Annotated in this window: 51 protein-coding genes and 1 rRNA gene (2 of these 52 running past the window's edge); 36 read left to right on the top strand and 16 right to left on the bottom strand. The window is 54.5% G+C overall.

All coding sequences use genetic code 11. The features are described from left to right. The 6 genes from hrpB to fhuB all read left to right on the top strand — a co-directional run. Positions 1-440, top strand: partial view of an ATP-dependent helicase HrpB gene (gene hrpB, locus L466_RS02820; protein ID WP_032681642.1) — the end only. Its footprint begins 1,990 nt before the window's first position; only the last 440 of its 2,430 coding nucleotides appear in the window; the start codon falls outside the window, past its left edge; it ends in the stop codon at positions 438-440. Between the two features lie 176 nt (positions 441-616). After that, positions 617-3,142, top strand: a complete 2,526-nt coding sequence (gene mrcB / locus L466_RS02825; protein ID WP_025205202.1) for a bifunctional glycosyl transferase/transpeptidase — start codon at positions 617-619, stop codon at positions 3,140-3,142. Positions 3,143-3,371: 229 nt separating this feature from the next. Next, complete coding sequence (gene fhuA, locus L466_RS02830; RefSeq protein WP_014168684.1) at positions 3,372-5,591, top strand: ferrichrome porin FhuA; 2,220 nt, start codon at positions 3,372-3,374, stop codon at positions 5,589-5,591. 50 nt (positions 5,592-5,641) lie between these two features. Then, positions 5,642-6,439, top strand: coding sequence for a Fe3+-hydroxamate ABC transporter ATP-binding protein FhuC (gene fhuC, locus L466_RS02835; RefSeq protein ID WP_020882606.1), 798 nt, complete (start codon positions 5,642-5,644; stop codon positions 6,437-6,439). After that, complete coding sequence (gene fhuD, locus L466_RS02840) at positions 6,439-7,329, top strand: Fe(3+)-hydroxamate ABC transporter substrate-binding protein FhuD (protein ID WP_032681640.1); 891 nt, start codon at positions 6,439-6,441, stop codon at positions 7,327-7,329. The genes fhuC and fhuD overlap by 1 nt, the downstream gene beginning before the upstream one ends. Continuing rightward, positions 7,326-9,308 carry a Fe(3+)-hydroxamate ABC transporter permease FhuB gene (gene fhuB, locus L466_RS02845; protein ID WP_032681637.1) on the top strand — a complete coding sequence of 661 codons (1,983 nt, stop codon included), beginning with the start codon at positions 7,326-7,328 and terminating at the stop codon, positions 9,306-9,308. Before fhuD ends, fhuB begins: the two co-directional genes overlap by 4 nt. A gap of 56 nt (positions 9,309-9,364) precedes the next feature. On the opposite strand, the gene hemL is transcribed toward fhuB, so the two are convergent. Continuing rightward, the gene (hemL, locus tag L466_RS02850; RefSeq protein ID WP_032681635.1) at positions 9,365-10,645 is read right to left on the bottom strand and encodes a glutamate-1-semialdehyde 2,1-aminomutase; all 1,281 of its coding nucleotides are present in this window, start codon (positions 10,643-10,645) and stop codon (positions 9,365-9,367) included. Between the two features lie 177 nt (positions 10,646-10,822). On the opposite strand from hemL, the gene clcA reads away from it, so the two are divergent. Together clcA and erpA are read left to right on the top strand one after the other, a co-directional pair. Then, complete coding sequence (gene clcA, locus L466_RS02855; RefSeq protein WP_032681634.1) at positions 10,823-12,223, top strand: H(+)/Cl(-) exchange transporter ClcA; 1,401 nt, start codon at positions 10,823-10,825, stop codon at positions 12,221-12,223. An 85-nt stretch (positions 12,224-12,308) separates the two neighbouring features. After that, positions 12,309-12,653: an iron-sulfur cluster insertion protein ErpA gene (gene erpA, locus L466_RS02860; protein WP_013095643.1), complete on the top strand. Its 345-nt coding sequence runs from the start codon at positions 12,309-12,311 to the stop codon at positions 12,651-12,653. A gap of 56 nt (positions 12,654-12,709) precedes the next feature. Here erpA and L466_RS02865 read toward each other — a convergent pair whose 3' ends face one another. From L466_RS02865 to mtnN, 3 genes are read right to left on the bottom strand one after another with little or no spacing between them, the layout of a single operon-like run. Continuing rightward, entirely contained in the window at positions 12,710-13,333 is a 624-nt protein-coding gene (locus L466_RS02865; RefSeq protein WP_014168690.1) for a TRIC cation channel family protein, read from the bottom strand. Between the two features lie 27 nt (positions 13,334-13,360). Beyond that, on the bottom strand, positions 13,361-14,161 hold the full coding sequence (gene btuF, locus L466_RS02870; protein ID WP_032681632.1) for a vitamin B12 ABC transporter substrate-binding protein BtuF: 801 nt from the start codon (positions 14,159-14,161) through the stop codon (positions 13,361-13,363). Next, on the bottom strand, positions 14,154-14,852 hold the full coding sequence (gene mtnN / locus L466_RS02875; protein WP_014168692.1) for a 5'-methylthioadenosine/S-adenosylhomocysteine nucleosidase: 699 nt from the start codon (positions 14,850-14,852) through the stop codon (positions 14,154-14,156). Before mtnN ends, btuF begins: the two co-directional genes overlap by 8 nt. 82 nt (positions 14,853-14,934) lie before the next feature. Between mtnN and dgt the strand changes: the two genes are divergently transcribed. The 3 genes from dgt (at position 14,935) to cdaR (ending at position 19,329) form a co-directional block, all read left to right on the top strand. Then, complete coding sequence (gene dgt, locus L466_RS02880; RefSeq protein ID WP_032679637.1) at positions 14,935-16,449, top strand: dGTPase; 1,515 nt, start codon at positions 14,935-14,937, stop codon at positions 16,447-16,449. 131 nt (positions 16,450-16,580) lie between these two features. Continuing rightward, positions 16,581-18,017 carry a serine endoprotease DegP gene (gene degP, locus L466_RS02885; RefSeq protein WP_032679638.1) on the top strand — a complete coding sequence of 479 codons (1,437 nt, stop codon included), beginning with the start codon at positions 16,581-16,583 and terminating at the stop codon, positions 18,015-18,017. A 154-nt stretch (positions 18,018-18,171) separates the two neighbouring features. Beyond that, complete coding sequence (cdaR, locus tag L466_RS02890; protein ID WP_020882613.1) at positions 18,172-19,329, top strand: DNA-binding transcriptional regulator CdaR; 1,158 nt, start codon at positions 18,172-18,174, stop codon at positions 19,327-19,329. Positions 19,330-19,419: 90 nt separating this feature from the next. On the opposite strand, the gene L466_RS02895 is transcribed toward cdaR, so the two are convergent. The 4 genes from L466_RS02895 to map form a co-directional block, all read right to left on the bottom strand. Beyond that, on the bottom strand, positions 19,420-19,806 hold the full coding sequence (locus L466_RS02895) for a DUF3461 family protein (RefSeq protein ID WP_014168696.1): 387 nt from the start codon (positions 19,804-19,806) through the stop codon (positions 19,420-19,422). Between the two features lie 111 nt (positions 19,807-19,917). Further along, entirely contained in the window at positions 19,918-20,742 is an 825-nt protein-coding gene (gene dapD / locus L466_RS02900) for a 2,3,4,5-tetrahydropyridine-2,6-dicarboxylate N-succinyltransferase (RefSeq protein WP_020882614.1), read from the bottom strand. Between the two features lie 32 nt (positions 20,743-20,774). Continuing rightward, positions 20,775-23,450, bottom strand: coding sequence for a bifunctional uridylyltransferase/uridylyl-removing protein GlnD (gene glnD / locus L466_RS02905; RefSeq protein WP_020882615.1), 2,676 nt, complete (start codon positions 23,448-23,450; stop codon positions 20,775-20,777). A gap of 63 nt (positions 23,451-23,513) precedes the next feature. Beyond that, positions 23,514-24,308, bottom strand: coding sequence for a type I methionyl aminopeptidase (map, locus tag L466_RS02910; RefSeq protein ID WP_014168699.1), 795 nt, complete (start codon positions 24,306-24,308; stop codon positions 23,514-23,516). 321 nt (positions 24,309-24,629) lie between these two features. Between map and rpsB the strand changes: the two genes are divergently transcribed. The 20 genes from rpsB to tilS all read left to right on the top strand — a co-directional run bounded on the left by rpsB (position 24,630) and on the right by tilS (position 48,110). Next, on the top strand, positions 24,630-25,355 hold the full coding sequence (rpsB, locus tag L466_RS02915; protein WP_003856207.1) for a 30S ribosomal protein S2: 726 nt from the start codon (positions 24,630-24,632) through the stop codon (positions 25,353-25,355). Positions 25,356-25,472: 117 nt separating this feature from the next. After that, positions 25,473-26,324, top strand: coding sequence for a translation elongation factor Ts (gene tsf / locus L466_RS02920; RefSeq protein ID WP_008501911.1), 852 nt, complete (start codon positions 25,473-25,475; stop codon positions 26,322-26,324). Positions 26,325-26,474: 150 nt separating this feature from the next. Next, a complete protein-coding gene (gene pyrH / locus L466_RS02925; protein WP_003856194.1) occupies positions 26,475-27,200 on the top strand; it encodes a UMP kinase in 726 nt (241 codons plus the stop codon). A 166-nt stretch (positions 27,201-27,366) separates the two neighbouring features. Further along, positions 27,367-27,924, top strand: coding sequence for a ribosome recycling factor (gene frr / locus L466_RS02930; RefSeq protein ID WP_014168702.1), 558 nt, complete (start codon positions 27,367-27,369; stop codon positions 27,922-27,924). A gap of 95 nt (positions 27,925-28,019) precedes the next feature. Then, the gene (gene ispC, locus L466_RS02935) at positions 28,020-29,219 is read left to right on the top strand and encodes a 1-deoxy-D-xylulose-5-phosphate reductoisomerase (RefSeq protein ID WP_020882617.1); all 1,200 of its coding nucleotides are present in this window, start codon (positions 28,020-28,022) and stop codon (positions 29,217-29,219) included. 186 nt (positions 29,220-29,405) lie between these two features. Continuing rightward, positions 29,406-30,164 carry a (2E,6E)-farnesyl-diphosphate-specific ditrans,polycis-undecaprenyl-diphosphate synthase gene (gene ispU / locus L466_RS02940; RefSeq protein WP_014168704.1) on the top strand — a complete coding sequence of 253 codons (759 nt, stop codon included), beginning with the start codon at positions 29,406-29,408 and terminating at the stop codon, positions 30,162-30,164. A gap of 12 nt (positions 30,165-30,176) precedes the next feature. After that, on the top strand, positions 30,177-31,034 hold the full coding sequence (cdsA, locus tag L466_RS02945) for a phosphatidate cytidylyltransferase (RefSeq protein WP_032679640.1): 858 nt from the start codon (positions 30,177-30,179) through the stop codon (positions 31,032-31,034). An 11-nt stretch (positions 31,035-31,045) separates the two neighbouring features. After that, complete coding sequence (gene rseP, locus L466_RS02950) at positions 31,046-32,398, top strand: sigma E protease regulator RseP (RefSeq protein ID WP_020882618.1); 1,353 nt, start codon at positions 31,046-31,048, stop codon at positions 32,396-32,398. Between the two features lie 31 nt (positions 32,399-32,429). Continuing rightward, on the top strand, positions 32,430-34,847 hold the full coding sequence (bamA, locus tag L466_RS02955; RefSeq protein ID WP_014168707.1) for an outer membrane protein assembly factor BamA: 2,418 nt from the start codon (positions 32,430-32,432) through the stop codon (positions 34,845-34,847). Between the two features lie 122 nt (positions 34,848-34,969). Further along, positions 34,970-35,464 (top strand): molecular chaperone Skp, encoded by a 495-nt coding sequence (gene skp / locus L466_RS02960; protein ID WP_020882619.1) that lies wholly within the window; start codon positions 34,970-34,972, stop codon positions 35,462-35,464. 3 nt (positions 35,465-35,467) lie between these two features. After that, positions 35,468-36,493: a UDP-3-O-(3-hydroxymyristoyl)glucosamine N-acyltransferase gene (gene lpxD / locus L466_RS02965; protein WP_014168709.1), complete on the top strand. Its 1,026-nt coding sequence runs from the start codon at positions 35,468-35,470 to the stop codon at positions 36,491-36,493. Positions 36,494-36,596: 103 nt separating this feature from the next. Further along, positions 36,597-37,052, top strand: coding sequence for a 3-hydroxyacyl-ACP dehydratase FabZ (gene fabZ / locus L466_RS02970; RefSeq protein WP_010426706.1), 456 nt, complete (start codon positions 36,597-36,599; stop codon positions 37,050-37,052). A 3-nt stretch (positions 37,053-37,055) separates the two neighbouring features. Next, positions 37,056-37,844 carry an acyl-ACP--UDP-N-acetylglucosamine O-acyltransferase gene (gene lpxA / locus L466_RS02975; RefSeq protein ID WP_020882620.1) on the top strand — a complete coding sequence of 263 codons (789 nt, stop codon included), beginning with the start codon at positions 37,056-37,058 and terminating at the stop codon, positions 37,842-37,844. Then, positions 37,844-38,992, top strand: a complete 1,149-nt coding sequence (gene lpxB / locus L466_RS02980; protein WP_032681631.1) for a lipid-A-disaccharide synthase — start codon at positions 37,844-37,846, stop codon at positions 38,990-38,992. Before lpxA ends, lpxB begins: the two co-directional genes overlap by 1 nt. Next, complete coding sequence (gene rnhB / locus L466_RS02985; RefSeq protein WP_014168714.1) at positions 38,989-39,585, top strand: ribonuclease HII; 597 nt, start codon at positions 38,989-38,991, stop codon at positions 39,583-39,585. The genes lpxB and rnhB overlap by 4 nt, the downstream gene beginning before the upstream one ends. 38 nt (positions 39,586-39,623) lie before the next feature. Further along, the gene (dnaE, locus tag L466_RS02990) at positions 39,624-43,106 is read left to right on the top strand and encodes a DNA polymerase III subunit alpha (RefSeq protein WP_032681629.1); all 3,483 of its coding nucleotides are present in this window, start codon (positions 39,624-39,626) and stop codon (positions 43,104-43,106) included. A 12-nt stretch (positions 43,107-43,118) separates the two neighbouring features. Continuing rightward, entirely contained in the window at positions 43,119-44,078 is a 960-nt protein-coding gene (accA, locus tag L466_RS02995) for an acetyl-CoA carboxylase carboxyl transferase subunit alpha (protein WP_014168716.1), read from the top strand. Positions 44,079-44,178: 100 nt separating this feature from the next. Next, positions 44,179-46,311: a lysine decarboxylase LdcC gene (locus L466_RS03000; protein WP_014168717.1), complete on the top strand. Its 2,133-nt coding sequence runs from the start codon at positions 44,179-44,181 to the stop codon at positions 46,309-46,311. A 65-nt stretch (positions 46,312-46,376) separates the two neighbouring features. Beyond that, positions 46,377-46,766: a VOC family protein gene (locus tag L466_RS03005; protein WP_014168718.1), complete on the top strand. Its 390-nt coding sequence runs from the start codon at positions 46,377-46,379 to the stop codon at positions 46,764-46,766. A gap of 57 nt (positions 46,767-46,823) precedes the next feature. Beyond that, positions 46,824-48,110 carry a tRNA lysidine(34) synthetase TilS gene (gene tilS, locus L466_RS03010; protein WP_032681627.1) on the top strand — a complete coding sequence of 429 codons (1,287 nt, stop codon included), beginning with the start codon at positions 46,824-46,826 and terminating at the stop codon, positions 48,108-48,110. Between the two features lie 28 nt (positions 48,111-48,138). On the opposite strand, the gene rof is transcribed toward tilS, so the two are convergent. After that, complete coding sequence (gene rof, locus L466_RS03015; RefSeq protein ID WP_014168720.1) at positions 48,139-48,399, bottom strand: Rho-binding antiterminator; 261 nt, start codon at positions 48,397-48,399, stop codon at positions 48,139-48,141. Further along, positions 48,386-48,586 (bottom strand): YaeP family protein, encoded by a 201-nt coding sequence (locus L466_RS03020; RefSeq protein WP_014168721.1) that lies wholly within the window; start codon positions 48,584-48,586, stop codon positions 48,386-48,388. The genes rof and L466_RS03020 overlap by 14 nt, the downstream gene beginning before the upstream one ends. A 196-nt stretch (positions 48,587-48,782) precedes the next feature. Between L466_RS03020 and L466_RS03025 the strand changes: the two genes are divergently transcribed. Genes L466_RS03025 through nlpE form a run of 3 tightly spaced genes read left to right on the top strand, consistent with a single transcriptional unit; the run spans position 48,783 to position 50,479 of the window. After that, positions 48,783-49,328, top strand: coding sequence for a YaeQ family protein (locus L466_RS03025; RefSeq protein ID WP_014168722.1), 546 nt, complete (start codon positions 48,783-48,785; stop codon positions 49,326-49,328). Beyond that, a complete protein-coding gene (arfB, locus tag L466_RS03030) occupies positions 49,325-49,747 on the top strand; it encodes an alternative ribosome rescue aminoacyl-tRNA hydrolase ArfB (RefSeq protein ID WP_020882624.1) in 423 nt (140 codons plus the stop codon). The genes L466_RS03025 and arfB overlap by 4 nt, the downstream gene beginning before the upstream one ends. Positions 49,748-49,780: 33 nt before the next feature. Next, positions 49,781-50,479, top strand: coding sequence for an envelope stress response activation lipoprotein NlpE (gene nlpE, locus L466_RS03035; protein WP_032681625.1), 699 nt, complete (start codon positions 49,781-49,783; stop codon positions 50,477-50,479). Positions 50,480-50,533: 54 nt separating this feature from the next. Here the strand turns inward: nlpE and proS are convergent, their stop codons facing one another. The 6 genes from proS to metN all read right to left on the bottom strand — a co-directional run bounded on the left by proS (position 50,534) and on the right by metN (position 56,110). Beyond that, positions 50,534-52,252 carry a proline--tRNA ligase gene (gene proS, locus L466_RS03040; RefSeq protein WP_032681624.1) on the bottom strand — a complete coding sequence of 573 codons (1,719 nt, stop codon included), beginning with the start codon at positions 52,250-52,252 and terminating at the stop codon, positions 50,534-50,536. 112 nt (positions 52,253-52,364) lie between these two features. Continuing rightward, entirely contained in the window at positions 52,365-53,069 is a 705-nt protein-coding gene (gene tsaA / locus L466_RS03045; protein WP_025205135.1) for a tRNA (N6-threonylcarbamoyladenosine(37)-N6)-methyltransferase TrmO, read from the bottom strand. Then, positions 53,066-53,470, bottom strand: a complete 405-nt coding sequence (gene rcsF, locus L466_RS03050; protein ID WP_032681623.1) for an Rcs stress response system protein RcsF — start codon at positions 53,468-53,470, stop codon at positions 53,066-53,068. Before rcsF ends, tsaA begins: the two co-directional genes overlap by 4 nt. 106 nt (positions 53,471-53,576) lie before the next feature. After that, positions 53,577-54,392: a methionine ABC transporter substrate-binding lipoprotein MetQ gene (gene metQ / locus L466_RS03055; RefSeq protein ID WP_032681622.1), complete on the bottom strand. Its 816-nt coding sequence runs from the start codon at positions 54,390-54,392 to the stop codon at positions 53,577-53,579. A 40-nt stretch (positions 54,393-54,432) separates the two neighbouring features. Further along, positions 54,433-55,086 carry a methionine ABC transporter permease MetI gene (locus L466_RS03060; protein WP_014168730.1) on the bottom strand — a complete coding sequence of 218 codons (654 nt, stop codon included), beginning with the start codon at positions 55,084-55,086 and terminating at the stop codon, positions 54,433-54,435. Then, positions 55,079-56,110 (bottom strand): methionine ABC transporter ATP-binding protein MetN, encoded by a 1,032-nt coding sequence (gene metN / locus L466_RS03065; protein ID WP_014168731.1) that lies wholly within the window; start codon positions 56,108-56,110, stop codon positions 55,079-55,081. The genes L466_RS03060 and metN overlap by 8 nt, the downstream gene beginning before the upstream one ends. A 188-nt stretch (positions 56,111-56,298) precedes the next feature. Here metN and gmhB point away from each other — a divergent pair, with 188 nt between their 5' ends. Next, positions 56,299-56,865, top strand: a complete 567-nt coding sequence (gmhB, locus tag L466_RS03070) for a D-glycero-beta-D-manno-heptose 1,7-bisphosphate 7-phosphatase (protein ID WP_014168732.1) — start codon at positions 56,299-56,301, stop codon at positions 56,863-56,865. Positions 56,866-57,235: 370 nt separating this feature from the next. Next, a 16S ribosomal RNA gene (locus L466_RS03075) occupies positions 57,236-57,671 on the top strand; it runs 1,104 nt beyond the window's last position.

Here is a 57,671-nt window from a genome sequence, read left to right as displayed (position 1 = left end):
GGCTGCTGCCGCAAATGCAGGGTGTACACTCGCTGCGTGCGCTAAAAGCGCTTGATGTTAAGGTCGCGTTACAGAATTTACTGGACTGGTCATTACGTCAACGTCTGGATAGTGAACTGCCAGGGCATTACACTGTGCCGACCGGAAGCCGGATTGCCATTCGTTATCACGAGGATAATCCTCCGGCGCTGGCGGTACGTATGCAGGAAATGTTTGGAGAGGCCACCACGCCTTCTGTGGCGCAAGGGCGCGTCTCTCTGGTGCTGGAGCTGTTGTCGCCAGCCCATCGCCCGTTACAGATTACCCGCGACCTGGGGGCATTCTGGGCGGGGAGCTACCGTGACGTGCAAAAAGAGATGAAGGGGCGGTATCCCAAACATGTCTGGCCGGACGATCCGGCAAATACGGCACCGACACGACGGACGAAGAAGTATTCGTGACGGGTGTGGCTGGGAACGTGCGGCTTGATGCCCTCACCCGCAGGGTGCGGGAGAAAATACTAAAGACGTTCCTGTCTGGAAGGTCTTGCTGTTTACTTTGAGAGATTTCTTCTTTCACAGGCCAGTGGAAGAAAAGAGAATCGGGCCCTTGCGCCTGAAAGTTGCGGAGAAAAAGCATGGCGGGGAATGACCGCGAGCCAATAGGACGTAAGGGAAAACCAACGCGTCCGGCGAAAGAAAAGGTAAGCCGTCGTCGCCTCAGAGATGAGGACTATGACGATGACTATGAAGACGATTATGAGGATGAAGAACCGATGCCGCGTAAAGGGAAAGGCAAAGGGCGTAAGCCTCGGGGCAAGCGCGGCTGGTTCTGGCTGCTGCTGAAGCTGTTCATTGTATTTGTTGTGCTGATGGCGATTTACGGCGTCTATCTGGATCAGAAGATCCGTAGCCGTATCGACGGAAAAGTCTGGCAACTGCCTGCGGCGGTGTATGGCCGCATGGTGAACCTTGAGCCAGATATGTCCATCAGCAAGAACGAGATGGTGAAACTGCTGGAAGCCACCCAGTATCGTCAGGTGTCGAAAATGACGCGTCCTGGCGAATTTACCGTGCAGGCGAAAAGCATTGAGATGATCCGCCGTCCGTTTGATTTCCCGGACAGCAAAGAGGGCCAGGTGCGTGCGCGTCTGACCTTTGACGGCGATCGTCTGGACACCATCGAGAACATGGATAACAACCGTCAGTTCGGTTTCTTCCGTCTCGATCCGCGTCTGATCACCATGCTCTCGTCGGCGAACGGCGAACAACGTCTGTTCGTTGCCCGTAACGGCTTCCCGGACCTGCTGGTTGATACCCTGCTGGCAACCGAAGACCGTCACTTCTATGAGCATGATGGCATCAGCCTTTACTCAATTGGCCGTGCGGTGCTGGCTAACCTGACCGCCGGACGGACAGTGCAGGGGGCGAGTACGCTGACCCAACAGCTGGTGAAGAACTTGTTCCTCTCCAGTGAACGCTCTTACTGGCGTAAAGCCAACGAAGCGTACATGGCCGTACTGATGGATGCGCGTTACAGCAAGGATCGTATCCTTGAGCTGTACATGAACGAGGTGTACCTCGGTCAGAGCGGGGATAACGAAATCCGCGGCTTCCCGCTGGCAAGTCTGTACTACTTTGGTCGTCCGGTGGAAGAGCTGAGCCTTGACCAGCAGGCGCTGCTGGTGGGCATGGTGAAAGGGGCGTCCATTTATAACCCGTGGCGTAACCCGAAACTGGCGCTGGAACGTCGTAACCTGGTGCTGCGTCTGCTGCAACAGCAGCAGGTGATTGACCAGGAGCTGTACGACATGCTGAGCGCACGACCACTCGGCGTTCAGCCGCGCGGTGGCGTGATCTCGCCTCAGCCTGCGTTTATGCAGCTGGTGCGTCAGGAGCTGCAAAGCAAGCTCGGTGATAAGGTGAAAGATCTCTCCGGCGTGAAGATCTTTACCACCTTCGATTCCGTGGCGCAGGAAGCCGCTGAAAAAGCTGCGGTGGAAGGTATCCCGGCGCTGAAGAAACAGCGTAAGCTGAGCGATCTTGAAACCGCGATGGTGGTGGTTGACCGTAACACCGGCGAAGTTCGCGCCATGGTGGGCGGCGCTGAGCCGCAGTTCGCAGGCTACAACCGTGCAATGCAGGCGCGACGTTCGATTGGTTCACTGGCAAAACCGGCAACCTATCTTACCGCCCTGAGTCAGCCTAACCAGTATCGCCTGAATACCTGGATTGCCGATGCGCCGATTTCCCTGCGCCAGCCTAACGGCCAGGTATGGTCTCCGCAGAACGACGATAAACAGTTCAGCGGCCAGGTCATGCTGGTGGATGCGTTGACCCGCTCGATGAACGTGCCAACGGTGAACCTGGGTATGGCGCTCGGTCTGCCGGCGATTGTCGACACCTGGCAGAAACTGGGTGTGCCGAAAGATCAGCTCCATCCTGTTCCGGCGATGATTCTGGGGGCGCTTAACCTGACGCCGATCGAAGTGGCTCAGGCCTTCCAGACCATTGCCAGCGGGGGTAACCGTGCACCGCTCTCTGCTCTGCGTTCGGTGATTGCCGAGGACGGCTCCGTGCTGTATCAGAGCTTCCCGCAAGCGGAACGTGCCGTGCCAGCGCAGGCAGCCTATATGACGTTGTGGACGATGCAGCAGGTTGTGCAGCGGGGGACCGGACGTCAACTGGGTGCTAAGTATCCGGGCCTGCATCTGGCAGGTAAAACCGGGACCACCAACAACAACGTGGATACCTGGTTCGCCGGTATCGATGGCCGTGAAGTGGTGATCACCTGGGTCGGCCGCGATAACAACCAGCCAACCAAACTGTACGGTGCGAGCGGGGCGATGTCGATTTACCAGCGCTATCTGGCGAATCAGTCTCCGGTACCGCTGAATCTGGTGGCGCCGGAAGATATTGTCGATATGGGCGTGGACGGTTCTGGTAACTTTGTCTGTGGCGGCGGTATGCGTACCTTGCCTGTCTGGACCACCAACCCGGATTCGCTGTGCCAGCAAAGCCAGCCAGAGCAACCGACGGGTAACCCGTTCGAGCAGTCTTCTCAGCCTCAGCAGCAGCCGCAACAACAGCCGCAGCAGCAGAATGAGAAAAAAGACAGCGACGGTGTCGCGGGCTGGATTAAAGATATGTTCGGCGGTAACTAACGCTTCACATCCCCCCGAAAGGGGGGATTTTTTTACCTGTACTTTCCATTTCCTTAACCCTCGTTTTCATTCTGATTAACCCTTCGTTTTCTCTTGTTTATTTCTTAAACCCTTAATTCTCGTAGGGCCGCTTACTGCTTGCTATGCAGCCAGCGTTTCGCATATTATTCTGCGGTCATAATAATAATTCTCGTTTACGTTATCATTCACTTTTCCATCAGAGATAAACATGGCGCTTTCCAATACTGCTCAGCCAATTCACACGTCGCTGCGAAAAATCGCGGTCGTCGTAGCCACAGCGGTTGCCGGCATGTCTACGTATGCACATGCGGCTGAAACCCAGAAAAAAGAAGAAACCATCACCGTCACCGCCGCGCCTGCCGCCCAGGAAAGTCCGTGGGGGCCTGCGCCAACGATCGCAGCAAAACGCACGGCAACGGCGACCAAAACCGATACCGCGATTGAAAAGACCCCGCAGTCTATTTCCGTGGTGACGCGTGATGAAATGGAACGCCGCCAGCCAGCGACCGTAAAAGAGGCGCTGGGCTATACGCCGAGCGTGTTTGCGACCCGCGGCAGCTCCACCACCTATGATGTGGTCTCAATTCGTGGTTTTACCGCGCCTTCGACGGTGAACACCAACCAGTATCTCGATGGCATGAAGCTGATGGGGAATAACTACTCCGAAGCTTCCATGGATCCGTACTTCCTTGAGCGCGTAGAAGTGATGCGCGGACCTACGTCTGTGCTCTACGGCAACAGCAATCCCGGCGGTATCGTCAGTATGGTGAGCAAACGCCCACTGACCGAGCCGCTGAAAGAAGTCCAGTTTAAAATGGGGACCAATAACCTGTGGCAAACGGGCTTCGATTTCAGTGATGCAATCGATGAAGATGGCGTGTGGTCGTACCGCCTGACCGGTCTTGGCAGTAGTCAGAACGCACAGCAGGAGATGTCAAAATCAACCCGCTATGCGATTGCGCCCTCCTTTAGCTGGCGTCCGGATGACAAAACCGATTTCACCTTCCTGAGCAATTTCCAGAACGATCCGGAAGCGGGCTACTACGGCTGGTTGCCACGGGAAGGGACCGTGGTGCCATACCGTGACGCAAACGGCAATGAGCATAAGATCCCAACCGATTTCAACGAAGGTGAAGCGGATAATAAGATGGCTCGTCGCCAGCAGTTGATTGGTTACAGCTTCTCGCATCAGTTTGATGACACGTTCACCGTGCGTCAGAATCTGCGTTACGCAAAAGTTCATACGCTCTACCGCTCTGTTTACGGCAATGGCTACGCTGAGCCTGGCAAAATTAACCGCGCTTATGTGCGTTCAGATGAAGATCTGAATATGTTCACCGTGGATACTCAGCTGCAGTCGACATTCGCGACGGGCGCCGTAGACCACACGTTGCTGACGGGCGTTGATTACTCGCGTATGCGTAATGATATCAATGCGCTGTACGGTTCCGCCGACCCTATTGATATCCAGAACCCGGATTACGGCAACGCGAACATCAACACCAACCTGCCATGGTCTAACTACTCCGTCGTTAACCGTAATGAACAGACCGGGCTCTATGCTCAGGATCAGGCGGAGTGGGATAAGTGGGTGTTGACGCTGGGCGGACGCTACGACTACGTGATGGCCTCAACGCTGACGCGCGGTACGGCCGATTCGCTGGCTGAAAACCACGACCAGGCTTTCACCTGGCGCGGGGGGATTAACTATCTCTTTGATAACGGTATCTCGCCTTACTTCAGCTACAGCGAGTCGTTTGAGCCGGTATCGGGCGCCGATCGTAACGGCACACCGTTCGACCCTTCCCGCGGTAAGCAGTATGAAACGGGTGTGAAATACGCGCCGAAAGACCTGCCGGTTGTGGTCACCGCGTCGCTGTTCCAGCTGACTAAGGATAAGAACCTGACGGCGGATCCGAACGATCCAACGAATACTCACAGTATCCAGACCGGTGAGATCCGTTCTCGTGGTTTCGAACTGGAAGCGAAGGCAGCGGTTAACGCCAATATTAACGTGACCGCGGCGTATAGCTTTATTGATGCTGAGTACACCCATGACAGCACCTTTGAAGGTAAACGTCCGGCGGAAGTGCCGCGTAATCAGGCGTCATTGTGGGCAGATTACACCTTCACCGACACGGCCTTAAGCGGCCTGACGATTGGTGCCGGTACCCGTTACATCGGTAACACGGTGAGCTACTACTCAAGCGGCGACAAAAAAGATCAGCCGTTTAACGTCGCGAGCTACACCCTTGCCGATGCGATGGTGAAATACGATCTGGCCCGTCTGGGTCTGCCGGGGTCATCTGTGGCGGTGAACGTGAATAACCTGTTCGATCGGGAATATGTCTCCAGCTGCTACAAGGATTATGCATGCTACTGGGGTGCTGAACGTCAGGTTGTCGCCACCGCGACCTTCCGCTTCTAATCTCTCTTCGGGCACGGTTCGCCGTGCCCTTTTTATTTAAGTTGGCCGATATGCAGGATAATCAAACGCAATCCGACACCACCTTCACGCTCAATAATCTCTCCTTTCGCGTGCCCGGACGCACCCTGCTGCATCCGCTCTCTTTGACCTTCCCGGCAGGTAAAGTGACAGGCCTGATTGGTCACAACGGCTCTGGTAAATCAACGCTGCTCAAAATGCTTGGCCGCCATCAGCCGCCGTCAGAAGGCGATATCCTGCTGGACGGTCAGCCGCTGGAGAGCTGGAGCAGTAAAGCCTTTGCCCGCAAAGTGGCGTATCTGCCGCAGCAGTTGCCGCAGGCGGAGGGGATGACCGTGCGTGAACTGGTGGCGATTGGGCGTTATCCGTGGCACGGCGCGCTTGGCCGTTTCGGCGTGGCCGACAGAGAGAAAGTGGAAGAGGCGATTGCGCTGGTGGGGCTAAAACCGCTGGCCCACCGTCTGGTAGACAGCCTGTCAGGAGGGGAGCGTCAGCGCGCGTGGATAGCAATGCTGGTGGCCCAGGACAGCCGCTGCCTGCTGCTCGACGAACCGACCTCTGCGCTGGACATTGCCCATCAGGTCGACGTGCTTGCGCTGGTGCATCGTTTAAGCCAGCAGCGCGGTCTGACGGTTATCGCGGTCCTGCATGATATCAACATGGCCGCGCGTTACTGCGATTACCTCGTTGCCCTGCGCGGCGGTGAGATGATCGCCCAGGGGACGCCGTCTGAACTGATGCGCAGTGAAACGCTGGAACACATTTACGGTATTCCAATGGGGATTTTGCCTCACCCTGCCGGGGCTGCACCGGTGAGCTTCGTGTACTGATGCTGGATTCTATGTTGATGAGTCGCCGTCGTCTGCTGACGGCACTGGCGCTTTCACCGCTGCTGTTAAAAATGAATACCGCGCGTGCGGCTGCGGTCGATCCACACCGCATTGTGGCGCTGGAATGGTTGCCGGTAGAGCTGATGATGGCGCTGGGCGTTACGCCCTATGGTGTGGCGGATATTCCCAACTACAGGCTATGGGTGAATGAGCCGAGGCTACCGGACTCGGTAATAGACATCGGCCTGCGCACCGAGCCAAACCTCGAACTGCTCACCCAGATGAAGCCGTCATTTCTGTTCTGGTCTGCAGGTTACGGCCCGTCAGAAGAGACAATGGCACGGATTGCGCCCGGCCGTGGTTTCTCCTTCAGCGACGGTAAAAATCCGCTGGCGATGGCGAAAAACTCCCTCCACGAGATGGCACAGTTCCTTAACCGTGAGGTTGAGGCCAAAAAACATCTCGACGATTTTGATGCCCTGATTAACGCCCTGAAGCCGCGTTTTGCTCAACGGGGCGATCGCCCGCTGCTGATGGTGACGCTGCTGGATGCCCGCCATATGCTGGTCTTTGGGAAAAACTGCCTGTTCCAGGACGTGCTCGACAGTTTTGGTATTCGTAATGCCTGGGAAGGGGAGATGACCTTCTGGGGCAGCACCGCCGTGGGGATTGACCGTCTTGCGGCATTTCGCGATGTGGATGTGTTGTGCTTTGACCACGGCAACGAGCGGGAGATGCAAACCCTGATGGCGACGCCGCTCTGGCAGGCAATGCCGTTTGTGCGTGAAAAACGGTTCCTGCGCGCACCTGCGGTATGGTTCTACGGTGCGACGCTTTCTGCCATGCACTTTGCCCGCGTGCTGGACAACGCGCTGGGAGGCCAGGCATGAGTACGCGTATTGCCCGTTTCCCGGCACTGTTACTTTGCCTCCTTTTCCTGTGCGCGCTGGCATTGACCTGGTTTAATCTGTCGACGGCCTTACCGCGCGACCAGTGGCGTGGGGCGCTGGTGGCGCTAGATATCGATAATATTCAGCAAATGCTGTTCCACTACAGTCTGTTGCCGCGCCTTTCGATTTCGCTGCTGGTCGGTGCGGGATTAGGGCTGGTGGGCGTTTTATTCCAGCAGGTACTGCGTAACCCTCTGGCCGAGCCGACGACGCTTGGCGTGGCGACCGGGGCACAGCTTGGGATCACGATTACCACACTCTGGGCGTTGCCTGGGGCATTGACCTCGCAGTTTGCTGCCCTCGCCGGTGCGTGTGTGGTGGGCGCGCTGGTATTCGGCGTCGCCTGGGGCAAACGTCTCTCCCCCGTTACGCTTATTCTTGCGGGGCTGGTGGTGAGCCTGTACTGCGGCGCGATTAATCAGCTGCTGGTGCTGTTCCATCACGATCAGCTGCAAAGCATGTTCCTCTGGAGCACCGGTACGCTCACCCAGACCGACTGGAGCGTCGTGCAGCGTCTGTGGCCGCAGCTCGTCGGTGGCGTCGTGTTGACGCTGCTGCTCTTGCGCCCGCTGACGTTGATGGGTCTTGACGATGGCGTGGCGCGTAATCTGGGGCTGGCCCTGTCGCTGGCCCGTCTGGGGGCGCTGACGCTGGCGATTGTGCTCAGTGCCCTGCTGGTTAATGCGGTAGGCATCATCGGGTTTATCGGACTGTTTGCGCCGCTGCTGGCAAAAATGCTCGGTGCGCGCCGCCTGCTGGCGCGCCTGATGTTAGCCCCGCTGATTGGCGCGTTGATCCTCTGGCTTTCCGATCAAATCATTCTCTGGCTGGCACGCGTCTGGATGGAAGTGTCTACCGGTTCGATGACGGCGCTTATCGGTGCACCGCTGCTGCTGTGGCTGCTGCCGCGTCTGCGCAGTATCAGCGCGCCAGCGATGGATGCTGGCGATAAGGTCTATGCTGAGCGCCAGTCAGTGCTGGGGTTCAGCCTTGCCGGGCTGGCAGTGCTGATTGTTATCTCATTTGCCGCGCTCGCTTTCGGACGCGATGCGGTGGGCTGGCACTGGGCGTCTGGGGATCTGCTTAACGAACTCATGCAGTGGCGCTGGCCGCGCATTCTCTCGGCGTTAATCGCCGGGGTCATGCTGGCGGTGGCGGGCTGTATTATCCAGCGTCTGACCGGTAATCCGATGGCCAGCCCGGAGGTTCTGGGTATCAGTTCTGGTGCCGCCTTTGGCGTGGTCCTGATGCTGTTCCTGGTGCCGGGAAATGCCTTCGGCTGGTTGATGCCTGCCGGGAGCGTTGGCGCGGCGGTGACGCTGCTGATCATCCTCATTGCCTCCGGGCGTGGCGGGTTTTCCCCTCACCGAATGCTGCTTGCCGGGATGGCGCTCAGCACGGCATTTACTATGCTGCTGATGATGCTGCAGGCGAGTGGCGATCCGCGTATGGCCAAGATCCTGACCTGGATCTCCGGTTCAACGTACAGCGCCACCGCCAGCCAGGTCGTGCATTCCGGGATTGCAATGATCGTATTGCTGGCGATGGTGCCGCTGTGTCGTCGCTGGATGACCATTCTGCCGCTGGGCGGCGAGACCGCGCGTGCGGTGGGGATGGCCCTGGCGCCGTCCCGTATCGGGTTACTGCTGCTGGCCGCATGCCTCACGGCAACGGCCACCATGACCATCGGCCCGCTGAGCTTTGTCGGCTTAATGGCGCCGCACATTGCCAGAATGATGGGCTTTCGTCGCACGATGCCGCACATTGTGATGTCGGCGCTGACGGGGGGCGTAATACTGGTGGTGGCTGACTGGCTGGGGCGGATGGTGCTGTTCCCGTACCAGATACCTGCCGGGTTGCTGTCGACGTTTATCGGGGCGCCGTACTTTATCTATTTGTTGAGAAAGCAAAGCAGGTAGAAGGGCGGTGGGGTATTGCCCTCTCCCGGTGGAGAGGGCAGCAGTTCGTTTCTGTCTTACAACTTCGCAAAGACCCGGCGCGCAGCATCGATAGTCTTATTGATATCGTCTTCGCTGTGCGCGACGGACATAAAGCCTGCTTCAAACGCGGATGGTGCCAGGTAGACGCCTTCTTCCAGCATCAGATGGAAGAAGCGCTTGAAGCGTTCAACGTCACACTTCACCACATCCTGATAGCAGGTCACGGTTTTCGCATCGGTGAAGAAAATCCCGAACATCCCACCAACGTGGTTTACCACCAGAGGAATACCGGTTTCTTGCGCGGCCTCCAGCAGGCCGTTGGCAAGTTGAGTTGTCAGGTCGGTCAGGGTTTCGTGAATACCCGGCTGCGCGACTTCAGTCAGACAGGCGAAACCTGCGGCCATCGCAATGGGGTTGCCGGAAAGGGTACCCGCCTGGTAGACCGGGCCAGTCGGCGCCAGCGCTTCCATCACCTCTTTACGTCCCCCGAATGCACCGACAGGCATGCCGCCGCCGATGATTTTGCCAAGGCACGTCAGGTCCGGCTCTACGTCGTAGTAAGACTGTGCCCCCGCCAGCGCGACTCGGAAGCCGGTCATCACTTCGTCGATGATCAGCAGAGCGCCAAACTCATCGCACAGGGCGCGCAGACCCGGCAGGAACTCCGGCTGCGGTGGAATGCAGTTCATGTTGCCTGCGACAGGTTCAACGATGATGCAGGCAATCTCCTGCGGATACTGCTCGAAGGCTGCCCGAACAGTGTTCAGATCGTTATAGGTGCAGGTCAGGGTATGCTTCGCAAAGTCAGCCGGTACGCCCGGTGAGTTCGGCTGACCGAGGGTCAGCGCGCCGGAGCCGGCTTTTACCAGCAGGCAGTCCGCATGACCGTGGTAGCAGCCTTCAAATTTGATGATCTTGTCACGGCCGGTAAAGCCACGTGCCAGGCGGATCGCGCTCATGGTGGCCTCGGTACCGGAGTTCACCATACGCACCATGTCCATAGTCGGGACCAGTTCGGTGACCAGTTCCGCCATTTTCACTTCCATCTCGGTTGGCGCGCCGAAGCTCAGGCCGCGCTGGGCGGCTTCGATCACCGCATTGCGGATAGCAGGATGGTTGTGACCCAGCACCATCGGACCCCAGGAGCCGACATAATCGATATAGGCTTTGCCATCGACATCATACAGATACGCGCCGTCAGCACGTTCGATAAACAGCGGCGTACCGCCTACGCCGGTAAAGGCGCGAACAGGCGAATTCACGCCACCTGGGATAAGCTCGCGGGCTGCACTGTAGAGGTTTTCAGACTTGCTCATGGCGTCGTTCCTGGTTCGTATAAAATGATTAAGCACACTATTCTAAGTGATCCTCGGAAGGTAATGAAATTTTTGCCCCCTTTCATGCCCAAACAATTGTTAAGTATTTTTCACGGGATGATATTACGCACTCTGGTAAAATCCCTGCGGTTATTTGTATGACGAAAAGAAACGGTAATGAAAGCAGACACTCATTCTTATACTGAACAGCAGTTCAGACGTGCACAGCACCGTATCAGCATCCGGCGCTTGCTTAATCGTGATAAAACGCCGCTGGCTATCCTGCTGGCTGCTGCCGTGGTCGGCGCCGTTGCCGGGCTGGTGGGTATCGCCTTCGAAAAAGCGGTTAACGCGATAATGAACTGGCGAATTGGAACCGTGGCGGGTTTTGCCTATAGCGGTGGATGGGTATGGGTGTGGGCCTTTGGCTTATCTGCGCTGTTTGCCATGGTGGGCTATTTCCTGGTCCGTAAATTTGCGCCGGAAGCGGGCGGTTCCGGGATCCCTGAAATAGAAGGCGCACTGGAAGAGCTGAGGCCGGTTCGCTGGTGGCGCGTCATCCCGGTAAAATTTATCGGTGGCATGGGAACGCTCGGGGCAGGCATGGTGCTCGGGCGCGAAGGGCCAACGGTGCAGCTGGGCGGAAACGTTGGGCGCATGGTCGGCGATCTGTTTCGCATGCGCAGCGCGGAGGCGCGACATACGCTACTGGCAACGGGGGCGGCGGCCGGCCTTTCGGCGGCGTTCAACGCACCGCTCGCGGGGATCCTGTTCATTATTGAAGAGATGCGGGCACAGTTTCGCTACAACCTGATCTCGATAAAAGCGGTATTCACCGGCGTCATTATGTCGAGCATTGTCTTTCGCATTTTTAATGGCGAAGGTGCGGTGATTGAGGTGGGGAAACTGACCAATGCGCCGGTGAATACGCTGTGGCTGTACCTGATTCTCGGCATGATTTTTGGCGTGGTCGGCCCGCTGTTTAACACGCTTATCTTACGCGCTCAGGATATGTTCCAGCGCCTTCACGGTGGGAATACTACCCGCTGGGTATTGATCGGCGGACTGCTGGGCGGCGGCTGCGGCGTGCTCGGCTTCATTGAGCCCAATGCCGCAGGCGGTGGCTTCGGGCTGATACCGATTGCCGCAGCGGGTAATTTCAGCATTGGTCTGTTGCTGTTCATGTTTATTTCGCGGGTGATTACCACCGTATTGTGCTTCTCCTCCGGTGCGCCTGGCGGTATTTTTGCCCCGATGCTGGCGCTGGGTACGCTTCTGGGAACCGCGTTTGGCATGGTCGCTGCTGCCGGATTCCCGGCCTATCATCTGGACGCCGGGACCTTTGCTATTGCCGGAATGGGCGCACTGCTGGCGGCGTCCCTGCGCGCGCCGTTAACCGGCATCGTGCTGGTTCTGGAGATGACGGATAATTACCAGCTCATTTTGCCAATGATCATTACCTGTCTCGGCGCGACACTATTAGCCCAATTCCTGGGTGGAAAACCGCTATACTCCACCATTCTTGCCCGTACCCTGGCAAAACAAGAGGCCGAGCGGGCCCCGACGCAGAATACTTGAATGAATTACCAGGGTATTAGATAATGACATAAAGAATTGGGTGAATTTTACCCAATAGCAGTAGCAGTATTCATGGGAGCATAAGATGAGTGATGACGTAGCGTTGCCGCTGGAATTTACCGAAGCAGCAGCCAACAAAGTGAAAACCCTGATTGCCGACGAGGACAATCCGGATCTGAAACTGCGTGTCTATATTACCGGTGGCGGCTGCAGCGGCTTCCAGTATGGTTTTACCTTTGACGATCAGGTCAACGACGGCGATATGACTATCGAGAAGCAGGGCGTTGCGCTGGTGGTTGACCCGATGAGCCTGCAGTACCTGGTGGGTGGTTCGGTGGATTACACTGAAGGCCTGGAAGGTTCGCGCTTCGTTGTGACTAACCCGAACGCGACAAGTACCTGTGGATGTGGCTCTTCGTTCAGCATCTGACAGGGATGCAGTCGTAAGCCCGGTAAGCGTAGCGCCACCGGGCTTATAAACAACGCTTATCGTGCATTATCATCCAGCGCAAACGTCGGCAGCTTCAGATGCCAGCGTATCGCCGCTAACCGTATCCCCAGCGTGACCACCATACCCAGCATGGCTGCATTTTCTAGCGGCATCGCAAAGGTGTAATACGCCGTCGCGTGAACAATCCCACCAATAATACACGCCGTGGCATAGATTTCGGTACGCAGGATCATGGGAACTTCACGCGCCAGAATGTCGCGAATAATCCCGCCGCCGACCCCGGTTAACACGCCCATGCAGATGGCCACCATCGGGCCCGTTCCCGCATTGAAGGCTTTATTGACCCCGATGCCCACAAAGACGGCCAGACCGACGGCATCCAGTACCGGGAGTATCCATTTCGGTAACCGGCGGGGTTGGCGAACCAACACGATGGTCAACAGACAGGTGACCATCGCCACCACCAGATCGGTTGGATCTTTCACCCAAAATACCGGGCCATTCGCCAGGGCCATATCACGTATCGTCCCGCCACCCACGGCGGTGACCACGCCCAGCACCAGCACGCCAAACGGATCCATGCGCAGTTTTCCGGCGAGTAAAACGCCGGAGATAGCAAAAACGGCTGTGCCAAGAATATCCAGCCAATAAACGAGCATCGTTAAATCCTCGAGCGGGGTATGTTGTTAGTGACTCTCTGCCAGCGCGGCACAGAGCTGTTTTGCGGCGAGGATAATACGCGGGCTGGCGCGTTCAAACCAGTCACTGGTGAGGGGGATCACCGGTATTTTTAGCTGACGTTGCCAGAATTGTTCAATTTTAGGAATCTCGCTCGCATTTCCGACCACCACGATGGCCTGTGGCTGGCGTGCGAGCACCTGTTCCCGGCTGACCTGAGGCCACGGCACCCGGCTGGCTGCAAAGATGTTTTCACCGCCGCAGATTTCCAGCACCTGATTCTGAATGGATCCTTTCCCGGTGGTGAACAGCGGCTGGCTGCCAAACTGCAGGAAGATGCGTTTTTTGACGGGGGTATCGTAGCGGGATTTCAGCGCGGCAGAGTCGCTGAGCATCTGTTTCGCGGCATTCTCGGCTTTTGCTGGAGTAGGGCTGTAGGGGGCCAGAGAACGCAGCGCCTGAGCGACCTGCTCAATGCTCACCGCATCAATCCACATCACCTTGATCCCAAGCGAGGAGAGCTGGTTGACCTGCCGCTCGGCGTTACCGCCGCGCCAGGCAAGCACGAGATCGGGTTTAAGCGCCACGATGCGCTCAATGTTCATCCCTTGCCAGGTTGCCACCTGTTCAATATGGGCCGCTTGCGGAGGGTAATCCGAAAAGCTGCTCACGCCGACAGGCGTGATCCCGGCGGCAAAGGCCAGTTCGGTGTTTGCCGGAGAGAGCGTAATCACACGCGGCGCGGCAAATAGCCATGCCGGTGCGAGAAAAAGCAGGGCGACCAGCGCCCTGATGTATGGATTACCCACGAGCCAGTTTCTGCACCAGGCGCTCCACCATCACGGTGGACTGTTTTGCCGCAACGGTCAGGAACTCGTCGAAGCTGATATGAGACTGCTGGTCAGCCACGTCGGAGATGGCGCGAACCACCACGAACGGAACGTTGAAGTTATGGCAAACGTGAGCAATGGCGGTCGCTTCCATCTCAACGGCAACGGCCTGAGGGAAGTTATGACGAATTTTCGCCAGGCCGACGGAGCCATTGATGAACGCATCACCGCTGACGATCAGGCCGCGTACCGCGTTGAGGTTCAGCTCAGCGATGCAGCTTTCAGCCGCCGCAATCAGTTTGTCATCGGCTTTAAACCCGGCCGGGCAACCCGGAAGCTGACCGTATTCGTAGCCGAATGCGGTAACGTCTGCATCGTGGTAACGCGCTTCATCGGAAACAACGATATCACCCACTTTCAGCGTCGACGCCAGGCCGCCTGCAGAACCGGTGTTAATGATAACGTCCGGCTTGCAGCGTTCGAGCAGCAGGGTCGCGCCCAGCGCAGCAGCAACCTTACCGATGCCTGATTTCAGCAGAGCGACGTCAACGCCATTCAACTGGCCGGTATAGATCTCACAGCCACCGAGGGAGAGAGTCTGACGGTTCTCAATTTTGTCACGCAGCAGCGTAACTTCTTCTTCCATTGCACCAATAATGCCGATTTTCATAGATTTACTCGCGATGTGCCTTGTTAAGATGCATAGTCTATCATGCGGTTAAGAGGAAACGCATTCTCACGCGGGGGAGCACATGTCACCAATCGATTTTCGCACCAAAATTAACTGGCACCGACGTTTCCGTTCGCCGCAGGGCGACAAGAGCGAGCATGAGATCCTGCGTATCTTCGAAAGCGATCGTGGGCGGATCATAAACTCGCCGGCAATCCGTCGTTTACAGCAAAAAACCCAGGTGTTTCCGCTTGAACGTAACGCTGCGGTGCGCACGCGCTTAACGCATTCTATGGAAGTTCAGCAGGTTGGCCGCTACATTGCCAAAGAGATCTTAAGCCGTCTCAAAGAGCAGCAGCTTCTCGAAACCTATGGGCTGAATGAGCTGACCGGGCCGTTTGAGAGCATTGTTGAGATGGCCTGCCTGATGCATGACATCGGTAACCCGCCCTTTGGTCATTTTGGTGAAGCCGCCATAAATGACTGGTTTAAACAGCGGCTTTATCCTGCTGATGCGGTAAGCCAGCCTCTGAGCGATGACCGCTGCCTGGTGCGGGATTTACGCCTGCGCGAAGGTGAAGATGCGCTGAACGACCTGCGGCGTAAAGTCCGTCACGACCTCTGTCACTTCGAAGGCAATGCGCAGGGGATCCGGCTGGTACACTCCCTGATGCGTATGAACCTGACCTGGGCACAGGTGGGGTGCATCCTGAAATATACGCGACCGGCCTGGTGGATGGGCGAGACGCCCGCGTCGCACAGTTATTTGATGAAAAAGCCGGGCTATTATCTTTCTGAAGAAGCCTATATTGAGCGCCTGCGTAAAGAACTTTCTCTGACACCAAACGGCCGTTTCCCCTTAACCTGGATTATGGAAGCTGCCGACGACATTTCATATTGTGTTGCCGACCTGGAAGACGCCGTTGAGAAAAGAATATTCAGCGTCGAAGAACTTTATCAGCATCTTTATGAGGCCTGGGGAACGCATGAAAAAGGCTCGCTGTTTGCTCAGGTTGTCGAAAATGCCTGGGAGAAATCGCGTTCAAATACATTAAGCCGCAGCACGGAAGATCAGTTCTTTATGTATTTACGGGTCAATACATTAAATAAACTGGTGCCTTATGCCGCCTCGCGCTTTATAGACAACCTGCCGTTAATTTATAGCGGCGAATTCAACCATGCGTTGCTGGAAGATGACAGCAGCTTTAGCCAGCTTCTTGAGCTCTATAAAAACGTGGCCGTGCGTCATGTTTTCAGCCATCCGGATGTTGAACAGCTTGAGCTGCAGGGATACAGGGTTATCAGTGGGTTACTCGAAATCTATCGGCCTCTGCTGCAGTTATCCGTCGACGAGTTCAGCGAGCTGGTGGAAAAAGAGCGCGTGCGGCGAATACCGATTGAATCCCGGCTTTATCAGAAACTTTCAACCCGCCACCGTCTGGCTTATGTCGAAGCCATTGGCAAGCTGGATCGTCAGTCGCCCCAGTGGCCGGTGCTGGAATATTATTATCGCTGCCGTCTTATCCAGGACTATATCAGCGGGATGACAGATTTGTATGCCTGGGATGAATACCGCAAGCTCATGGCGGTGGAATAAGCACGGAGTTTTGTAAAGACGGCCAATAAATTTTTACCTTTTCCATAAACTTATGGCCGGAACTAAGCGGTATAAAATGAATCTGAGTTACACAGCAATTTTGCGTTATCTGTAAATCGAGATTAAGACACATGAAAAAAACCACATTAGCAATGAGTGCACTGGCTCTGAGTTTAGGTTTAGCGCTGTCTCCTCTGACTGCTACTGCAGCTGAGACCGCATCGTCGGCAGCGACCGCGCAGCAGATGCCAAGCCTGGCACCGATGCTCGAAAAAGTGATGCCATCGGTGGTGAGTATTAACGTTGAGGGCAGCACAACCGTCAATACGCCGCGTATGCCGCGTAACTTCCAGCAGTTCTTTGGTGATAACTCACCTTTCTGCCAGGACGGTTCGCCATTCCAGAGCTCCCCGTTCTGTCAGGGCGGTGGTGCAGGGGATGACACCCAGGGGGGTGGCCAGCAGCAGAAATTCATGGCGCTTGGCTCGGGTGTGATTATAGATGCGGCGAAAGGCTACGTCGTGACCAACAACCACGTTGTTGATAACGCCAACAGCATTAAGGTCCAACTGAGCGACGGGCGTAAATTTGATGCCAAAGTGGTCGGGAAAGACCCGCGCTCCGATATCGCGTTGATCCAGATTCAGGATCCGAAAAACCTGACGGCGATTAAAATTGCCGACTCCGATGCGCTGCGTGTCGGTGATTATACCGTCGCTATCGGTAACCCGTTCGGTCTGGGTGAAACCGTAACCTCGGGGATTGTTTCCGCGCTGGGTCGTAGCGGTCTCAACGCCGAAAACTATGAAAACTTCATCCAGACGGATGCCGCCATCAACCGGGGTAACTCCGGCGGTGCGCTGGTGAACCTGAACGGTGAGCTGATTGGTATCAACACCGCGATCCTTGCACCAGACGGTGGCAATATCGGGATCGGCTTTGCTATCCCAAGTAACATGGTGAAAAACCTGACCGCGCAGATGGTGCAGTATGGCCAGGTGAAACGCGGTGAACTGGGGATTCTGGGTACCGAACTGAATTCCGAACTGGCTAAGGCGATGAAAGTTGACGCCCAGCGCGGTGCATTTGTCAGCCAGGTGATGCCGAACTCCTCCGCGGCGAAAGCGGGCATTAAAGCGGGTGATGTCATCACCTCCCTGAACGGGAAACCGATCAGCAGCTTTGCCGCGCTGCGTGCTGAAGTGGGCTCCATGCCGATTGGCAGCAAAGTCACCCTCGGCCTGCTGCGCGACGGTAAACCGGTTAACGTGAGCCTGGAACTGCAGCAGAGCAGCCAGAATCAGGTTGATTCCAGCACCATCTTCAGCGGCATTGAAGGCGCCGAGATGAGCAATAAAGGTCAGGACAAAGGCGTTGTGGTGAACAACGTTAAAGCGAACAGCCCGGCTGCGCGCATTGGCCTGAAAAAAGGCGATGTGATCATGGGTGCGAACCAGCAGCCAGTGAAAAACATTGCTGAACTGCGCAAAATTCTGGACAGCAAACCTTCCGTGCTGGCGTTGAATATTCAGCGTGGTGATACCTCAATTTACCTGCTGATGCAGTAATCCTCTCAGGCCCCTGTTTCAGATGAGCAGGGGCTTTTCACCTTTCTGTGACCTTTTCCACAACTCCATACTTCTCCCTTTCACTTTGTGCATTCGCACAATGCAGCGGTAGCTGAACTTCCCTATGCTTGAGCTCTGCTCACAGGAGGGTTACATGGCTGGCTGGCATCTCGATACCAAAATGGCGCAGGATATTGTGGCACGCACCATGCGCATCATTGATACCAATATCAACGTAATGGATGCCCGTGGGCGCATTATTGGCAGTGGCGATCGTGAGCGTATTGGGGAATTGCACGAAGGGGCGCTGCTGGTGCTCTCCCAGGGGCGGGTGGTGGACATCGACGATGCGGTGGCGAAACACCTGCACGGTGTCCGTCAGGGCATCAATTTACCGCTGCGTCTTGAGGGGGAAATTGTTGGCGTTATCGGCCTGACCGGCGAGCCGGAGTCGCTGCGAAAATATGGCGAACTGGTCTGTATGACGGCGGAGATGATGCTTGAGCAGTCGCGCCTGATGCATCTGCTCGCCCAGGACAGCCGTCTGCGTGAAGAGCTGGTGATGAACCTGATTCAGGCGGATGAGCATACCCCTGCACTCAATGAATGGGCGCAGCGCCTGGGAATCGATCTGAATCAGCCGCGCGTCGTGGCGGTAATTGAGGTGGACAGCGGCCAGCTTGGTGTCGACAGTGCGATGGCTGAGCTGCAGCAGCTGCAAAATGCGCTGGCAACGCCGGAACGCGATAACCTGGTGGCGATTGTCTCTCTGACGGAAATGGTGGTGCTCAAGCCCGCGCTGAACGCGTTCGGGCGCTGGGATGCAGAAGATCATCGTCGTCGCGTGGAGCAGTTGATTGCCCGCATGAAGGAGAATGGACAGCTTCGTTTTCGCGTCGCGCTGGGCAATTACTTCACCGGTCCGGGCAGTATTGCCCGCTCCTGGCGTACTGCCCGCACCACCATGATGGTGGGTAAGCAGCGGATGCCGGAAAGCCGCAGTTATTTCTACCAGGATCTGATGCTGCCGGTGCTGCTCGACAGCCTGCGCGGTGGCTGGCAGGCCAATGAGCTGGCACGTCCGTTAGCGCGCCTCAAGGCGATGGACAACAACGGTCTGCTGCGTCGGACGCTGCAGGCGTGGTTCCGTCATAACGTACAGCCGCTGGCAACGTCGAAAGCGTTGTTTATACATCGCAATACGCTGGAATATCGACTGAACCGGATTTCGGAGCTGACAGGGCTGGATCTGGGGAGCTTTGACGACAGGCTGCTGCTTTATGTAGCGTTACAGCTCGATGAGCAGAGATGAGTGGAATACGGCCTGATGCCCTTACGCCATCCCTTTCCACGGGAGAGGGCGCAAACACTAAAACGGCAATCAAAGATTGCCGTTTTGCGTTTATTTCCGGGTAAGCTTTTCAAGATCCGCTTCGATTTCGCTAATCTTGTTGGTGACAACGCTTTCAAGGTGACGCAGATCGTCGAGGATCTTACGTTTGAGATCGACTTCAGTGCGGTCGCGCTGACAGATCTGATCGAGTTCATCGATCACATAGCGCAGATTAGGGCTGATTTCCTGAACTTCTTTGTATCCCTGTCCTACACCGTCAGCGACGACGGTCTTACGCTGGCGTGGATATTTAAACTTCACGCTCTTGGCGAAAAACTCTCCTTTGTCCTTGTGAAAATAGATTTTCAGAATGTCGTTATTAGCTTCCTGGCGAAGGCTGTAACGATCAATTTCATCAGGATTGGTAATGCCCAGACTTTTCAGATTATCGTACATAGCGGTACCCTTGATCTCAACATAACCTTTGAATAATTAACGAAAAAATCTATTTTCGCCACCCTCAGATATGAAAAAAGCGGGGTGGCCCCCGCTTTTTGTTATATCCGATTAATCGATGGTGCGCAGCAACTCATTGATACCCACCTTACCGCGGGTTTTCGCATCAACTTTCTTCACGATAACCGCACAGTACAGGCTGTACTTGCCATCTTTTGACGGCAGGTTGCCGGAAACCACAACGGAACCGGCCGGCACGCGACCGTAGTGAATTTCACCGGTCTCACGATCGTAAATACGGGTGCTCTGACCGATGTAAACGCCCATCGAGATAACGGAGCCTTCCTCAACGATCACGCCTTCCACCACTTCAGAGCGCGCGCCGATGAAGCAGTTATCTTCGATGATGGTTGGGTTAGCCTGCAGTGGCTCCAGTACACCACCGATACCCACGCCGCCGGACAGGTGAACGTTTTTACCGATCTGCGCGCAGGAGCCGACGGTTGCCCAGGTATCCACCATGGAGCCTTCGTCTACGTAAGCACCGATGTTAACGTAGGAGGGCATCAGCACGGTGTTACGCGCGATGAACGCACCCTGACGTACGGCCGCTGGCGGTACTACGCGGAAGCCTTCTTTCTGGAAGCGAGCTTCGTCGTAGTCAGCGAATTTCATAGGGACTTTATCGAAGTAGCGGCTTTCTGCTCCGTCGATAACCTGGTTATCATTGATACGGAAAGAGAGCAGCACGGCTTTCTTCAGCCATTGATGAGTTACCCACTGACCGTCGATTTTTTCTGCTACACGTAGCGCGCCGGAATCCAGCAGAGAAATAACCTGATTAACCGCTTCACGGGTAACGGTATCCACATTTGCCGGAGTAATCTCGGCGCGACGCTCAAAAGCGGACTCAATAACGTTCTGTAACTGCTGCATTGTTTACTCTTTCCATTTCACTAAAAAACACGTCACCCTTTATCGTTTGGATTGAGGGCTGCTGTCAACCGTTGTTGCACTTCAAGTTGCAGGTCATTATTAAGGGCACGCCGGTCGGCGGTGGCGATTATAAATAAATCTTCTACTCGTTCGCCAATGGTTGTAATCCTGGCCCCGTGAAGCGAAATTCCCAGATCGGCAAAAACCTGGCCGACGCGGGCGAGCAGCCCTGGCTGGTCGAGCGCGATCAGCTCCAGGAACGATTTACGATCGGTGTGGGTCGGCAGGAAATTGACCTCGGTATCGACGGTAAAGTGGCGTAATTTCGACGGCTGACGACGAGGCTGCGGTGGCTGCCAGCTGCGCTGGGTGATCGCCTGTTCCAGGCCAAAACGTATCCCTTCATGGCGGTCCGACGACAGCGGGCTTCCGTCTGGCTCCAGCACAATAAAGGTGTCCATCGCCATGCCGTCCCGGGTGGTGAAAATCTGCGCGTCGTGAACGCTCAGGTTACGCCTGTCCAGTTCGGCACAAACCGCAGCAAACAGATAAGGCCGATCCGGACTCCAGATAAAGATCTCGGTACCGCCGCGCGTGGCCTGCGGACTGAGGAGGATCATCGGTTGCGACAAATCATGCTGAAGCAGATGTCGCGCATGCCAGGCAAGCTGGTTTGGGCTGTGGCGGACAAAATAGTTGGCACGACAGCGCGCCCAAATCTGATGCAGCGCCTCTTCATCAATGTTATCCATCCGCAACAGCGCCAGCGCCTGCAGCTGATGATGGCGTACACGCTCGCGCATGTCTGGGGTGTTTTGCATCCCGCGGCGCAGCTGTTTTTCGGTGGCAAAGTACAACTCGCGCAACAGGCTTTGCTTCCAGCTGTTCCACAGCGTTTCGTTGGTGGCACAAATATCGGCTACCGTCAGGCAGACCAGATAGCGCAGGCGGTTTTCCGTCTGAACCTCTTCTGCAAACTGCTTGATGACCTCCGGATCCTGAATGTCACGACGCTGCGCGGTGACGGACATCAGCAGGTGATGGCGTACCAGCCAGGCAACCAGCTGTGTCTCGCGAGAGTTCAGTCCATGCAGTTCGGCAAATTTCAGCACGTCCTGCGCGCCGAGCACCGAGTGGTCACCGCCGCGACCTTTGGCGATGTCGTGGAACAGGGCGGCAATCAGGATCAGTTCCGGGTGGGTAAGACGTGGCCACAGTTCGACGCACAGTGGGTGACGTGAGCGTGTCTCTTCTCTGGCAAAGCTCTCCAGCTTGAGCATGACGCGGATCGTGTGTTCATCCACCGTATAGGCGTGGAACAGATCGAACTGCATCTGCCCGACGATATGTGACCACTGTGGCATATAGGCCCACAGCACGCTGTGGCGATGCATCGGCAGAAGCCCACGGCTGACGGCCCCCGGATGGCGCAACATACTGAGAAAAAGGGATCGGGCTTCCGGGATATAGCACAGTGGCTGCGTCAGATGACGGCGCGCATGGCGCAGATGACGCAGCGTTGTGGAGTAGATCCCGGTGATCGTGCTGTTGCGAACCATGGTGTAGAACATCCGCAGGATCGCTTCCGGCTCACGGATAAACAGCGTTTCGTCGCGCAGATCGATAAGCGTGCCGCGCAGCTGGAATTCATCATCGATCGGCCGCGGTTTTTCGTCCGCTGTCAGGGCCAGGATCGCTTCGTCGAACAGCTGCAGCAGCATCTGGTTCAGTTCAGTGACACGACGGGTAACGCGGAAGAAATCCTTCATCATGTGCTCAACCGGCTCGTTACCTTCACCGCGGTAGTTGAGGCGCTGCGCCACGCTGAGCTGACGGTCAAACAGCAGACGGTTATCGTAGCGGCTAAGCTCGAGATGCAGGGCAAAACGGATCCGCCAGAGCAGGTGCAGACACTCATTCAGCTCGTTTCGCTCAGCCTCGGTTAAAAAGCCGAAGCCAACCATCTCGTCCATTGAGGTGGCGCCAAAGTGGCGGCGGGCCACCCACTGCAGCGTGTGAATGTCGCGCAGTCCGCCCGGACTGCTTTTAATATCCGGCTCCAGGTTATAGCTGGTGCCGTGGTAGCGCTGGTGACGCTGATTCTGCTCCTCGACCTTCGCGGCGAAGAATTTTTCTGAAGGCCAGAAGCCGTCGCTGAAAATGTGTTTTTGCAGTTCCAGGAACAGCGCGACGTCGCCAATCAACAGGCGGGTTTCAATCAGGTTGGTGGCGACGGTCAGGTCAGATAATCCTTCGAGCAGGCACTCTTCCAGCGTGCGCACGCTGTGGCCCACTTCAAGCTTCACATCCCACAGCAGCGTCAGCAGTTCGCCAATTTTCTGCGCCTGTTCATCCGGCAGCTTTTTGCGGCTTAAAATCAGTAAGTCGATATCGGAAAGCGGATGAAGCTCACCGCGGCCATAGCCCCCGACGGCGACCAGTGCCACGTCACTGATCTGCCCAAACCCGTAATCAATCCACAGACGCTGCAGGAGCTGGTCGATAAACTCGGTGCGAGCTTCAATGAGCTGCTCCGCGGAGATGCCGGCATCAAATGCGCTTCCGAGCCAGCGCTGGAAGACATCCATATGCGCCTTGATACCGGCGCAGGTCAGATCCTGCTGGGGCCAGACGCCCGGGTTATCGGGCTGGTCGGGTAGGGTGGGAAGTGCTGTGTTAGCATACTGTTCGGGTAAAAGATTACTCATCGTGCGCCACCCATAAGAAAAAGCTATAGCCATTAAAAAAGCCGGCATCTGCCGGCTTTTTTATCATTCATCGTGCGTGAGTATCGCCGGGATGGTGTCATCCTTGCGCAACGTCATAATTTCGCAGCCGTTGTCTGTTACCACAATAGTATGCTCGTACTGCGCAGACAAGCTTCTGTCTTTGGTTTTTACCGTCCAGCCATCTTTCATGGTGCGGATGCGGTAATCACCGGCGTTGACCATCGGCTCGATGGTGAAGGTCATGCCTTTTTGCAGTACTACGCCGCCGTCATCCGCATCATAGTGCAGAACCTGTGGCTCTTCGTGGAAGACACGGCCAATGCCGTGGCCGCAGTATTCACGCACAACGGAGAAACCTTCCGCTTCAACGAATTTCTGGATAGCGGCACCGATGGTGCGCAGGCGAATGCCGGGTTTAACCATTTTCAGCGCCAGGTAGAGGCTTTCTTGCGTCACTTTGCACAGACGCTCGCCCAGAATCGTCGGCTTGCCCACGATGAACATCTTAGAGGTGTCACCGTGGTAGTCATCTTTAATGACCGTCACGTCGATGTTGACGATGTCGCCATCTTTGAGCAGTTTTTCGTTGTCCGGAATACCGTGACAAACCACTTCGTTAATCGAAATGCAGACGGATTTCGGGAAACCATGGTAGCCAAGGCAGGCGGAGACCGCGTGCTGCTCATTGACGATATAGTCGTTACAAATGCGGTCCAGTTCACCCGTGCTCACGCCCGGCTTCACGTACGGCTCGATCATTTCCAGCACGTCTGCGGCCAGACGACCGGCGACGCGCATCTTTTCAATTTCTTCAGGTGTCTTAATAGAGATAGCCATGTAATCTGTCCATCAGTGTCGATTTTTTCGACAATACTAGTCTAAGTGTCGTTAATGGTATCAGTCAGGCGCACCCCGTGCCAAATTGAGAATCATTAACAGCACACTCGGCCAACAACTGTTGGTTTCTGGTCGTGTTTTGTGGTATAAAGCGCGCCGGACTTCCGATCCATTTCAGATACACAGGCTGGACGGAAGCGACAAATCTCACTTTGTGTAACAACACACACGTATCGGCACATATTCCGGGGTGCCCTTCGGGGTCGGTAATATGGGATACGTGGAGGCATAACCCCAACTTTTAATATAGAGGTTTTAAACATGGCAACTGTTTCCATGCGCGACATGCTCAAGGCTGGTGTTCACTTCGGTCACCAGACCCGTTACTGGAACCCGAAAATGAAGCCTTTCATCTTCGGCGCACGTAACAAAGTTCACATCATCAACCTTGAGAAAACTGTACCAATGTTCAACGAAGCCCTGGCTGAGCTGAACAAGATCTCTTCCCGTAAAGGTAAGATTCTGTTCGTTGGTACTAAGCGCGCTGCAAGCGAAGCTGTGAAAGATGCTGCTAACAGCTGCGATCAGTTCTTCGTGAACCATCGCTGGTTGGGCGGCATGCTGACTAACTGGAAAACCGTTCGTCAGTCCATCAAGCGCCTGAAAGATCTGGAAACCCAGTCTCAGGACGGTACTTTCGACAAGCTGACTAAGAAAGAAGCGCTGATGCGCACTCGTGAACTGGACAAGCTGGAAAACAGCCTGGGCGGTATCAAAGATATGGGCGGCCTGCCAGACGCGCTGTTCGTAATCGATGCAGACCACGAGCACATCGCAATCAAAGAAGCTAACAACCTGGGTATCCCGGTATTCGCTATCGTTGATACCAACTCCGATCCGGACGGTGTTGACTTCGTTATCCCGGGTAACGACGACGCAATCCGTGCTGTTAGCCTGTACCTGAGCGCTGTAGCTGCTACCGTTCGTGAAGGCCGTTCCCAGGATCTGGCTTCTCAGGCGGAAGAAAGCTTCGTAGAAGCTGAATAATAAGGTTTCACCCCTTATTAGTACCGTGTATGAATAGGGGCCAATTATCGGCCCCTTTTTTCAATTTACACTGTTTGGCCGCAGGCCGGGCAGTTCACATCTCCCGAGGATTTAAGAATGGCTGAAATTACCGCATCCCTGGTAAAAGAGCTGCGCGAGCGTACTGGCGCAGGCATGATGGATTGCAAAAAAGCGCTGACTGAAGCGAACGGCGACATCGAGCTGGCAATCGAAAACATGCGTAAATCCGGTGCGATCAAAGCAGCTAAAAAAGCAGGCAACGTTGCTGCTGACGGCGTGATCATCACTAAGATCGACGGCAACTACGGCATCATCCTGGAAGTTAACTGCCAGACTGACTTCGTTGCTAAAGATGGTGGTTTCCAGGCATTTGCTAACAAAGTTCTGGACGCAGCTGTTGCGGGCAAAATCACTGACGTTGAAGTTCTGAAAGCACAGTTCGAAGAAGAACGTGTTGCTCTGGTTGCTAAAATCGGTGAGAACATCAACATCCGTCGTGTTGCTTCTCTGGAAGGCGACGTTCTGGGTTCATACCAGCACGGTGCACGTATCGGTGTTCTGGTTGCGGCTAAAGGCGCTGATGAAGAGCTGGTTAAACAGCTGGCTATGCACATCGCTGCAAGCAAACCAGAATTCGTTAAGCCAGAAGACGTGTCTGCTGAAGTGGTAGAGAAAGAGTACCAGGTTCAGCTGGACATCGCGATGCAGTCTGGTAAGCCAAAAGAAATCGCAGAGAAAATGGTTGAAGGCCGCATGAAGAAATTCACCGGCGAAGTTTCTCTGACTGGCCAGCCATTCGTTATGGATCCAAGCAAGTCTGTTGCTCAGCTGCTGAAAGAGCACAACGCTGACGTGACTGGCTTCATCCGCTTCGAAGTGGGCGAAGGCATCGAGAAAGTTGAGACTGACTTCGCAGCAGAAGTTGCTGCAATGTCCAAGCAGTCTTAATGATTGAAAAGGAGCCGCCTGAGGGCGGCTTCTTTTTGTCACCCGTCACACGAAATCAGACAGGCTCCAGTATCCCTGTGCTGATATGCGACATATCATGTCGCCAGAATTAACCCCCATCTTAATCGTTGACAGTCTCAGGAAAGAAACATGGCTACCAATGCAAAACCCGTGTACAAACGCATTCTGCTTAAGCTGAGTGGCGAAGCGCTGCAGGGATCGGAAGGCTTCGGTATTGACGCAAGCATCCTTGACCGCATGGCACAGGAAATCAAAGAACTGGTCGAACTGGGTATTCAGGTTGGCGTGGTCATTGGCGGTGGCAACCTTTTCCGTGGTGCTGGTCTGGCGAAAGCGGGGATGAACCGCGTTGTGGGCGACCACATGGGTATGCTGGCAACCGTGATGAATGGCCTGGCAATGCGTGATGCGCTTCATCGCGCCTATGTGAACGCCCGCCTGATGTCCGCAATCCCATTGAATGGCGTCTGCGATAACTACAGCTGGGCAGAGGCGATTAGCCTGCTGCGCAACAACCGCGTGGTGATCCTCTCCGCCGGTACGGGTAACCCGTTCTTTACTACCGATTCCGCTGCCTGCCTGCGCGGTATCGAGATCGAAGCCGATGTGGTTCTGAAAGCGACCAAAGTGGATGGCGTGTTTACTGCCGACCCGGCAAAAGATCCGTCTGCCACCATGTACGATCAGCTGAGCTACAGCGAAGTGCTGGAAAAAGAGCTGAAAGTGATGGATCTTGCCGCCTTTACGCTGGCTCGTGACCACAAACTGCCGATCCGTGTCTTCAACATGAACAAACCTGGCGCACTGCGTCGCGTGGTCATGGGTGAAAAAGAAGGCACTTTGATCACGGAATAATTTCCGTCGGCGATAAATACAGGTAAGATTCCGCTTTATTTTGTAGTGGTATCTTACCTGGGCGCGCCTTTGGCGTTGTCAGAATTAAACGCGACTATACTTAGCACACCTGTAGCGCTGTGCTGGCGGATAGTCTGCCTGAGACAAGTTTTCAAGGATTCGTAACGTGATTAACGAAATCAGAAAAGATGCTGAAGTACGCATGGAAAAATGCGTAGAAGCGTTCAAAACCCAAATCAGCAAAATCCGTACTGGCCGTGCTTCCCCAAGCCTGCTGGATGGCATCATCGTAGAATACTACGGCACGCCAACGCCACTGCGTCAACTGGCGAGTGTTACCGTTGAAGATACCCGTACGCTGAAAATCAACGTCTTCGATCGTTCTATGAGCCCAGCGGTTGAGAAAGCGATCATGGCGTCTGACCTGGGTCTGAACCCAAGCTCTGCGGGCGCTGACATTCGCGTTCCACTGCCTCCACTGACGGAAGAACGTCGTAAAGACCTGATCAAAGTCGTTCGTGGTGAAGCTGAGCAGGGTCGCGTATCCGTGCGTAACGTACGTCGTGATGCGAACGATAAACTCAAAGCGCTGCTGAAAGAAAAAGAGATCAGTGAAGATGACGATCGTCGTTCTCAGGACGACATTCAGAAGATGACGGATGCTGCGATCAAGAAAATTGATGCGGCGCTGGCAGATAAAGAAGCGGAACTGATGCAGTTCTGATTTCTGTCGTACACTGATAAACGCCGTTCAGAAGGACTTCGGGTCTTGCTGGCGGCGTTTTGCTTTTATCTGGTCTAACTTTTTTCGGGCATCTCATGAAGCATTTAACACTCCTTGGCTCAACCGGCTCTATCGGTTGCAGCACTCTCGACGTTGTTCGCCATAATCCTGAACATTACACCGTGACCGCGCTGGTGGCCGGTAAGAATGTGCAGCGTATGATCGAACAGTGCCTGGAGTTTACGCCTCGCTATGCGGTTATGGATGACGAAGAGAGCGCCCGCCTGCTCACTGCGCAGTTGCGTGAGAAAGGCTGTCGTACCGAAGTCCTGAGTGGCCAGCAGGCGGCCTGCGACATGGCTGCGCTGGATGAGGTTGATCAGGTCATGGCGGCAATCGTAGGGGCTGCAGGGCTGCTACCGACGCTTGCCGCTATTGATGCCGGTAAAGAGGTTCTGCTGGCTAACAAAGAGTCGCTGGTGACCTGCGGACGTCTCTTTATGGAGGCGGTGAAGCAGCGCGGGGCGCGTCTTTTACCGGTCGACAGCGAGCACAACGCGATTTTTCAGAGTTTACCGCAACCTTTTCAACAGAACCTGGGGTACGCTGACCTGGAGCAGAATGGCGTTGTATCGATTTTGCTTACCGGGTCAGGTGGCCCGTTCCGTGAAACGCCACTGTCTGAACTGAGCGCAATGACGCCTGAGCAGGCGTGCCGTCATCCGAACTGGTCAATGGGCCGTAAAATCTCCGTTGACTCCGCCACCATGATGAACAAAGGTCTGGAATACATTGAAGCGCGCTGGCTGTTCAATGCGTCGGCGAAACAGATGGAAGTGCTGATCCACCCGCAATCGGTGATTCACTCGATGGTGCGCTATCAGGATGGCAGCGTCCTTGCGCAACTGGGCGAACCGGACATGCGCACGCCTATCGCGCATGCCATGGCGTGGCCGAATCGGGTGAAGTCCGGGGCGAAACCGCTCGATTTTTGCAAGCTGAGTTCACTGACCTTTAGCGAACCGGACTACGATCGTTATCCGTGTCTGAAGCTTGCGATGAAAGCCTTTGACCAGGGGCAGGCGGCGACGACGGCACTTAATGCAGCTAATGAAATTACCGTTGAGGCATTTCTGAATCAGCAAATCCGATTTACCGATATTGCGACGTTGAATTTATCGGTACTGGAAATGATGGATTTGCGCGAACCACAAAGCGTGGAAGAGGTGCTGGCGGTGGATGCACAGGCTCGCGTTATTGCACGTAAGCAGGTGACACGCCTCGCAAGCTGGTGATAAAGCAAGCACTAGTGGTTGTGCTATTTGTTAGCGTTGGGCTTCAGTGATATAGTCTGCGCCACCTGATCGCAGGTATTTGACTTTACGTGGTCAGGTAAGCCGTGGTTTGACACGGCTTTTTTACGTATAGGCTTCAGTATTCCTGAGTACCGTTAAATCCTTTTCAGGGACCAAAAACGCGTTATGTTGTCTGCGAATCAACCAATAAGCGAAAACTTGCCAGCTCATGGCTGCCGTCATGTAGCAATCATTATGGATGGCAACGGCCGCTGGGCGAAAAGACAAGGGAAGATACGAGCCTTTGGGCATAAAGCTGGGGCGAAATCTGTTCGCCGCGCCGTTTCTTTTGCCGCCAATAACGGCATTGATGCGTTAACGCTCTATGCTTTTAGCAGTGAAAACTGGAATCGACCGCCGCAGGAAGTGACCGCGTTGATGGAATTGTTTGTGTGGGCGCTCGATAGCGAAGTAAAAAGCCTGCACCGCCACAACGTCCGTCTGCGTATTATCGGCGAAACCAGTCGTTTTAACTCACGTTTGCAGGAACGGATTCGTAAAGCAGAAGCGCTGACTGAAAATAATACCGGTCTGACGCTCAATATCGCGGCGAATTACGGTGGACGCTGGGATATTATCCAGGGCGTTCGGCATCTGGCCGAACAGGTTCAGGAAGGGCTGTTGAGACCCGACCAAATTGATGAAGAGGCGCTGAGTAAGCAAATCTGCATGAATGAACTGGCACCTGTGGATTTGGTAATTAGGACAGGGGGAGAACATCGCATCAGTAACTTTTTGCTGTGGCAAATTGCCTACGCCGAACTTTACTTTACTGATGTTCTTTGGCCCGATTTTGATGAACAAGACTTTGAAGGTGCGCTGCATGCCTTTGCCAATCGAGAGCGTCGTTTCGGCGGCACCGAGCCAGGTGGCGACAAAGCCTGATGGGGGTAGCTTTTGCTGAAGTATCGCCTGATTTCCGCTTTTGTATTAATACCCATTGTCATTGCGGCGCTGTTTTTACTGCCCCCGGTGGGATTCGCTATTTTGACGCTGGTGGTCTGCATGCTCGCCGCGTGGGAATGGGGTCAGTTTAGCGGCTTTACCTCACGCACTCAGCGGGTATGGCTGGCGGTACTCTGTGGCTTTATCCTGGCCCTGATGCTGTTTACCTTGCCTGAATATCACCATGATATTCACCAACCGCTGGTTGCCGGTTCCCTTTGGGTATCGCTGGGCTGGTGGGTTGCCGCGCTGCTGCTGGTGCTTTTTTACCCAGGTTCCGCGGCATTCTGGCGTAATTCAAAAGTGTTGCGTCTTATTTTTGGCCTGCTCACAATTGTTCCTTTTTTCTGGGGTATGGTCGCACTGCGCGCCTGGCACTATGACGAAAACCACTACAGCGGCGCGATCTGGCTGCTTTATGTGATGATTCTCGTCTGGGGGGCTGACTCTGGGGCCTATATGTTTGGTAAACTGTTTGGCAAACATAAACTGGCGCCAAAAGTGTCTCCGGGCAAAACCTGGCAAGGATTCATCGGCGGCCTGTTTACGGCAGCAATCATTTCCTGGGGCTATGGCGTCTGGGCGAATCTGGAAGTGGCACCGTCAATACTGCTGGTGTGCTCTATTTTTGCTGCGCTGGCCTCGGTACTCGGTGATTTAACCGAAAGTATGTTTAAGCGTGAAGCAGGGATTAAGGACAGCGGACACCTGATTCCAGGACATGGCGGTATACTGGATCGCATTGATAGCCTGACAGCGGCTGTTCCAGTGTTTGCGTGCTTGCTTTTACTGGTATTCGGGACGATTTAACGGAAGGTTTTATGCTGAGCATTCTCTGGAATCTGGCGGCGTTCATTGTTGCACTGGGTGTACTGATTACCGTGCATGAATTTGGCCATTTCTGGGTTGCTCGCCGTTGCGGTGTGCGGGTAGAGCGGTTTTCCATCGGTTTTGGTAAATCACTCTGGACGCGCACTGACCGCCACGGCACAGAATTTGTCATCGCTCTTATCCCGCTTGGCGGCTACGTTAAGATGCTCGACGAACGCGTTGAGCCTGTCGCCCCTGAGCTACGACACAGCGCATTCAACAACAAAACCGTTGGACAACGCGCCGCCATCATCGCTGCCGGGCCGGTAGCCAACTTCATCTTTGCTGTTTTCGCCTACTGGCTGGTGTTTATCATCGGCGTGCCTGGCGTGCGTCCGGTTGTGGGTGAAATTGCGCCTGATTCCATCGCGGCGAGTGCGCAAATTACGCCGGGGATGGAACTTAAAGCGATTGATGGCATCGAAACCCCTGATTGGGATGCCGTGCGTCTGCAGCTGGTAGCCAAAATTGGCGATCGGCAGACAACATTCAGCGTGTCGCCGTTTGGTTCTGACCAGCGGCAGGACAAAGTGCTCGATTTACGTCACTGGCGTTTCGAGCCAGACAAAGAAGATCCCGTCTCTGCGCTGGGCATTCGTCCACGCGGTGCGCAGATTGAGCCGGTATTAGCCGAAGTACAGGCAAACTCGGCTGCCAGCAAAGCAGGTTTGCAAGCGGGCGACAGGATCGTTAAAGTCGATGGTCAACCATTAACAGAGTGGATGACCTTTGTTACTCTGGTGCGCGATAATCCGGGCACGTCGCTCGCGCTGGAAGTTGAAAGGCAGGGCAGTCCGCTTTCGCTGACGCTGACTCCGGATACGAAGTCGGTCGGCAAAAAGGCAGAAGGGTTTGCAGGCGTTGTGCCGAAAGTCATCCCGCTGCCAGATGAGTACAAGACAATACGCCAGTATGGGCCGTTCAGCGCCATCCTTGAAGCCACGGATAAAACATGGCAACTGATGAAGCTGACGGTAAACATGTTGGGGAAATTGATAACCGGTGATGTGAAACTGAACAACCTCAGTGGGCCAATTTCAATAGCTCAGGGGGCTGGGATGTCAGCGGAGTTCGGGGTGATTTACTATCTCATGTTTCTTGCGCTCATTAGCGTGAACCTTGGGATAATCAACCTGTTCCCGCTTCCCGTTTTAGACGGGGGTCATCTGCTGTTTTTGGCGATTGAAAAGCTAAAAGGCGGGCCGGTATCCGAGCGAGTTCAAGACTTTAGTTATCGCATTGGCTCGATTTTGCTGGTGCTGTTAATGGGGCTTGCACTTTTCAATGATTTCTCTCGGTTGTAAGAGAGTTAGTTAGGAAGAACGCATAATAACGATGGCGATGAAAAAGTTGCTCATAGCGTCGCTGCTGTTTAGCAGCGCCACCGTATACGGTGCTGACGGGTTCGTAGTGAAAGACATTCATTTCGAAGGCCTTCAGCGTGTCGCCGTTGGTGCGGCCCTCCTCAGTATGCCTGTGCGCCCCGGCGATACGGTTAATGATGATGACATCAGTAACACCATCCGTGCTCTGTTTGCCACTGGCAACTTCGAGGATGTCCGCGTCCTGCGCGATGGTGATACGCTTCTGGTTCAGGTAAAAGAACGTCCGACGATCGCCAGTATCACCTTCTCCGGTAACAAGTCGGTGAAAGATGACATGCTCAAGCAGAACCTTGAAGCATCTGGCGTACGTGTGGGGGAATCCCTGGATCGCACAACCCTTTCAGACATAGAAAAAGGTCTGGAAGACTTCTATTACAGCGTGGGTAAATACAGTGCCAGCGTGAAAGCGGTTGTGACGCCGTTGCCACGTAACCGTGTTGACCTGAAACTGGTCTTCCAGGAAGGTGTTTCTGCGAAGATTCAGCAGATCAACATCGTGGGTAACCACGCGTTCAGCACCGATGAACTGATCTCTACGTTCCAGCTGCGCGACGAAGTGCCATGGTGGAACGTGGTGGGCGATCGTAAATACCAGAAGCAGAAACTGGCGGGCGACCTTGAAACCCTGCGCAGCTACTATCTGGATCGCGGTTATGCCCGTTTCAACATCGACTCGACTCAGGTCAGTCTGACGCCAGACAAGAAAGGCATCTACATTACGATTAACATCACAGAAGGCGATCAGTACAAGCTTTCTGGTGTTGACGTGAGTGGTAACCTGGCAGGCCATTCTGCTGAGATCGAATCGCTGACCAAAATTCAGCCGGGCGAGCTGTATAGCGGGTCTAAAGTGACTAAAATGGAAGACAGCATTAAGAAGCTGCTCGGCCGCTATGGTTATGCTTATCCGCGTGTACAAACTCAGCCTGAAATCAACGACGCGGATAAAACTGTGAAGCTTCACGTTAACGTTGATGCGGGTAACCGTTTCTACGTGCGTAAGATCCGCTTCGAAGGTAACGACACCTCCAAAGATTCCGTCCTGCGTCGCGAGATGCGTCAGATGGAAGGCGCATGGTTAGGTAGCGACCTTGTTGACCAGGGTAAAGAGCGTCTGAACCGTCTGGGCTATTTCGAAACGGTTGATACCGATACCCAGCGTGTTCCGGGCAGCCCGGATCAGGTTGATGTCGTTTATAAAGTCAAAGAGCGTAACACCGGTAGCTTTAACTTCGGTGTGGGCTACGGTACTGAAAGTGGCGTCAGCTTCCAGGTCGGCGTACAGCAGGATAACTGGCTGGGTACGGGTTACTCCGTAGGTATCAACGGTACCAAAAACGACTACCAGACCTACTCTGAGTTCTCTGTTACCAACCCATACTTCACCGTAGATGGTGTGAGCCTGGGCGGTCGTATCTTCTATAACGACTTTAAAGCAGATGACGCGGATCTGTCCTCTTACACCAACAAGAGCTACGGTGTAGATGGCACGCTCGGCTTCCCGGTTAACGAATACAACTCGCTGCGCGCTGGTTTAGGTTACGTGCATAACGACCTGTCCAACATGCAACCGCAGGTGGCGATGTGGCGTTATCTGGACTCTATTGGTCAGTCAACCAGTAAAAATGGGGACAACAACGGCTTTGCTGCTGATGACTTCACCTTCAACTATGGCTGGACCTATAACCGTCTCGACCGTGGTTACTTCCCGACGGAAGGTTCTCGTGTCAACCTGAACGGTAAAGTGACCGTTCCGGGTTCTGATAACGAGTTCTACAAGGTAACGCTGGACACCGCGTCCTACTTCCCAATTGATGACGACCACAAGTGGGTCGTCCTGGGTCGTACCCGTTGGGGCTATGGCGATGGTTTAGGTGGCAAAGAACTGCCATTCTATGAGAACTTCTACGCCGGTGGTTCCAGCACCGTTCGTGGCTTCCAGTCCAACAACATTGGTCCGAAAGCGGTCTATTACGGCGGTAACGACACCGATAACTGTAATAAATCGTCGTCTTCTGAAGTCTGTAGCTCTGATGATGCGGTGGGCGGTAACGCCATGGCCGTTGCCAGCCTGGAGTTCATCACACCAACGCCGTTCATCAGTGATAAATACGCAAACTCAGTCCGTACATCCATCTTCTGGGATGCCGGTACTGTATGGGATACCAACTGGGAGAATACTGCCCAGATGCGTGCGGCAGGCGTACCAGACTACAGCGATCCGAGCAATATTCGCATGTCTGCAGGTATCGCATTACAATGGATGTCACCGCTGGGGCCGTTGGTCTTCTCTTACGCCCAGCCGTTTAAGAAATACGATGGAGACAAAGCGGAGCAATTCCAGTTTAACATTGGTAAAACCTGGTAATAATCCGCTGCAATGGAATGCGTTGGCAGTGTAGCGCTGACAACTGGCGATCGGTAACACGATCGCCTTGCCACGCAAAGAACGGTACCTTCTGGTGCCAATGGGATGGTAAGGAGTTAATTGTGAAAAAGTGGTTATTAGCTGCAGGTCTCGGTTTAGCGATGGCAACCTCTGCTCAGGCAGCAGACAAAATTGCAATCGTCAACATGGGTAATTTGTTCCAGCAGGTTGCACAGAAAACAGGTGTTTCTGCGACGCTGGAAAACGAATTCAAAGGCCGTGCAAGCGAACTGCAGGGTATGGAAAACGATCTTCAGTCCAAAATGCAGCGTCTGCAGCGTGATGGTTCTACCATGAAAGCGAGCGACCGTAGCAAACTGGAAAAAGACGTAATGGCTCAGCGTCAGACGTTCTCCCAGAAAGCGCAGGCTTTCGAGCAGGATCGTCAGCGTCGTTCTAACGAAGAGCGTGGCAAGCTGGTGACTCGCATTCAGACTGCTGTTAAAGCAGTAGCTGCCGATCAGAGCATCGATCTGGTTGTTGATGCGAATGCCGTTGCTTTCAACAGCAGCGATGTTAAAGACATCACCGCTGATGTTCTGAAACAGGTTAAATAAGTAATGCCTTCAATTCGACTGGCTGATTTAGCTCAGCAGTTGGATGCAGAATTACACGGTGATGGCGATCTCGTCATCACCGCTGTTGCGTCCATGCAATCTGCTAAAGCCGGCACTATTACCTTCATGGTAAGCCCTAAGTACCGTGAGCAACTGGCTCAATGCCAGGCGTCAGCTGTTGTTCTGACGCAGGACGATCTTCCGTTTGCCACTGGAAGCGCGTTGGTAGTGAAAAATCCCTACCTGACGTATGCACGCATGGCACAAATTCTTGATTCCACGCCGCAGCCGGCGCAGGACATTGCTGCCAGTGCAGCTATTGATCCGACGGCTCAGCTTGGTCACAACGTGGCAGTTGGCGCAAATGCCGTTATCGAATCTGGCGTGGTGCTGGGCGATAACGTTGTCATTGGCCCAGGTTGCTTCGTTGGGAAAAATACGAAAATCGGCGCCGGGACCCGTTTATGGGCCAACGTGTCTGTTTACCATGAAGTAGAAATTGGCGAAAATTGCCTCATTCAGTCCAGCACAGTGATTGGTTCTGATGGCTTTGGCTACGCTAACGATCGTGGTAATTGGGTTAAGATCCCACAGCTTGGTCGCGTGATTATCGGCGATCGTGTTGAGATCGGTGCTTGTACCACCATTGACCGTGGTGCACTTGACGATACGATTATTGGCAATGGTGTTATCATCGATAATCAGTGCCAGATTGCGCATAACGTTGTGATTGGCGACAATACCGCGGTTGCGGGTGGCGTTATCATGGCGGGCAGCCTGAAAATTGGCCGTTACTGCATGATCGGCGGTGCGAGCGTGATTAATGGCCATATGGAAATATGCGACAAGGTGACCGTGACAGGAATGGGCATGGTAATGCGTCCTATCACCGAACCTGGCGTCTATTCCTCTGGCATCCCGCTGCAACCCAACAAGGTATGGCGTAAAACAGCTGCTCTGGTGATGAATATTGATGATATGAGCAAGCGACTCAAGTCTCTTGAGCGCAAAATCGATCAACAAGACTAAGCGTTCATCCGTTTAATGCTATATTCCCCGGCCTGTCGGCTTTCTTATAAACCGGCAGGCCGTGTTATTATTTTTATCAGTACATTTTGACAGGAAGAGTATTTTGACTACTGACACTCATACTCTGCATATTGAAGAGATTTTAGAACTTCTGCCGCACCGCTACCCGTTTTTGCTGGTAGACCGTGTGCTGGATTTTGAAGAAGGTCGTTTTCTGCGCGCAGTGAAAAATGTTTCCGTGAACGAGCCGTTCTTCCAGGGACACTTCCCGGGTAAACCTATCTTCCCGGGTGTGTTGATTCTGGAAGCGATGGCACAGGCTACCGGTATTCTTGCGTTTAAAAGCGTGGGCAAACTGGAGCCGGGTGAGCTGTACTACTTCGCGGGTATCGATGAAGCGCGCTTCAAGCGTCCTGTCGTGCCTGGTGATCAGATGATCATGGAAGTCACTTTTGAAAAAACGCGTCGCGGCCTGACTCGCTTCAAAGGCGTAGCTCTGGTTGACGGCAAAGTTGTTTGCGAAGCGACTATGATGTGTGCTCGTAGCCGGGAGTCTTGATACGTGATTGATAAATCCGCCTTTATTCATCCTACCGCCATTGTGGAAGTCGGTGCCATTATTGGTGCTAACGTCCATATTGGCCCATTTTGTATTGTTGGACCCCATGTCGAAATTGGTGAGGGTACAGTACTGAAATCTCACGTTGTCGTGAATGGTCATACGACTATTGGCTGCAATAACGAGATCTATCAGTTCGCTTCCATCGGCGAAGTAAACCAGGATCTTAAATATGCTGGTGAGTCGACCCGTCTGGAAATCGGCGATCGTAACCGCATTCGCGAAAGCGTCACCATTCATCGTGGAACAGTACAGGGTGGTGGATTGACGAAGGTGGGCAGCGACAACCTGTTTATGGTTAATGCGCATATCGCGCACGACTGTACGGTAGGTAACCGCTGTATTCTTGCCAACAACGCAACGCTGGCAGGACACGTATCGGTAGATGATTTCGCAATTATTGGCGGCATGACCGCAGTCCATCAGTTCTGCATCATTGGTGCACACGTGATGGTCGGCGGATGCTCCGGTGTGGCGCAGGATGTCCCACCGTTCGTCATTGCGCAGGGTAACCATGCCACGCCGTTTGGCGTGAACATCGAAGGCCTCAAGCGTCGTGGCTTTAGCCGCGAAGCGATTACTGCAATCCGCAACGCGTACAAACTGTTGTACCGTAGCGGTAAAACGCTGGAAGAGGCGAAGCCGGAAATTGCCGAGCTGGCGGAGAAGCACCCTGAAGTGAACGAGTTCATGACGTTCTTTGACCGTTCCACAAGGGGTCTGATTCGTTAATGGTCGACAGTCGTCCGCTTACGATAGCCCTGGTCGCCGGAGAAACCTCCGGCGATATTCTTGGTGCAGGTCTTATCCGTGCGCTCAAGGCCCGGGTACCCAATGCGCGCTTTGTAGGCGTTGCTGGCCCGCTGATGCAGGCCGAAGGCTGTGAAGCCTGGTATGAAATGGAAGAGCTGGCCGTGATGGGCATCGTTGAGGTGCTGGGTCGCCTGCGTCGTCTGCTGCACATTCGTGCCGATCTCACCCGTCGCTTTACCGAACTCAAACCCGATGTGTTTGTCGGTATCGATGCACCGGATTTCAACATTACCCTCGAAGGGAATCTGAAGCAGAAGGGCATCAAAACCATTCATTATGTCAGTCCGTCCGTCTGGGCGTGGCGACAGAAACGCGTTTTCAAAATCGGACGGTCAACCAACCTGGTGCTGGCTTTTCTGCCTTTCGAAAAAGCGTTTTACGACAAATTTAATGTCCCGTGCCGTTTTATCGGTCATACCATGGCGGATGCAATGCCGCTGGATCCGGATAAAAACGCGGCGCGCGATGTGCTGGGTATTCCTCATGATGCGCACTGTCTGGCACTGCTGCCCGGTAGCCGTGGTGCAGAAGTCGAGATGCTCAGCGCGGACTTCCTGAAAACGGCGCAAATCCTTCGCAAGACCTATCCTGACCTCGAAGTGGTTGTGCCGCTGGTAAATGCAAAACGTCGCGAGCAGTTTGAGCGCATCAAGGCGGACGTTGCTCCGGATCTCCATGTTCATCTGCTGGACGGGAAGGGCCGTGAGGCGATGGTCGCAAGCGACGCCGCATTGCTGGCCTCGGGCACCGCTGCGCTGGAGTGTATGCTGGCGAAGTGCCCGATGGTGGTTGGCTATCGCATGAAGCCGTTCACCTTCTGGCTGGCGAAACGTCTGGTGAAAACGGACTATGTCTCTCTGCCAAACCTGCTTGCCGGGCGCGAGCTGGTGAAAGAGCTTCTGCAGGATGAGTGCGAGCCGCAGGCGCTGGCCGATGCGTTGTTACCGCTACTGGCCGATGGCAAAACCAGCCACCAGATGCATGATACGTTCCGCGAACTGCATCAGCAGATCCGCTGTAATGCCGATGAACAAGCGGCTGAAGCGGTGCTGGAGTTAGCAAAATGATGGAATTTATTTATCCTCACACCCACCTCGTGGCGGGTGTGGACGAAGTCGGTCGTGGCCCGTTAGTGGGTGCAGTGGTGACCGCTGCGGTGATCCTCGATCCTGCTCGCCCGATTATCGGGTTAAACGACTCTAAAAAATTGTCTGAAAAGCGCCGTCTGGCGCTGTTTAGTGAGATTCAGGAAAAGGCGCTGGCCTGGAGCCTGGGGCGTGCAGAGCCGCATGAGATCGACGAACTCAATATTTTGCATGCCACTATGCTGGCGATGCAGCGTGCAGTGGCGGGTCTGAAAATTACCCCGGAGTATGTCCTGATTGACGGAAACCGCTGCCCTGCGTTGCCGATGCCGTCAATGGCGGTGGTGAAAGGCGATAGCCGGGTCGCAGAAATCAGTGCGGCTTCTATCATTGCCAAAGTGACGCGTGATGCCGAAATGGCCGCGCTGGACCTCACTTACCCTCAGTATGGCTTCGCCCAGCATAAGGGTTATCCAACGGCCTTTCATCTGGAAAGGCTGGCTGAACATGGCGCAACTGAACATCACCGACGCAGCTTTGGCCCGGTGAAACGCGCGCTGGGACTGGTGTCCTGAATCAATACGCAAGCAATTAAGTAACGCGGAATCTGAAGATGGCTGAACCACGTTTCGTACACCTGCGGGTGCATAGCGACTACTCCATGATCGATGGGCTGGCGAAGACCGGGCCGCTGGTAAAAAAGGCGGCCTCGCTTGGCATGCCTGCGCTGGCGATCACCGATTTTACCAACCTGTGCGGCCTGGTGAAGTTCTACGGAGCGGCACATGGCGCGGGGATGAAACCCATCGTTGGTGCGGATTTTCACGTCCAAAGCGATCTTATTGGCGATGAATTGACGCAAATCTCCGTGTTAGCGATGAATAACGTAGGGTATCAAAACCTTACTCTGCTTATCTCCAAAGCCTATCAGCGCGGCTATGGCGCACTGGGGCCCTGGATCGACCGGGACTGGCTGGCTGAGCTGAACGACGGGCTGCTGCTGATCTCCGGCGGCCGTATGGGTGATGTCGGCAAATGTCTGCTGCGTGGCAACAGTGCGCTGGTGGATCAGTGCGTGTCGTTCTATGAAGAACATTTCCCGGATCGTTACTACCTTGAGCTGATCCGCACCGGTCGGCAGGACGAAGAGAGTTACCTGCACGCCGCGGTTGCGCTGGCTGAAGAACGCGGCCTGCCCGTGGTGGCAACCAATGACGTGCGTTTCCTTGAGCCTGGCGATTTTGACGCGCATGAGATTCGCGTCGCGATTCATGATGGCTTCACGCTTGACGATCCGAAACGTCCGCGCAACTACTCGACTCAGCAGTACATGCGCAATGAAGAGGAGATGTGCGAACTCTTCTCCGATATCCCGGAAGCGCTGGAGAACAGCGTAGAGATAGCCAAACGCTGTAACGTCACCGTGCGCCTTGGCGAATACTTCCTGCCGCAGTTCCCGACCGGGGACATGACCACGGAAGATTTCCTGGTCATGAAGTCAAAAGAAGGCCTCGAAGAGCGTCTGGAATTCCTCTTCCCGGATGAAGAAGAGCGTAAAAAGCGTCGTCCAGAATATGACGAGCGCCTGGATATTGAACTCCAGGTGATCAACCAGATGGGTTTCCCGGGCTACTTCCTGATCGTTATGGAGTTTATCCAGTGGTCGAAGGATAACGGCGTACCGGTTGGACCGGGGCGTGGCTCCGGTGCGGGCTCGCTGGTGGCCTATGCACTCAAAATTACCGACCTCGACCCGCTGGAATTTGACCTGCTGTTCGAACGTTTCCTTAACCCGGAACGTGTCTCGATGCCCGACTTTGACGTCGACTTCTGCATGGAGAAACGCGACCAGGTTATTGAACACGTGGCGGACATGTACGGCCGCGACGCGGTATCGCAGATTATTACCTTCGGTACGATGGCAGCGAAAGCGGTTATTCGCGACGTTGGCCGTGTACTGGGGCATCCGTACGGTTTTGTCGATCGTATCTCTAAACTGGTGCCACCTGACCCAGGTATGACGCTGGCAAAAGCGTTTGAAGCTGAACCACAGCTGCCAGAAATCTACGAAGCCGATGAAGAAGTTAAAGCGCTGATCGACATGGCCCGTAAGCTGGAGGGCGTCACGCGTAACGCCGGTAAGCATGCGGGTGGAGTAGTTATCGCGCCAACCAAAATCACCGATTTTGCGCCGCTATACTGCGATGAAGCGGGCCAGCATCCGGTCACCCAGTTTGACAAGAACGACGTCGAATACGCCGGGCTGGTGAAGTTTGACTTCCTCGGTCTGCGTACGCTCACCATCATCAACTGGGCGCTGGAGATGATCAACGCCCGTCGCGAGAAGAACGGCGAGCCGCCGCTGGATATCGCGGCCATCCCGCTTGATGATAAGAAAAGTTTCGACATGCTGCAGCGCTCGGAGACCACCGCCGTCTTCCAGCTTGAATCCCGCGGCATGAAAGATTTGATTAAGCGCCTGCAGCCTGACTGCTTCGAAGATATGATCGCACTGGTGGCCCTGTTCCGTCCGGGCCCGCTACAGTCAGGGATGGTAGATAACTTTATCGACCGTAAGCACGGGCGTGAAGAGATTTCCTATCCGGATGTACAGTGGCAGCACGAGTGCCTGAAGCCCGTTCTGGAGCCAACCTACGGCATTATCCTGTACCAGGAACAGGTTATGCAGATTGCCCAGGTGCTCTCTGGCTACACTCTTGGCGGCGCGGACATGCTGCGTCGTGCGATGGGTAAGAAAAAGCCGGAAGAGATGGCCAAGCAGCGCGGCACTTTCGAAGAAGGCGCAAGAAAAAACGGTATTGATGGCGAGCTGGCGATCAAAATCTTTGACCTGGTAGAGAAATTCGCCGGGTACGGATTTAACAAATCCCACTCTGCTGCCTATGCTTTGGTCTCTTACCAGACGCTGTGGTTGAAAGCGCACTATCCTGCCGAATTTATGGCGGCGGTTATGACTGCCGATATGGACAACACCGAGAAGGTGGTTGGCCTGGTCGATGAGTGCTGGCGCATGGGGCTTAAGATCCTGCCGCCGGATATCAACTCCGGTCTCTATCATTTCCACGTCAACGAGCACGGGGAAATTGTTTACGGGATTGGCGCGATCAAAGGCGTGGGTGAAGGCCCGATTGAGGCGATCCTCGAAGCGCGTAACAGCGGCGGTTATTTCCGCGAGTTGTTTGATCTTTGCGCCCGTACGGACACCAAAAAACTGAACCGCCGCGTGCTCGAAAAACTGATCATGTCCGGCGCGTTCGACAGGCTGGGGCCGCATCGTGCCGCGCTGATGAACTCTCTCGGCGATGCGCTGAAAGCGGCGGATCAGCATGCCAAAGCGGAAGCGATCGGTCAGGCGGATATGTTTGGCGTACTGGCAGAAGAGCCAGAGCAGATAGAGCAGTCTTATGCCAGCTGCCAGCCGTGGCCAGAACAGGTGGTGCTGGATGGAGAGCGTGAAACGTTAGGTTTATACCTGACGGGGCACCCCATCACCCAGTACATCAAAGAAATTGAGCGCTATGTCGGAGGCTACAGGCTGAAAGACATGCATCCGACAGAACGTGGTAAAATCACCACGGCTGCGGGGCTCGTGATTGCTGCAAGGGTTATGGTCACCAAGCGCGGCAATCGTATCGGCATCTGTACGTTGGATGACCGTTCCGGGCGTCTGGAGGTGATGTTGTTCACCGACGCGCTGGATAAATACCAGCATTTGCTGGAAAAAGACCGCATACTTATCGTCAGCGGACAGGTCAGCTTTGATGACTTCAGTGGGGGGCTTAAAATGACCGCCCGCGAAGTGATGGACATTGACGAAGCCCGGGAAAAATATGCTCGCGGGCTTGCTATCTCGCTGACGGACAGGCAAATTGATGACCAGCTTTTAAACCGACTCCGTCAGTCTCTGGAACCCCACCGCTCGGGGACAATTCCAGTACATCTCTACTATCAGAGGGCGGATGCACGTGCGCGGTTGCGCTTTGGTGCAACGTGGCGTGTCTCTCCGAGCGATCGTTTACTTAACGATCTCCGTGGCCTCATTGGTTCGGAGCAGGTGGAACTGGAGTTTGACTAATACAGGAATACTATGAGTCTGAATTTCCTTGATTTCGAACAGCCGATTGCTGAGCTGGAAGCGAAAATCGATTCTCTGACAGCGGTAAGCCGTCAGGATGAAAAACTGGATATTAACATCGATGAAGAAGTGCATCGTCTGCGTGAGAAAAGCGTAGAACTGACGCGCAAAATCTTTGCCGATCTCGGCGCATGGCAGATCGCCCAGCTGGCGCGTCATCCACAGCGTCCGTACACCCTGGATTATGTCCGCCTGGCGTTTGACGAATTTGACGAACTGGCAGGCGATCGCGCTTACGCTGACGACAAAGCTATCGTCGGCGGCATCGCACGTCTGGACGGGCGCCCGGTGATGATCATTGGTCATCAGAAAGGCCGTGAAACCAAAGAGAAAATTCGTCGTAACTTTGGTATGCCGGCACCAGAAGGCTACCGTAAAGCCCTGCGTCTGATGGAGATGGCTGAGCGTTTCAAGATGCCCATCATCACCTTCATCGACACCCCGGGTGCGTATCCTGGCGTGGGCGCGGAAGAGCGTGGCCAGTCAGAAGCCATCGCGCGTAACCTTCGCGAGATGTCTCGCCTGAAGGTGCCGGTCATCTGTACCGTTATCGGTGAAGGGGGTTCCGGTGGTGCGCTGGCGATTGGCGTGGGCGATAAAGTGAATATGCTGCAGTACAGCACTTATTCCGTTATCTCCCCGGAAGGTTGTGCCTCTATTCTGTGGAAGAGCGCCGATAAAGCGCCTCTGGCTGCAGAAGCGATGGGCATCATTGCCCCACGTCTGAAAGAGCTGAAGCTGATCGACTCCGTGATCCCTGAACCTCTGGGTGGCGCGCATCGTAAGCCGGAAGTGATGGCGGCTTCCCTGAAAGCGCAGCTGCTGGCAGACCTGGCGGACCTGGATGTCCTGAGCACAGAAGATCTGCTCAACCGTCGTTACCAGCGTCTGATGACCTACGGTTACGCGTAAGCTTCACAATTATCCTAAAAGCCGCACATTGTTGCGGCTTTTTTTATGCCTGCCGTTTACCTTAACTATGCTTAGCTAATGTTTTTCAAGGAGGTAAACCGTGAACATCATCGCCATTATGGGGCCGCACGGCGTCTTTTATAAAGACGAGCCCATTAAGGAGCTGGAGCACGCCCTTCAGTCCCGCGGGTACCAGCTGATTTGGCCGCACAATAGCGCCGACCTGCTGAAATTTATCGAGCACAACCCTCGCATCTGTGGCGTGATCTTCGACTGGGACGAGTACGACATGGAGTTGTGCAGCGATATCAATAAGCTGAACGAATATCTCCCGCTGTACGCTTTTATTAATACCCACTCGACAATGGACGTGAGTGCTCATGATATGCGAATGGCGCTGTGGTTCTTTGAATACTCACTCGGTGTCGCGGAAGATATTGCGACCCGTATTCAGCAGTACACCGGTGAATATCTCGATAACATCACGCCACCGTTTACCCGCGCGCTGTTTACTTACGTCAAAGAAGGCAAATACACCTTCTGCACGCCAGGCCATATGGCAGGGACGGCCTATCAAAAAAGCCCGGTGGGTTGTTTGTTCTATGATTTCTTCGGGGGCAACACGCTTAAAGCGGACGTGTCGATTTCCGTCACTGAACTCGGATCGCTGCTCGATCACACCGGACCGCACCTGGAAGCTGAAGAATACATTGCCCGGACTTTTGGTGCCGAGCAGAGTTATATGGTGACCAACGGCACCTCGACATCAAACAAAATCGTCGGAATGTACGCCGCACCCGCCGGCAGCACCTTGCTGATTGATCGTAACTGCCACAAGTCGCTGGCTCATCTGCTGATGATGAGCGATGTCGTGCCGTTATGGCTCTCCCCGACGCGAAACGCGCTTGGGATCCTCGGCGGGATCCCGCGTCGTGAATTTAGCCACGCCGCGATTGAACATAAGGTCGCGGCGATCCCGGGGGCAAGCTGGCCGATCCATGCGGTCATCACTAACTCCACCTATGACGGTCTGCTCTATAACACCAACTGGATTAAGCAGACGCTGGATGTCCCGTCGATCCACTTTGACTCCGCGTGGGTGCCATACACCAACTTTCACCCGATTTACGCGGGAAAAAGCGGCATGAGCGGTGAGCGCGTGCCGGGCAAAGTATTTTTCGAAACGCAGTCGACGCACAAAATGCTGGCCGCGTTTTCTCAGGCCTCGCTTATTCACATCAAAGGCGAGTACGACGAAGAGACGTTTAACGAAGCCTTTATGATGCACACCACCACCTCGCCAAGCTATCCGCTGGTGGCCTCTATTGAAACGGCGGCGGCAATGCTGCGCGGGAATCCGGGCAAGCGTCTGATCAATCGGTCTGTGGAGCGGGCGCTGCATTTCCGTAAAGAAGTCCAGCGGCTTAAAGATGAAGCGGACGGCTGGTTCTTCGATATCTGGCAACCCGAAGAGATTGATGAGGCCGAGTGCTGGCCTGTCTCACCCGGCGAGAGCTGGCACGGTTTTCGCGATGCCGACGCCGACCATATGTTCCTCGACCCGGTGAAGGTAACGATCCTGACGCCGGGGATGGACGAACAGGGCACGATGAGTGACGAAGGCATTCCTGCTGCTCTGGTGGCAAAATTCCTTGATGAGCGTGGCGTAGTGGTGGAGAAAACCGGCCCGTATAACCTCTTGTTCCTGTTCAGTATTGGGATAGATAAAACCCGTGCGATGGGCTTATTGCGCGGACTGATGGAGTTTAAGCGCGCTTACGATCTCAACCTGCGGGTGAAAAATATGCTGCCGGATCTTTATGCTGAAGATCCTGACTTCTACCGCAATATGCGCATTCAGGATCTGGCTCAGGGGATCCATCGGCTGATCCGTCAGCACGATCTGCCGCGCCTGATGCTGCAGGCGTTTGACGTGCTGCCGGAGATGAAGTTGACCCCACACAAGGCCTGGCAACGTCAGGTGAAAGGGGAGGTTGAAACCGTTGAGCTGGAAAATCTGGTCGGGCGCGTGTCGGCTAACATGATCCTGCCTTATCCGCCGGGCGTACCGTTGTTGATGCCGGGGGAGATGATCACCGAAGAGAGTCGGGCGGTGCTCGATTTTCTGCTGATGCTCTGCTCAGTGGGGCGCCACTATCCGGGCTTTGAGACTGATATTCACGGGGCGAAGCGCGATGAGCAAGGGGTTTACTGGGTGCGAGTCCTAAAATAAGGGCGACAGCTTGCCAGGCCCGGGTTGTCGGTTGTAACGTTCAGGCATCATAAAAAGGAGAAGCTATGCTGGGTTTAAAACAGGTTCACCATATTGCGATCATTGCCACCGATTACGCAAAAAGTAAGGCCTTCTACTGCGATATTCTGGGCTTTACGTTGTTAAGCGAGGCTTACCGTGAGGAGCGTGACTCCTGGAAAGGCGATCTCGCTTTAAACGGGCAATATGTGATTGAGCTGTTCTCTTTTCCTTTTCCGCCAGCACGTCCGTCCCGCCCGGAAGCCTGCGGCCTGCGCCACCTTGCCTTTAGCGTCGACGACATTGATCGTGCCGTAAAACATCTGGAGACCCACGGCGTGAAGTGCGAAGCGATTCGTATCGATCCGTTCACCGACAAGCGTTTTACCTTTTTCAACGATCCGGATGGCCTTCCGCTGGAGCTTTACCAGCAGTAATTTCCACCCTGTGTGATAATGCCCGCTCAGTTCGGGCATTTTTATGTGTGATTTTCTATGACCCTACCCGCGATTGCTCAAGCCATTTCACCGTACCGCCAGCTGCTGGTGGGGTTTAGCGGTGGCCTGGATTCCACCGTTCTGCTCCACCGTCTCAAACTCTGGCGTGACAACGAGCCTGATATTCAGCTTCGGGCGATGCACATTCATCACGGGTTAAGCCCGCACGCGGATGCGTGGGTGGCACACTGCGAGGCGGTGTGTGCAGCATGGACGATCCCGCTGACTGTTGAACGTGTACATCTCCATGATGAGGGGCTGGGCATTGAGGCGCAGGCGCGTAAAGCACGCTATGCCGCTTTTGCCGCTAAATTACAGCCTGACGAAGCGCTGGTCACGGCGCAGCATCTCGATGACCAGTGCGAGACGTTATTACTGGCCCTCAAACGAGGAAGCGGCCCGGCGGGATTATCCGCGATGCCAGAACGGGCTGACTTCGCCGGATCGCACCTCCTTCGCCCACTGCTTGGCGAGACGCGAGCCTCGCTGGAAACGTGGGCACGGGAACACGGGCTGAGCTGGATTGAAGATGAAAGCAACCAGGATGACCGCTATGACCGTAACTTCCTGCGTCTGCGTGTCGTACCGCTTCTGAGCGAGCGCTGGCCGCACTTTGCAGAAGCGGCAGCACGCAGCGCCATGCTGTGCGCTGAACAGGAGAGTCTGCTGGATGAGCTGCTGAGCGAAGTGCTGGCGGAACTGATTACCGCACAGGGAGCGCTTACCATCGCACCGCTGGAAGCGATGAGCCCGGCGCGTCGGGCCGCATTGTTACGACGCTGGCTGGCCTCTCACGGTGCAGCTATGCCGTCGCGGGCAATGCTGGCTCGTCTCTGGGATGAAGTCGCCCTGGCGCGGGAAGATGCTACGCCGTGTGTGCACCTGAACGGTTTCGATGTCAGACGCTATAAAGGGGCGCTCTGGTGGGTTAAATCATCCCCCTCGCTCGCCGACAGGGTGCTTGACTGGCCGTCGCTTGCGGAACCGCTGCTGTTGCCCTGTGATGCCGGTCGTGTGTCTCTGGTGCCAACCGGCCATGTGCGTCTGCCTGAACCCGGGGAGCCAGTAACCGTGCGCTTTAAGGCGGGCGGAGTGCTGCATATTGTCGGGCGCAACGGAGGGCGGAAGCTGAAGAAAATCTGGCAGGAGAGCAATGTGCCGCCCTGGCGACGCGATACCACGCCGCTACTTTTCTACGGTGAAACGCTGATTGCTGCTGCGGGGGTATTCATTACGCAAGAGGGGTGGGCAGAAACGGGCGTGCAGTTTGAGTGGAAAGCGTAACGGGCAGCCGGGCTGCCCGTTAGTGTCATCAGGATTCGCTCACCACAACGGTGCCGATTTGCGGGTGGCTGAAGCTGGCAATTTTGTCCAGACGTAGCTCACGCGTCGCCCCGGCATCTTCCACTATCAGATATTCCACATTCTTTCGCGAAACCAGGTCGCTGGCTTTTGCCTTCAACACTTCGCCATCTTTTAGCTCCAGCGTCAGTATTAAATGATGCTGGCAGGCGAGTTCGAGGTTGTCATAGTCATCACAATTGATGGGTTGATAAGTTTCATTCATTGACATAATCGCTCACCAGTAAATTCGCCGCAGCATACGCTGCTTTTTCCCTGACCGATTCTGAAAGGCCCTCATCAGAGGCCACTTCATTAAGCACTTTCAATACACAGCCCAACGCGTCCGGGACATACCCCAGATCTCCGCTGGCGATTTCCGCATACCGTTTGCGAATTAACTCACAATAATTATTCACATCCCCTCCCGCCAGCGCACTGACTTACTGTGAGATATCATTAAGCCTACGAAGATAAACTCGGTTTAGCAAGGTGACTATACCATACTCATTTAAGCAATATCAGCGCCTTGATAGCCGGTGAATGTTCACCCGGGAACAGCCTTTTTATTCCTTTTTCGCTACAATGTGCGCCTGATTCGAAAGGAGTTCTCTCATGGCGCTGAAAGCGACAATTTATAAAGCTGTGGTCAATGTGGCAGATCTTGACCGCAACCAGTTCCTGGATGCGTCACTCACTCTGGCACGCCACCCCTCTGAAACCCAGGAGCGCATGATGCTGCGCCTGCTGGCGTGGATAAAGTATGCTGACGAGCGTCTGCAATTTAGCCGTGGCTTAAGCGCTGAGGACGAGCCAGAGGCCTGGCTGCACAACGATCATCTGGGTATCGATTTATGGATTGAACTCGGTCTGCCGGATGAGCGCCGCATTAAAAAGGCCTGCACGCAGTCCGCTAACGTGGCGTTATTCGCGTATAATCAACGTGCTGCGGAAATCTGGTGGCAGCAAAGCAAGAGCAAGTGCGGGCAGTTTGCCAACCTTACCGTCTGGTATCTGGACGATGAGCAACTGGCGAAGCTGAGCGAGTTTGCCAGCCGGACGATGGTCCTGCAGGCCACAATTCAGGACGGTGCTATCTGGCTTTCTGATTCTCAGAATAATCTGGAAATTCATTTGACGGCGTGGCAGCCAGCGCCATGATTGTCTTGTCCCGAAACGTTAGCATCCCTGACAATGAGCTGGAGATCACCGCCATCCGTGCTCAGGGGGCAGGTGGACAGCACGTTAACAAGGCTTCAACGGCTATCCATTTGCGCTTTGACATTCGGGCCTCCAGCCTGCCAGAGTATTACAAAGAAAGCCTGCTCGCTGCCAGCCATCACCTGATCACCAGTGATGGCGTGATTGTGATTAAAGCGCAGGAGTACCGCAGCCAGGAGTTGAACCGCGAAGCGGCGATTGCCAGACTGGTGTCGATGATTAAAGAACTAACGGCAGTGCAAAAAAGCCGTCGGGCAACGCGACCGACCCGCGCATCGAAAGAGCGTCGGCTATCGTCGAAGGCCCAAAAATCCACAGTGAAAGCACTACGCGGTAAAGTTCGTCGCCCTACGGAGTGACGAAAAGGAACACAATTTCATAAGGAATTCATTGTGAAAAAAGCATTATTGTCAGCGCTGGCAGTGAGTACGCTGTTTGCGCTTTTCGGGTGTAACAACCGTTCTGAAACGCAGGTCGTGCAGCCTGCGCAGAATGAAGAGTTAAAGCCAATGCAGCAGAGCTGGCGCGGCGTTTTACCGTGTGCCGACTGCGAGGGCATTGAAACGTCACTGTTCCTGCAGAAAGACGGTACCTGGGTTATGAACCAGCGTTATCAGGGGGCGAAAGAACCATCTTCCTTTGCGTCCTACGGGACATGGGCGCGTACGGCTGAGAAGCTGGTACTGACGGATACCACCGGTGAGAAAACCTATTTCCGCGCCAAAGGTGAAGGGATGGAGATGCTCGACCGCGAAGGCAATCCGATTGAGTCCCAGTTTAACTATACGCTGGCCCCGGTGAAAGCTGCCCTGCCTGCAACGCCAATGCCAATGCGTGGGATGTATTTCTATATGGCGGATGCGGCGATCTTTACCGACTGCGCCACCGGCAAGAAAATTAGCGTGGCGAACAATGCGCAGCTGGAGCGTGATTACGCTGTTGCGCGTGGCAATGACAGCAAGCCTGTCCTGCTGACGGTAGATGGTCACTTTACGCTGGAGCCGAACCCGGACAGCGGAGAGCTGGTGAAAACGCTGGTGACAGATAAAGACGCGAAGTTTGTTGCGGGCAAAGACTGTAACAGCAAATAAGCCGATATCGGCCCATTAAAAAACCCCGCCTGAGCGGGGTTTTTTTGTTGAACGTTAACCTTTGATGGCTTTCACCAGGTAATCAAGAATGTCGCCAGTCTTGATCATCTGCTTTTCACCACTGCGACGGTATTTGTATTCAATGTCGTCGCTGTCGAGGTTACGGTCGCCGATGACTACGGTGTGCGGGATACCGATCAGTTCCATATCGGCAAACATCACGCCTGGACGCTCTTTACGGTCATCCATCAGCACTTCGATACCCTGAGCGCGCAGCTCGGAGTAAAGTTTTTCGGCCAGCTCCTGCACACGGTAAGACTTGTGCATGTTCATTGGCAGAATAGCCACCTGGAACGGGGCGATATTGTCTGGCCAGACGATGCCACGTTCGTCGTAGTTTTGCTCAATGGCGGCTGCAACCACACGCGTCACACCGATACCGTAGCAACCCATGGTCAGGATCTGGTTGCGGCCATCTTCCCCCTGAACGGCGGCATTCAGCGCGCGGGAATATTTATCCCCCAGCTGGAAGATGTGGCCCACTTCGATACCGCGTTTGATCATCAGGGTGCCCTGGCCGTCCGGGCTCGGATCGCCTGCCACCACGTTACGGATATCAGCCACTTCCGGCGTCGCGACATCGCGATCCCAGTTGATGCCGAAGTAATGTTTACCGTCGATGTTAGCGCCAGCGGCGAAGTCGCTCATTGCGGCTACCGTACGGTCAATAACCACCGGAACCGGCATATCCACCGGGCCCAGAGAGCCTGGACCTGCATTCACGACGGCACGGATTTCCGCTTCCGTTGCGAACGTCAGCGGGCTGGCAACCTGAGGCAGCTTCTCAGCTTTCACTTCGTTCAGTTCGTGATCGCCACGCACCAGCAGGGCAACCAGCGGGTACGCGCTACCTTCGGTGGATTTCACCAGCAGGGTTTTTACCGTTTTTTCGACGGGCAGGTTGAACTGCTCAACCAGCTCAGCAATGGTTTTTGCGTGAGGTGTATCAACCAGCTTCATCTCTTCCGTTGCAGCAGCACGTGGCGCTTTAGGGGCCAGCGCTTCTGCAAACTCGATGTTCGCGGCGTAATCAGAAGAGTCAGAGAAGATCACATCGTCTTCACCGCTCTGAGCCAGAACCTGGAACTCATGAGACGCGCTTCCGCCGATAGAACCGGTATCAGCCTGCACAGCACGGAAATCCAGACCCATACGGGAGAAGATTTTGCTGTAAGCCTCGTACATTTTGTCGTAGGTCTCTTGCAGCGATTCCTGAGACGTATGGAAAGAGTAAGCATCTTTCATCAGGAATTCGCGTGAGCGCATGACGCCGAAACGTGGGCGAACTTCATCACGGAACTTGGTCTGGATCTGGAAGAAGTTCAGCGGCAGCTGTTTGTAAGAGCTCAGCTCATTACGAATCAGGTCGGTAATGACTTCTTCATGCGTTGGGCCGAGGACGAATGGACGCTCGCCACGATCAACGAAACGCAGCAGCTCAGGGCCATATTGCTCCCAACGGCCGCTCTCCTGCCACAGGTCAGCGGGCTGAACCACAGGCATGGACACCTCGATAGCACCGGCGTTGTTCATCTCTTCACGCACGATGTTTTCGACTTTTTTCAGGACGCGCACGCCGGTCGGCAGCCAGGTATATAACCCGGAGGCCAGCTTGCGGATCATCCCGGCGCGCAGCATCAGCTGATGGCTGATCACTTCGGCGTCGGCAGGCGTCTCCTTCAGAGTGGAGAGCAGATATTGGCTAGTACGCATGTTGTTACGGTTCCATTTCGACGATTGGAACAGGCTGAAACACCAGCCTGAGACAAAAAAAGTGGTTTAGTTTACCAGTGTGGCAAAGATGCCAAAAGAGAGGAGGACAAAATTACCTGGGTTCAAGGGCAAACACTTCAAAACCTGCCCCGGTCACGCGCCAGCGAACGTTAAAATCCAGCAGCCAGACGGCGTAGGTTTTCCCGGCGTCCTCTTCTTTACGATAGGCCGGACGGGGGTCCTGAGCCAGCACTTCGGTGATAAAGTCACGAAGGCGGGGATAGCGTGTTTCCAGCTGCTGAAGCTGCGTGGTTATCTCAGCCGTGAAGTGAACAGGCATATCTGCCTGCGGTGCTTCCTGGGCATAGCTTGCGCGGGCGTCGGGTAACGCTTCGGCAAAGGGGAGATACGGCTTGATATCGATAACTGGCGTGCCATCAACCAGGTCAAGGCTGCCTAACTCCAGTATGACCTGATCCTTCTGACAGCGTATACCTTTCAGTTCGACCAGCGACATCCCGACAGGGTTTGGACGGAAGGTTGAGCGCGTCGCAAACACGCCCATCCTGGCGTTGCCTCCCAGGCGAGGAGGGCGTACGGTCGGACGCCAGCCACCTTCCATCGTCTGGTGAAACACAAACACAATCCATAAGTGGCTGAATGCTTCGAGCCCGCGTACGGCATCGGCCTGATTGTAGGGCGCGATCAAGTGAAGCTCGCCACCGCTGGTGACCAGACCTGGCTGGCGTGGCACGGCGAACTTCTCTTTATAGGGAGAGCGAATAACGCCTATCTGTTCGAACTGAAATGAACTCATTTCGCCGTAATGTTCAGCGCCGAGCCGATGCAAACCGCCTGACGGTAGCAACCCGGTGTTCCACTGGTCACTTCGCAGCTATGCAGCAGAACCGCGTTGGCTTTCATTTTTGCCGCGTTGATCTGCATGCGTTTACGCGCTGTTGGGATATTCGGTGGAGAGTCCTGATTGGTAGCCTGACAGGATTCGCCGCTTACTTCACCCAGTTCACGGAAAGGTTTACCCACGAGTTCGTCAGCTTTGGTAATAATGCGAACCGGCGTAGGGCGAGGCGCTTTCGGTTTTACGGGTTCTGCTTTTGGCGGGGTTGCCGTGCTTTGGACAGGTTCAACAGGAGATCTGCTTAGCATAGAACAGCCGCTCAGCATGAGTGCTAAAAGACAGATCGGTAAAGCACGCATAATAATTCCTCAATGGATAATCAAAACGTCAGATATTGAATCAGTTGACTGCACAAATGACAAGACGGGCATAAGCCCGTCTTGATGATATTACACTGAGGTGAGATTACCAGCCCTTAACAGCGCCGCCGTTAAACACTTTGTTGGCTTCCTGGAAAACTTCGTCAGACTGATAAGCCTGTACGAACTTCTTCACGTTTTCCGCATCTTTGTTGTCTTCGCGAGTCACGATCAGGTTTACATACGGGGAGTCTTTGTCTTCAACGAAGATACCGTCTTTCGCTGGCGTCAGGCCAATCTGGCTGGCGTACGTGGTGTTGATAACGGCCAGGGCAATCTGCGCGTCGTCGAGAGAACGTGGCAGCTGTGGGGCTTCCAGCTCAACAATTTTCAGATTTTTCGGATTCTCGGTGACATCCAGAACGGTTGGCAGCAGGCCAACACCGTCTTTCAGTTTAATCAGGCCCACTTTCTGCAGCAGCAGCAGGGAACGGCCAAGGTTGGTTGGGTCGTTAGGGACGGCAACCTGAGAGCCTGGCTGCAGTTCATCCAGAGATTTAATTTTCTTGGAGTAACCGGCAATAGGGTAAACAAAGGTGTTACCCACACCCACCAGTTTATAGCCGCGGTCCTTGATCTGCTGATCCAGGTAAGGTTTGTGCTGGAAGGCGTTGGCGTCGATATCGCCTTTGCTCAGCGCTTCGTTCGGCAGAACGTAATCGTTAAAGGTCACCAGCTCAACGTCCAGACCATACTTCTCTTTCGCGACTTTCTGCGCGACTTCAGCAACCTGCTGTTCTGCACCCACGATAACGCCCACTTTGATGTGGTTTGGATCTTTTTCGTCCTGACCGCAACCCACCAGTGCCAGAGAGCCGATCAGCGCGCCTACCGCTGCAAAGGTCTTTAATTTAAACGCCATGTTATATCCTTAACTCGTCGAGTTTGTGTTGTGTGTAACGTTATTTGTGAGTAACAGTCCGGACGATGCGATCGCCAGAGAACTGGATTAAGTAAACCAGCACAACCAGCAATACCAGAACGGTATTCATTACGGTAGCGTTATAACCAATATAGCCGTACTGGTAGCCAATCTGGCCTAAACCGCCGGCGCCAACGGCACCGCCCATCGCGGAATAACCCACCAGAGTAATCAACGTAATGGTTGCCGCGTTAACCAGCCCGGGCAGCGCTTCAGGCAGCAGGACTTTACGCACGATCTGCATTGGCGTTGCCCCCATCGCGCGGGAAGCCTCGATCAAACCGGTCGGGATTTCCAGCAGGGCGTTTTCCACCATACGGGCGATAAACGGCGCAGCTCCCACGGTCAGCGGAACGATGGCTGCCTGCAAACCGATAGACGTTCCCACGATCACACGGGTAAATGGAATCATCCACACCAGCAGAATAATGAACGGGATAGAACGGAAGATATTCACCAGTGCAGACAGGGTGCGATACAGCTTCGCATTCTCAATGATTTGTCCCGGGCGCGTCACATACAGCAGCACGCCGACCGGCAGACCAATCACAAAACCAAAGAAGCCTGATACAAAGGTCATTGCCAGCGTTTCCCAAACGCCGCGAACCAGCAGCCACATCATCGGCTCAGACATAACCCAGTACCTCTACTTTTACGTGATGTTCTTGCAGCCAGGCAATGGCCGCCTGGGTTTCTGCTTGTGTTCCGTGCATTTCCGTCAGCATGATGCCGAACTTCACGCCACCGGCGTAATCCATTTGCGCGCTGATGATGTTGTTATTCACATTAAAGCGGCGCGCGGTTTCGGACAGCAGTGGTGCATCGACGGACTGGCCAGTGAACTCCATACGCAGCATCGGGACGCTGTCCGCGGTCGATTCTGTTTTTAAACGCTCCAGATAATCTTCCGGAATATCCAGGTGCAGCGTGGACTGAATAAACTGTTGTGCCAGTGGGGTTTTCGGATGGGAAAACACTTCGCTAACCGTGTCTTGCTCAATCAATTCACCGTTGCTGATTACCGCGACGCAATCACAGATGCGTTTCACCACGTCCATTTCATGTGTAATAAGGAGAATGGTCAGGCCGAGGCGACGGTTGATGTCCTTCAGCAGCTCCAGAATGGAACGCGTAGTGGCGGGATCTAATGCGCTGGTGGCTTCATCGCACAGCAGCACTTTCGGGTTACTTGCCAGCGCGCGGGCTATGGCCACACGCTGCTTTTGTCCGCCGGACAGGTTTGCCGGGTAGCTATCGTGTTTATCACCCAGACCAACGAGATCCAGCAGTTCGGTTACGCGACGCTTAACTTCTTCTTTTGGCGTGTTGTCCAGTTCCAGCGGCAAGGCAACGTTGCCAAACACCGTACGGGAGGCCAGCAGGTTAAAGTGCTGGAAGATCATGCCAATCTGGCGGCGTGCTTTCGTCAGTTCTTTCTCTGAAAGGGCGGTCAGTTCCTGCCCGCCTACTTCTACACGACCCTGGGTTGGGCGCTCAAGCAGGTTAACACAACGGATCAGCGTACTTTTACCTGCACCCGATGCGCCAATGACGCCATAAATTTGACCAGCAGGAACATGCAGGCTGACATTGTTCAGCGCCTGAATGGTTCGGTTCCCCTGCTGGAACACTTTGGTGATATTGGAAAGTTTAATCATTAGATTATTTTTATCGTATGTAAGTTAGCCGTGGCATTTTCTTCTGCCAGATACGGGTGATGACCGTAAACAAAACGGATGTTAAGGCATCCAGACGTCTAAATCAATCCAACTCTGTACGATGAGCACTTTATTGCGCTGCGATTCATGAGATACTAGCTGTACATGCCTTTTTCAGGAGCAAACCGGTGGCAAAATCAGTACCCGCAATTTTTCTCGATCGTGATGGCACTATTAATGTGGATCACGGTTATGTCCACGAAATTGATGAGTTCGAGTTTATCGAGGGCGTTATCGATGCCATGCGCCAGCTGAAAGAGATGGGCTATGCGCTGGTGGTCGTGACCAACCAGTCCGGCATCGCACGTGGAAAATTCACCGAGGCGCAATTCGAGACGCTGACGGAATGGATGGACTGGTCGCTGGCTGACCGCGGTGTCGAACTTGATGGCATTTACTATTGCCCGCACCACCCGCAGGGAACTGTAGAAGAGTTTCGCCAGACGTGTGATTGCCGCAAGCCGCATCCGGGAATGTTTATCTCTGCGCAGGAATTCCTGCATATCGATATGGCTGCTTCTTATATGGTGGGCGATAAACTGGAAGATATGCAGGCAGCAACCGCCGCAGGTGTGGGGACTAAAATACTTGTGCGCACCGGCAAACCTGTGACCCCTGAAGCAGAGAGTGCCGCGGATTGGGTGATTAATAGCCTGGCAGAGCTGCCAAAAGAGATTAAAAAGCACCAAAAATAGCCTTTTTGGTGAAAAGGTGAGCGGTCGAAATAAAAATGCATATTTCCGCTTGTCATTCCTCGGTGGCACCCTATAATGCGCCTCCATCGATACGGCAGATGTGAATCACTTCACAGTTAACCCGGTCGGTTGAAGAGAAAAAATCCTGAACTTCAGGGTTGACTCTGAAAGAGGAAAGCGTAATATACGCCACCTCGCGACGGTGAGCTGTAAGCCGCGTCGCAACTGCTCTTTAACAATTTATCAGACAATCTGTGTGGGCACTCAAAGTGACATGGATTCTTAACGTCCTCGGACGAAAAATGAATACCAAGTCTCTGAGTGAACATACGTAATTCATTACGAAGTTTAATTCACGAGCATCAAACTTAAATTGAAGAGTTTGATCATGGCTCAGATTGAACGCTGGCGGCAGGCCTAACACATGCAAGTCGAACGGTAGCACAGAGAGCTTGCTCTCGGGTGACGAGTGGCGGACGGGTGAGTAATGTCTGGGAAACTGCCTGATGGAGGGGGATAACTACTGGAAACGGTAGCTAATACCGCATAACGTCGCAAGACCAAAGAGGGGGACCTTCGGGCCTCTTGCCATCAGATGTGCCCAGATGGGATTAGCTAGTAGGTGGGGTAACGGCTCACCTAGGCGACGATCCCTAGCTGGTCTGAGAGGATGACCAGCCACACTGGAACTGAGACACGGTCCAGACTCCTACGGGAGGCAGCAGTGGGGAATATTGCACAATGGGCGCAAGCCTGATGCAGCCATGCCGCGTGTATGAAGAAGGCCTTCGGGTTGTAAAGTACTT

Origin of the sequence: Enterobacter sp. BIDMC 30, assembly GCF_000534355.1 — a bacterium.
Classification (GTDB): Bacteria; Pseudomonadota; Gammaproteobacteria; order Enterobacterales; family Enterobacteriaceae; genus Enterobacter; species Enterobacter ludwigii.
Note: the sequence above shows the minus strand (reverse complement) of the source record. Positions and strands in the feature narration are given on the sequence as shown.

Bases quoted from the DNA above. Each gene is read 5' to 3' on its own strand.
- metQ (WP_032681622.1), bottom strand. From the start codon at position 54,392: ATGGCGTTTAAATTAAAGACCTTTGCAGCGGTAGGCGCGCTGATCGGC.
- rpsB (WP_003856207.1), top strand. From the start codon at position 24,630: ATGGCAACTGTTTCCATGCGCGACATGCTCAAGGCTGGTGTTCACTTC.
- L466_RS02865 (WP_014168690.1), bottom strand. From the start codon at position 13,333: ATGCTCGTTTATTGGCTGGATATTCTTGGCACAGCCGTTTTTGCTATC.
- mtnN (WP_014168692.1), bottom strand. From the start codon at position 14,852: ATGAAAATCGGCATTATTGGTGCAATGGAAGAAGAAGTTACGCTGCTG.
- fhuA (WP_014168684.1), top strand. From the start codon at position 3,372: ATGGCGCTTTCCAATACTGCTCAGCCAATTCACACGTCGCTGCGAAAA.
- erpA (WP_013095643.1), top strand. From the start codon at position 12,309: ATGAGTGATGACGTAGCGTTGCCGCTGGAATTTACCGAAGCAGCAGCC.
- tsf (WP_008501911.1), top strand. From the start codon at position 25,473: ATGGCTGAAATTACCGCATCCCTGGTAAAAGAGCTGCGCGAGCGTACT.
- proS (WP_032681624.1), bottom strand. From the start codon at position 52,252: ATGCGTACTAGCCAATATCTGCTCTCCACTCTGAAGGAGACGCCTGCC.
- clcA (WP_032681634.1), top strand. From the start codon at position 10,823: ATGAAAGCAGACACTCATTCTTATACTGAACAGCAGTTCAGACGTGCA.
- L466_RS03025 (WP_014168722.1), top strand. From the start codon at position 48,783: ATGGCGCTGAAAGCGACAATTTATAAAGCTGTGGTCAATGTGGCAGAT.
- tsaA (WP_025205135.1), bottom strand. From the start codon at position 53,069: ATGAGTTCATTTCAGTTCGAACAGATAGGCGTTATTCGCTCTCCCTAT.
- cdaR (WP_020882613.1), top strand. From the start codon at position 18,172: ATGGCTGGCTGGCATCTCGATACCAAAATGGCGCAGGATATTGTGGCA.
- mrcB (WP_025205202.1), top strand. From the start codon at position 617: ATGGCGGGGAATGACCGCGAGCCAATAGGACGTAAGGGAAAACCAACG.
- fhuB (WP_032681637.1), top strand. From the start codon at position 7,326: ATGAGTACGCGTATTGCCCGTTTCCCGGCACTGTTACTTTGCCTCCTT.
- L466_RS03005 (WP_014168718.1), top strand. From the start codon at position 46,377: ATGCTGGGTTTAAAACAGGTTCACCATATTGCGATCATTGCCACCGAT.
- ispU (WP_014168704.1), top strand. From the start codon at position 29,406: ATGTTGTCTGCGAATCAACCAATAAGCGAAAACTTGCCAGCTCATGGC.
- dgt (WP_032679637.1), top strand. From the start codon at position 14,935: ATGTCACCAATCGATTTTCGCACCAAAATTAACTGGCACCGACGTTTC.
- rcsF (WP_032681623.1), bottom strand. From the start codon at position 53,470: ATGCGTGCTTTACCGATCTGTCTTTTAGCACTCATGCTGAGCGGCTGT.
- rnhB (WP_014168714.1), top strand. From the start codon at position 38,989: ATGATGGAATTTATTTATCCTCACACCCACCTCGTGGCGGGTGTGGAC.
- rof (WP_014168720.1), bottom strand. From the start codon at position 48,399: ATGTCAATGAATGAAACTTATCAACCCATCAATTGTGATGACTATGAC.
- L466_RS03060 (WP_014168730.1), bottom strand. From the start codon at position 55,086: ATGTCTGAGCCGATGATGTGGCTGCTGGTTCGCGGCGTTTGGGAAACG.
- degP (WP_032679638.1), top strand. From the start codon at position 16,581: ATGAAAAAAACCACATTAGCAATGAGTGCACTGGCTCTGAGTTTAGGT.
- lpxB (WP_032681631.1), top strand. From the start codon at position 37,844: ATGGTCGACAGTCGTCCGCTTACGATAGCCCTGGTCGCCGGAGAAACC.
- fhuC (WP_020882606.1), top strand. From the start codon at position 5,642: ATGCAGGATAATCAAACGCAATCCGACACCACCTTCACGCTCAATAAT.
- arfB (WP_020882624.1), top strand. From the start codon at position 49,325: ATGATTGTCTTGTCCCGAAACGTTAGCATCCCTGACAATGAGCTGGAG.
- map (WP_014168699.1), bottom strand. From the start codon at position 24,308: ATGGCTATCTCTATTAAGACACCTGAAGAAATTGAAAAGATGCGCGTC.
- lpxD (WP_014168709.1), top strand. From the start codon at position 35,468: ATGCCTTCAATTCGACTGGCTGATTTAGCTCAGCAGTTGGATGCAGAA.
- rseP (WP_020882618.1), top strand. From the start codon at position 31,046: ATGCTGAGCATTCTCTGGAATCTGGCGGCGTTCATTGTTGCACTGGGT.
- hemL (WP_032681635.1), bottom strand. From the start codon at position 10,645: ATGAGCAAGTCTGAAAACCTCTACAGTGCAGCCCGCGAGCTTATCCCA.
- pyrH (WP_003856194.1), top strand. From the start codon at position 26,475: ATGGCTACCAATGCAAAACCCGTGTACAAACGCATTCTGCTTAAGCTG.
- dapD (WP_020882614.1), bottom strand. From the start codon at position 20,742: ATGCAGCAGTTACAGAACGTTATTGAGTCCGCTTTTGAGCGTCGCGCC.
- glnD (WP_020882615.1), bottom strand. From the start codon at position 23,450: ATGAGTAATCTTTTACCCGAACAGTATGCTAACACAGCACTTCCCACC.
- ispC (WP_020882617.1), top strand. From the start codon at position 28,020: ATGAAGCATTTAACACTCCTTGGCTCAACCGGCTCTATCGGTTGCAGC.
- fhuD (WP_032681640.1), top strand. From the start codon at position 6,439: ATGCTGGATTCTATGTTGATGAGTCGCCGTCGTCTGCTGACGGCACTG.
- accA (WP_014168716.1), top strand. From the start codon at position 43,119: ATGAGTCTGAATTTCCTTGATTTCGAACAGCCGATTGCTGAGCTGGAA.
- L466_RS02895 (WP_014168696.1), bottom strand. From the start codon at position 19,806: ATGTACGATAATCTGAAAAGTCTGGGCATTACCAATCCTGATGAAATT.
- metN (WP_014168731.1), bottom strand. From the start codon at position 56,110: ATGATTAAACTTTCCAATATCACCAAAGTGTTCCAGCAGGGGAACCGA.
- dnaE (WP_032681629.1), top strand. From the start codon at position 39,624: ATGGCTGAACCACGTTTCGTACACCTGCGGGTGCATAGCGACTACTCC.
- bamA (WP_014168707.1), top strand. From the start codon at position 32,430: ATGGCGATGAAAAAGTTGCTCATAGCGTCGCTGCTGTTTAGCAGCGCC.
- tilS (WP_032681627.1), top strand. From the start codon at position 46,824: ATGACCCTACCCGCGATTGCTCAAGCCATTTCACCGTACCGCCAGCTG.